The organism is Rubrilithobacter danxiaensis, from assembly GCF_047272945.1.
GTDB classification, from domain to species: Bacteria; Bacteroidota; Bacteroidia; order Sphingobacteriales; family Sphingobacteriaceae; genus Rubrolithibacter; species Rubrolithibacter danxiaensis.
The window spans coordinates 115,344-173,014 of the sequence record NZ_JBKOPS010000006.1 but is presented as its reverse complement, the minus strand read 5'-3'; the positions used below and the strand labels follow the sequence as shown (position 1 = coordinate 173,014).

57 protein-coding genes and 2 tRNA genes (2 of these 59 cut by a window edge) are annotated in these 57,671 nt (G+C 37.6%); 24 read left to right on the top strand and 35 right to left on the bottom strand.

All coding sequences use genetic code 11. The annotated features are described in order from the left end of the window. The 3 genes in view from trpB to trpD are tightly spaced (at most 3 nt apart) and all read right to left on the bottom strand, a layout consistent with a single transcriptional unit that may run on beyond the window. Positions 1–721: the 5' portion of a tryptophan synthase subunit beta gene (trpB, locus tag ACLCDL_RS09515; RefSeq protein ID WP_423148054.1), read on the bottom strand. The gene continues 461 nt to the left of window position 1, outside the view; the window shows 721 of its 1,182 coding nt (coding positions 1–721); its start codon is at positions 719–721; its stop codon lies off the left edge, out of view. Positions 722–724: 3 nt separating this feature from the next. Continuing rightward, a complete protein-coding gene (locus tag ACLCDL_RS09510; RefSeq protein WP_423148053.1) occupies positions 725–1,345 on the bottom strand; it encodes a phosphoribosylanthranilate isomerase in 621 nt (206 codons plus the stop codon). Then, a complete protein-coding gene (trpD, locus tag ACLCDL_RS09505) occupies positions 1,342–2,328 on the bottom strand; it encodes an anthranilate phosphoribosyltransferase (RefSeq protein ID WP_423148052.1) in 987 nt (328 codons plus the stop codon). The genes ACLCDL_RS09510 and trpD overlap by 4 nt, the downstream gene beginning before the upstream one ends. A 195-nt stretch (positions 2,329–2,523) precedes the next feature. Here trpD and ACLCDL_RS09500 point away from each other — a divergent pair, with 195 nt between their 5' ends. After that, on the top strand, positions 2,524–3,408 hold the full coding sequence (locus ACLCDL_RS09500) for a YitT family protein (protein ID WP_423148051.1): 885 nt from the start codon (positions 2,524–2,526) through the stop codon (positions 3,406–3,408). A gap of 36 nt (positions 3,409–3,444) precedes the next feature. Here ACLCDL_RS09500 and ACLCDL_RS09495 read toward each other — a convergent pair whose 3' ends face one another. Together ACLCDL_RS09495 and recR are read right to left on the bottom strand one after the other, a co-directional pair. After that, positions 3,445–4,260 (bottom strand): SDR family oxidoreductase, encoded by an 816-nt coding sequence (locus ACLCDL_RS09495; protein WP_423148050.1) that lies wholly within the window; start codon positions 4,258–4,260, stop codon positions 3,445–3,447. 5 nt (positions 4,261–4,265) lie between these two features. Continuing rightward, positions 4,266–4,883 (bottom strand): recombination mediator RecR, encoded by a 618-nt coding sequence (gene recR, locus ACLCDL_RS09490; protein ID WP_423148049.1) that lies wholly within the window; start codon positions 4,881–4,883, stop codon positions 4,266–4,268. A 106-nt stretch (positions 4,884–4,989) separates the two neighbouring features. Between recR and ACLCDL_RS09485 the strand changes: the two genes are divergently transcribed. Beyond that, the gene (locus tag ACLCDL_RS09485) at positions 4,990–6,468 is read left to right on the top strand and encodes a sodium:solute symporter (protein WP_423148048.1); all 1,479 of its coding nucleotides are present in this window, start codon (positions 4,990–4,992) and stop codon (positions 6,466–6,468) included. Between the two features lie 17 nt (positions 6,469–6,485). After that, a complete protein-coding gene (locus ACLCDL_RS09480) occupies positions 6,486–7,190 on the top strand; it encodes an LOG family protein (RefSeq protein WP_423148047.1) in 705 nt (234 codons plus the stop codon). 50 nt (positions 7,191–7,240) lie between these two features. Here ACLCDL_RS09480 and ACLCDL_RS09475 read toward each other — a convergent pair whose 3' ends face one another. The 3 genes from ACLCDL_RS09475 to ACLCDL_RS09465 are packed head-to-tail and all read right to left on the bottom strand — an operon-like array spanning position 7,241 to position 11,379. Next, positions 7,241–8,254 carry a sugar-transfer associated ATP-grasp domain-containing protein gene (locus ACLCDL_RS09475; protein ID WP_423148046.1) on the bottom strand — a complete coding sequence of 338 codons (1,014 nt, stop codon included), beginning with the start codon at positions 8,252–8,254 and terminating at the stop codon, positions 7,241–7,243. 60 nt (positions 8,255–8,314) lie between these two features. Then, entirely contained in the window at positions 8,315–8,911 is a 597-nt protein-coding gene (locus ACLCDL_RS09470) for a DUF502 domain-containing protein (RefSeq protein ID WP_423148045.1), read from the bottom strand. A gap of 2 nt (positions 8,912–8,913) precedes the next feature. Next, the gene (locus tag ACLCDL_RS09465; RefSeq protein WP_423148044.1) at positions 8,914–11,379 is read right to left on the bottom strand and encodes a bifunctional UDP-N-acetylmuramoyl-tripeptide:D-alanyl-D-alanine ligase/alanine racemase; all 2,466 of its coding nucleotides are present in this window, start codon (positions 11,377–11,379) and stop codon (positions 8,914–8,916) included. Between the two features lie 61 nt (positions 11,380–11,440). Here ACLCDL_RS09465 and ACLCDL_RS09460 point away from each other — a divergent pair, with 61 nt between their 5' ends. The 5 genes from ACLCDL_RS09460 (at position 11,441) to ACLCDL_RS09440 (ending at position 14,492) form a co-directional block, all read left to right on the top strand. Beyond that, positions 11,441–11,932, top strand: coding sequence for a regulatory protein RecX (locus ACLCDL_RS09460; RefSeq protein WP_423148043.1), 492 nt, complete (start codon positions 11,441–11,443; stop codon positions 11,930–11,932). Positions 11,933–12,000: 68 nt separating this feature from the next. Further along, positions 12,001–12,073 (top strand) — tRNA-Gly (locus tag ACLCDL_RS09455). Positions 12,074–12,123: 50 nt separating this feature from the next. Beyond that, positions 12,124–12,209: transfer RNA gene (locus ACLCDL_RS09450), tRNA-Leu, on the top strand. Between the two features lie 157 nt (positions 12,210–12,366). Next, positions 12,367–13,413, top strand: a complete 1,047-nt coding sequence (locus ACLCDL_RS09445) for an adenine-specific methyltransferase EcoRI family protein (RefSeq protein WP_423148042.1) — start codon at positions 12,367–12,369, stop codon at positions 13,411–13,413. Next, positions 13,410–14,492 carry an HNH endonuclease family protein gene (locus tag ACLCDL_RS09440; RefSeq protein ID WP_423148041.1) on the top strand — a complete coding sequence of 361 codons (1,083 nt, stop codon included), beginning with the start codon at positions 13,410–13,412 and terminating at the stop codon, positions 14,490–14,492. Before ACLCDL_RS09445 ends, ACLCDL_RS09440 begins: the two co-directional genes overlap by 4 nt. Positions 14,493–14,783: 291 nt before the next feature. On the opposite strand, the gene ACLCDL_RS09435 is transcribed toward ACLCDL_RS09440, so the two are convergent. The 7 genes from ACLCDL_RS09435 to ACLCDL_RS09405 all read right to left on the bottom strand — a co-directional run bounded on the left by ACLCDL_RS09435 (position 14,784) and on the right by ACLCDL_RS09405 (position 20,882). After that, a complete protein-coding gene (locus tag ACLCDL_RS09435; RefSeq protein WP_423148040.1) occupies positions 14,784–15,638 on the bottom strand; it encodes a rolling circle replication-associated protein in 855 nt (284 codons plus the stop codon). A gap of 288 nt (positions 15,639–15,926) precedes the next feature. Further along, positions 15,927–16,256 carry a helix-turn-helix domain-containing protein gene (locus ACLCDL_RS09430; RefSeq protein WP_423148039.1) on the bottom strand — a complete coding sequence of 110 codons (330 nt, stop codon included), beginning with the start codon at positions 16,254–16,256 and terminating at the stop codon, positions 15,927–15,929. Positions 16,257–16,316: 60 nt separating this feature from the next. Further along, positions 16,317–17,204 carry a hypothetical protein gene (locus ACLCDL_RS09425; RefSeq protein WP_423148038.1) on the bottom strand — a complete coding sequence of 296 codons (888 nt, stop codon included), beginning with the start codon at positions 17,202–17,204 and terminating at the stop codon, positions 16,317–16,319. Position 17,205: 1 nt separating this feature from the next. Next, on the bottom strand, positions 17,206–18,429 hold the full coding sequence (locus ACLCDL_RS09420) for a site-specific integrase (RefSeq protein ID WP_423148037.1): 1,224 nt from the start codon (positions 18,427–18,429) through the stop codon (positions 17,206–17,208). Between the two features lie 278 nt (positions 18,430–18,707). Further along, positions 18,708–19,214: a DinB family protein gene (locus ACLCDL_RS09415; protein ID WP_423148036.1), complete on the bottom strand. Its 507-nt coding sequence runs from the start codon at positions 19,212–19,214 to the stop codon at positions 18,708–18,710. Between the two features lie 174 nt (positions 19,215–19,388). Continuing rightward, positions 19,389–20,249, bottom strand: coding sequence for a YitT family protein (locus ACLCDL_RS09410; protein WP_423148035.1), 861 nt, complete (start codon positions 20,247–20,249; stop codon positions 19,389–19,391). Between the two features lie 24 nt (positions 20,250–20,273). Further along, positions 20,274–20,882: a trimeric intracellular cation channel family protein gene (locus ACLCDL_RS09405; RefSeq protein ID WP_423148034.1), complete on the bottom strand. Its 609-nt coding sequence runs from the start codon at positions 20,880–20,882 to the stop codon at positions 20,274–20,276. An 88-nt stretch (positions 20,883–20,970) separates the two neighbouring features. Between ACLCDL_RS09405 and ACLCDL_RS09400 the strand changes: the two genes are divergently transcribed. After that, positions 20,971–21,426 (top strand): hypothetical protein, encoded by a 456-nt coding sequence (locus tag ACLCDL_RS09400; RefSeq protein WP_423148033.1) that lies wholly within the window; start codon positions 20,971–20,973, stop codon positions 21,424–21,426. 5 nt (positions 21,427–21,431) lie between these two features. Here ACLCDL_RS09400 and ACLCDL_RS09395 read toward each other — a convergent pair whose 3' ends face one another. The 6 genes from ACLCDL_RS09395 to ACLCDL_RS09370 form a co-directional block, all read right to left on the bottom strand. Then, positions 21,432–22,283, bottom strand: coding sequence for a phytanoyl-CoA dioxygenase family protein (locus ACLCDL_RS09395; RefSeq protein ID WP_423148032.1), 852 nt, complete (start codon positions 22,281–22,283; stop codon positions 21,432–21,434). Between the two features lie 82 nt (positions 22,284–22,365). Further along, complete coding sequence (locus ACLCDL_RS09390; protein WP_423148031.1) at positions 22,366–22,641, bottom strand: hypothetical protein; 276 nt, start codon at positions 22,639–22,641, stop codon at positions 22,366–22,368. A 320-nt stretch (positions 22,642–22,961) separates the two neighbouring features. Beyond that, entirely contained in the window at positions 22,962–24,431 is a 1,470-nt protein-coding gene (guaB, locus tag ACLCDL_RS09385) for an IMP dehydrogenase (RefSeq protein ID WP_423148030.1), read from the bottom strand. Positions 24,432–24,539: 108 nt separating this feature from the next. Continuing rightward, the gene (locus ACLCDL_RS09380) at positions 24,540–24,893 is read right to left on the bottom strand and encodes a GNAT family N-acetyltransferase (RefSeq protein ID WP_423148029.1); all 354 of its coding nucleotides are present in this window, start codon (positions 24,891–24,893) and stop codon (positions 24,540–24,542) included. 55 nt (positions 24,894–24,948) lie between these two features. Beyond that, positions 24,949–26,226, bottom strand: coding sequence for a M16 family metallopeptidase (locus tag ACLCDL_RS09375; protein WP_423148028.1), 1,278 nt, complete (start codon positions 26,224–26,226; stop codon positions 24,949–24,951). A gap of 13 nt (positions 26,227–26,239) precedes the next feature. Continuing rightward, on the bottom strand, positions 26,240–27,481 hold the full coding sequence (locus tag ACLCDL_RS09370; RefSeq protein WP_423148027.1) for a M16 family metallopeptidase: 1,242 nt from the start codon (positions 27,479–27,481) through the stop codon (positions 26,240–26,242). Between the two features lie 156 nt (positions 27,482–27,637). Here ACLCDL_RS09370 and mqnC point away from each other — a divergent pair, with 156 nt between their 5' ends. The 4 genes from mqnC (at position 27,638) to ACLCDL_RS09350 (ending at position 30,852) form a co-directional block, all read left to right on the top strand. Further along, the gene (mqnC, locus tag ACLCDL_RS09365) at positions 27,638–28,762 is read left to right on the top strand and encodes a cyclic dehypoxanthinyl futalosine synthase (RefSeq protein ID WP_423148026.1); all 1,125 of its coding nucleotides are present in this window, start codon (positions 27,638–27,640) and stop codon (positions 28,760–28,762) included. Positions 28,763–28,770: 8 nt separating this feature from the next. Further along, a complete protein-coding gene (scpB, locus tag ACLCDL_RS09360; protein ID WP_423148025.1) occupies positions 28,771–29,334 on the top strand; it encodes an SMC-Scp complex subunit ScpB in 564 nt (187 codons plus the stop codon). Positions 29,335–29,460: 126 nt separating this feature from the next. Next, positions 29,461–29,661 (top strand): hypothetical protein, encoded by a 201-nt coding sequence (locus ACLCDL_RS09355; RefSeq protein ID WP_423148024.1) that lies wholly within the window; start codon positions 29,461–29,463, stop codon positions 29,659–29,661. Between the two features lie 72 nt (positions 29,662–29,733). Beyond that, on the top strand, positions 29,734–30,852 hold the full coding sequence (locus ACLCDL_RS09350; protein WP_423148023.1) for a GNAT family N-acetyltransferase: 1,119 nt from the start codon (positions 29,734–29,736) through the stop codon (positions 30,850–30,852). A gap of 36 nt (positions 30,853–30,888) precedes the next feature. Here ACLCDL_RS09350 and ACLCDL_RS09345 read toward each other — a convergent pair whose 3' ends face one another. The 7 genes from ACLCDL_RS09345 to mce form a co-directional block, all read right to left on the bottom strand. Beyond that, positions 30,889–31,230, bottom strand: a complete 342-nt coding sequence (locus tag ACLCDL_RS09345; protein WP_423148022.1) for a helix-turn-helix domain-containing protein — start codon at positions 31,228–31,230, stop codon at positions 30,889–30,891. Positions 31,231–31,253: 23 nt separating this feature from the next. Then, on the bottom strand, positions 31,254–32,615 hold the full coding sequence (locus ACLCDL_RS09340; RefSeq protein WP_423148021.1) for a UDP-N-acetylmuramate--L-alanine ligase: 1,362 nt from the start codon (positions 32,613–32,615) through the stop codon (positions 31,254–31,256). A 48-nt stretch (positions 32,616–32,663) separates the two neighbouring features. Further along, positions 32,664–33,503 (bottom strand): 50S ribosomal protein L11 methyltransferase, encoded by an 840-nt coding sequence (gene prmA / locus ACLCDL_RS09335; RefSeq protein ID WP_423148020.1) that lies wholly within the window; start codon positions 33,501–33,503, stop codon positions 32,664–32,666. Continuing rightward, positions 33,504–34,271, bottom strand: coding sequence for a triose-phosphate isomerase (tpiA, locus tag ACLCDL_RS09330; protein ID WP_423148019.1), 768 nt, complete (start codon positions 34,269–34,271; stop codon positions 33,504–33,506). It abuts the gene before it with no gap. Positions 34,272–34,282: 11 nt separating this feature from the next. Then, entirely contained in the window at positions 34,283–35,470 is a 1,188-nt protein-coding gene (locus ACLCDL_RS09325; protein WP_423148018.1) for a GlmU family protein, read from the bottom strand. Positions 35,471–35,532: 62 nt separating this feature from the next. Beyond that, positions 35,533–35,781 carry a type B 50S ribosomal protein L31 gene (locus tag ACLCDL_RS09320; protein WP_374163495.1) on the bottom strand — a complete coding sequence of 83 codons (249 nt, stop codon included), beginning with the start codon at positions 35,779–35,781 and terminating at the stop codon, positions 35,533–35,535. A gap of 79 nt (positions 35,782–35,860) precedes the next feature. Next, the gene (mce, locus tag ACLCDL_RS09315) at positions 35,861–36,268 is read right to left on the bottom strand and encodes a methylmalonyl-CoA epimerase (protein WP_423148017.1); all 408 of its coding nucleotides are present in this window, start codon (positions 36,266–36,268) and stop codon (positions 35,861–35,863) included. A 104-nt stretch (positions 36,269–36,372) separates the two neighbouring features. Here mce and ACLCDL_RS09310 point away from each other — a divergent pair, with 104 nt between their 5' ends. The 6 genes from ACLCDL_RS09310 to ACLCDL_RS09285 all read left to right on the top strand — a co-directional run bounded on the left by ACLCDL_RS09310 (position 36,373) and on the right by ACLCDL_RS09285 (position 42,621). Beyond that, positions 36,373–37,584: an IscS subfamily cysteine desulfurase gene (locus ACLCDL_RS09310; RefSeq protein ID WP_423148016.1), complete on the top strand. Its 1,212-nt coding sequence runs from the start codon at positions 36,373–36,375 to the stop codon at positions 37,582–37,584. A gap of 69 nt (positions 37,585–37,653) precedes the next feature. Beyond that, a complete protein-coding gene (gene iscU / locus ACLCDL_RS09305) occupies positions 37,654–38,067 on the top strand; it encodes a Fe-S cluster assembly scaffold IscU (RefSeq protein ID WP_423148015.1) in 414 nt (137 codons plus the stop codon). 72 nt (positions 38,068–38,139) lie between these two features. Beyond that, complete coding sequence (locus tag ACLCDL_RS09300) at positions 38,140–38,466, top strand: HesB/IscA family protein (protein WP_423148014.1); 327 nt, start codon at positions 38,140–38,142, stop codon at positions 38,464–38,466. A 103-nt stretch (positions 38,467–38,569) separates the two neighbouring features. After that, positions 38,570–40,483 carry an AMP-dependent synthetase/ligase gene (locus ACLCDL_RS09295; protein WP_423148013.1) on the top strand — a complete coding sequence of 638 codons (1,914 nt, stop codon included), beginning with the start codon at positions 38,570–38,572 and terminating at the stop codon, positions 40,481–40,483. Positions 40,484–40,591: 108 nt separating this feature from the next. After that, positions 40,592–42,313, top strand: coding sequence for a lysine--tRNA ligase (lysS, locus tag ACLCDL_RS09290; protein ID WP_423148012.1), 1,722 nt, complete (start codon positions 40,592–40,594; stop codon positions 42,311–42,313). Between the two features lie 92 nt (positions 42,314–42,405). Beyond that, positions 42,406–42,621, top strand: a complete 216-nt coding sequence (locus ACLCDL_RS09285; protein ID WP_423148011.1) for a hypothetical protein — start codon at positions 42,406–42,408, stop codon at positions 42,619–42,621. Between the two features lie 8 nt (positions 42,622–42,629). Here the strand turns inward: ACLCDL_RS09285 and ACLCDL_RS09280 are convergent, their stop codons facing one another. Continuing rightward, on the bottom strand, positions 42,630–43,181 hold the full coding sequence (locus ACLCDL_RS09280) for a tetratricopeptide repeat protein (RefSeq protein ID WP_423148010.1): 552 nt from the start codon (positions 43,179–43,181) through the stop codon (positions 42,630–42,632). Between the two features lie 70 nt (positions 43,182–43,251). Between ACLCDL_RS09280 and ung the strand changes: the two genes are divergently transcribed. Beyond that, a complete protein-coding gene (ung, locus tag ACLCDL_RS09275; protein WP_423148009.1) occupies positions 43,252–43,926 on the top strand; it encodes a uracil-DNA glycosylase in 675 nt (224 codons plus the stop codon). Positions 43,927–43,935: 9 nt separating this feature from the next. On the opposite strand, the gene ACLCDL_RS09270 is transcribed toward ung, so the two are convergent. After that, positions 43,936–44,406: an Lrp/AsnC family transcriptional regulator gene (locus ACLCDL_RS09270; RefSeq protein WP_423148008.1), complete on the bottom strand. Its 471-nt coding sequence runs from the start codon at positions 44,404–44,406 to the stop codon at positions 43,936–43,938. 91 nt (positions 44,407–44,497) lie between these two features. On the opposite strand from ACLCDL_RS09270, the gene ACLCDL_RS09265 reads away from it, so the two are divergent. The 4 genes from ACLCDL_RS09265 to smpB are packed head-to-tail and all read left to right on the top strand — an operon-like array spanning position 44,498 to position 48,359. Next, positions 44,498–45,151 carry a metal-dependent transcriptional regulator gene (locus ACLCDL_RS09265; protein ID WP_423148007.1) on the top strand — a complete coding sequence of 218 codons (654 nt, stop codon included), beginning with the start codon at positions 44,498–44,500 and terminating at the stop codon, positions 45,149–45,151. Further along, positions 45,148–47,019, top strand: a complete 1,872-nt coding sequence (locus ACLCDL_RS09260; protein WP_423148006.1) for an Nramp family divalent metal transporter — start codon at positions 45,148–45,150, stop codon at positions 47,017–47,019. Before ACLCDL_RS09265 ends, ACLCDL_RS09260 begins: the two co-directional genes overlap by 4 nt. Positions 47,020–47,054: 35 nt before the next feature. Continuing rightward, a complete protein-coding gene (locus ACLCDL_RS09255) occupies positions 47,055–47,900 on the top strand; it encodes a transporter (protein ID WP_423148005.1) in 846 nt (281 codons plus the stop codon). Between the two features lie 6 nt (positions 47,901–47,906). Continuing rightward, positions 47,907–48,359 (top strand): SsrA-binding protein SmpB, encoded by a 453-nt coding sequence (gene smpB, locus ACLCDL_RS09250; protein WP_423148004.1) that lies wholly within the window; start codon positions 47,907–47,909, stop codon positions 48,357–48,359. Positions 48,360–48,505: 146 nt separating this feature from the next. Here the strand turns inward: smpB and ACLCDL_RS09245 are convergent, their stop codons facing one another. From ACLCDL_RS09245 to ACLCDL_RS09225, 5 genes are all read right to left on the bottom strand, one after another. Then, the gene (locus ACLCDL_RS09245) at positions 48,506–50,683 is read right to left on the bottom strand and encodes a GH92 family glycosyl hydrolase (protein ID WP_423148003.1); all 2,178 of its coding nucleotides are present in this window, start codon (positions 50,681–50,683) and stop codon (positions 48,506–48,508) included. An 82-nt stretch (positions 50,684–50,765) separates the two neighbouring features. Beyond that, entirely contained in the window at positions 50,766–51,923 is a 1,158-nt protein-coding gene (locus ACLCDL_RS09240) for a glycoside hydrolase family 76 protein (protein ID WP_423148002.1), read from the bottom strand. Positions 51,924–51,998: 75 nt separating this feature from the next. Then, on the bottom strand, positions 51,999–53,135 hold the full coding sequence (locus ACLCDL_RS09235) for a SusE domain-containing protein (protein ID WP_423148001.1): 1,137 nt from the start codon (positions 53,133–53,135) through the stop codon (positions 51,999–52,001). A gap of 35 nt (positions 53,136–53,170) precedes the next feature. Further along, complete coding sequence (locus ACLCDL_RS09230) at positions 53,171–54,808, bottom strand: RagB/SusD family nutrient uptake outer membrane protein (RefSeq protein ID WP_423148000.1); 1,638 nt, start codon at positions 54,806–54,808, stop codon at positions 53,171–53,173. Positions 54,809–54,818: 10 nt separating this feature from the next. After that, positions 54,819–57,671 carry the 3' portion of a TonB-dependent receptor gene (locus ACLCDL_RS09225; RefSeq protein WP_423147999.1) on the bottom strand. 438 nt of this gene lie beyond the right edge of the window, so the window shows 2,853 of its 3,291 coding nt (coding positions 439–3,291); its start codon lies off the right edge, out of view; its stop codon occupies positions 54,819–54,821.

Sequence of the window (57,671 nt, the reverse complement as noted above, 5' to 3'; positions counted from 1 at the left end):
CTGCATTACTGCCTCCTCCTACACAGGCAAGTACATAATCCGGAAGTTCTGACCCTGTTTTTTCTTTTAGCTGAATCTTGGTTTCTTTGGATATAATGGATTGAAAACGTGCAACCATATCCGGATAAGGATGCGGGCCTACAACGGAACCAATAATGTAGTGTGTATCAACAGGATTGTTAATCCAGTCACGCATGGCTTCATTGGTAGCATCTTTTAACGTTTTACTGCCCGATGTCGCCGGAACTACTTTTGCTCCCATCATTTTCATTCGTGCTACGTTTGGCGCCTGACGCTCGATATCAACTTCACCCATGTACACAATACACTCCAGACCTTTTAGAGCGCACACTGTGGCCGTGGCCACCCCATGCTGCCCTGCCCCTGTTTCGGCAATTATCCGTTTTTTTCCTAAACGTTCGGCTAAAAGAATTTGGCCAATCGTGTTGTTTATTTTATGTGCACCTGTATGATTAAGATCTTCTCTTTTCAGGTAAATATGAGCGCCGTATTTTTCTGATAATCTTTTTGCAAGATACAATGGAGAAGGCCGGCCAACGTAATCTCGAAGAAGCATCTGAAATTCCTCTTGAAAACCCGGATCTTTCATTATTTCCAGGTATTTTTGACGCAGCTCTTCTACATTGGGGTAAAGCATTTCAGGAATGTATGCCCCTCCAAAACTTCCGTAATATCCTTTTTCGTTTACGTGATACTCCATTTTTTATCCTTTTATTAGTTTAAAAGCCTGTTCAAGCTTGTTTATATCTTTTACTGCGGGTTCTGTTTCAAAAGCACTGTTGAGATCAACCGCGTATATTCTTTCATCATTTAAACCTTTTACCTCCGCTAAGTTCTGCAGGCTTAAACCTCCGCTCAAAAAGTATGCTTTACCAAGCTTATAGTTATTCAAAACTTCCCAGTTAAATACCTTTCCTGAACCGCCATAGGCGGAAGTTTTGGTATCAAAAAGAAAGTAATCTGTAAAAAGCTCGTACTGATTAAGCACTTCAAAATCAAATGCCTCGTCTATTCCAAAAGCTTTAATAACTTCTACGTTCTGCTCCTTTAATTTTTGACAGAATGCAGGAGATTCATCTCCGTGTAATTGCACTGCCTGTAAACGGTATCTTTTTATTTTATCAAGAATCTCATCCAAAGCTGCATTTACAAAAACTCCTGTTTTTTTTATTTTAGTCGGAATTTCTTGTAAAAAGCCCGGATCTGTTTCCTGAACGAACCGCTTACTTTTGGGATAAAAAATAAAACCAATATAATCCGGTTGCAGGGAGGTTAACTCACGGATATTATTAACTTCCCGCATCCCGCAAACTTTAATCTTCATCTTACGAGCTTCTTAAAACTTTGCAATGCTTTTTTTGACATAAGGGCCTCCTCTGCTTCATAATAGCAATCAGCAAAAGATTTTTCAGGATGAATAGTTTGTATTCCTAAAGCCGCGTTGCTTAAAACGACATTGGTTTGTTCCGTGCTGGCTTCTGTATTCAGGACCTTCATGAAAATTTCAGCAGATTCTTGTACAGAATGTCCGCCTTTTATAGTTAACGGATCAATAGGTTCAAACCCAAGATCAGATAAATGCCTGATCTGTTCTCCCGCATTTGTATAAGTTTTAAAATCGCAGGTTAATGATAGTTCGTCGTATCCTTCCAGCGCATGTAATATCATGTATTTTTTATCTGATTTCTGGTACAGATACGCGTAAAGACGGGCTAATTCCAGGCTAAAAACGCCTACCATCTGGTATTTCGGCTGCGCCGGATTAACCATCGGGCCCAGCATATTAAAGAAAGTTTTAACTGCAAGCTCTTTTCTGATGGGAGCTACAGTTTTCATTGCCGGATGAAAAAGCGGAGCATGAAGAAAACATATTCCAGCTTCATCCAACCCGCGGAGCAGCTCATCATTACTGTTTGTGAACCGGTAACCCAAAAACTCCATAACATTAGAGGAACCGCAACCGGAGGAAACCCCATAGTTTCCATGTTTTGCCACTTTATAACCTGCGCCCGCCATTACAAAAGAAGCAAGGGTTGAAATATTAAAAGTGTCTTTGCCATCGCCTCCTGTGCCGCACAAATCAATTAATTGGTATCCCTCCAGATTCGCCGGCACACATAATTCGAGCATAGCATCACGAAACCCTTCAAGTTCATCAATCGTTATACTGCGCATGCAATAAACCACCATAAAAGCAGCCATTTGCGATGCATTGTACTTGCCAAGAGCAATGTTTGTAAAAATCTCTTTTGCTTCAGTTTTACTGAATGTTTTATACTCAAATAAATGATTTAATATTTGCTTCATTGTAAACAATAAAAAAGGGTTGCATTTCGGCAACCCTGTAATTTTTTATATAAATTTTACTATATACGATGGGTATGCCACTACGAATTTTCGCAATGCCACCACCAGCTTTTATATAGTTTGTTAATTCTCATATTTACAGCAAATATGAATAATCTTTTTTTTACCTGCAAACCTTTTGGCTACTTTTAAATCGTGAAAAATAAAACTATCAGAAGATACAAAAGATTAAAAGTTCAATTTTCAAACTGGGGATTAATTTTAACGGGTGTGCTCCTGGCATCTTTCGGCCTTAAGGGCTTTCTTGTCCCTAATGGATTTATTGATGGAGGAATAACAGGAGTATCGCTGCTGATGAATAATATAACACATACGCCTGTTTCTATCTGGCTGATAATTTTCAATGTTCCTTTTATCATTCTGGGTTCAAAGCATATTGGCCGTGTCTTCGCAATTACAACACTGATTGCAATACTTTTACTTGCTTTGGTCATTTTCTTTGTCGACTTCCCCGTAATAACCAATGATAAGTTACTGATAGCTATATTCGGCGGTTTCTTTCTGGGAGCAGGAATAGGTATGGCAATGCGTGGGGGCTGCGTTTTAGATGGAACTGAGATTCTCGCTGTTTATATAAACCGCCGAAGTGTATTAACCATTGGGGATATTATACTGATTATAAATGTGCTGATCTTTTTGTTTGCAGCTTACTTTTTAAGTCTTGAAAGCGCCCTGTATTCCACGCTTACCTATCTTTCGGCCTCAAAAACAATCGATTTTATAATTCAGGGAATTGAAGAGTACACCGGAGTAACCATCATTTCTCCAAAAAGCAACGAAATTCGCGAAGCAATTATTTCAAAACTGGGCAGAGGAGTTACTATCTATAAAGGAGAACGGGGATTTGGCAGTACGGGACACAGAAACAACGATATCAATATTATTTTCACAGTTGTTACCCGGCTGGAAGTAGCGAAACTAAAGCAGGAGGTAGAACTGATTGATCGCAAAGCTTTCATGTTTATGAATGTAATCAGCGAAACCCGTGGTGGAATTATAAAACGAAGGCCGCTGCACTAAATACCCATAACGAAAATCCTTACTGTCTTTAAACTATTATTTTATCAGCGGATCTTTCTCTTTCGCAAAAAGCTCGTACACCTTTTTATCTACCCATGCAGGGATCAGTTTATTCATTAAAACTGCCAGTTTTCCCTGATTGGTCATAATTAAAGTTCTTTTCCGCTTCGCAACGCCCTCCGCTATTATCTCTGCAACTTCCTCCGAAGTCATCATCTTGCCTTCGTCCATACTGCTTTCACCCTGCTGTGAGCCATCTTTGGCAAGCGCTGTATTGCGAATATTTGAAGCCGTGAAACCGGGAGCAGCTATCAGCACATGCAAACCTGTTTTTAAATTCTCGACTCGCAAAGCTTCCAGAAAACCATTCAGAGCAAATTTAGAGGCAGAGTATCCCGTGCGTCCCGGCAATCCACGGTATCCTGCGATAGAGGATACTCCCACAACAGAACCCTTATTTTTTATAAGTTCCGGAAGCGCATATTTAGTGCAATAAACCGCGCCCCAGAAATTGATATCCATCAGATTTTTAAGAACAATCAGGTCCAGATCCCTGAATAAGGCCCGCATACTGATACCTGCATTGTTAATAAGGACATCAATCCGTTTAAAAGACAACATTGCCTGATGAATTAACTGTTCGCAATCCTCCTCTTTAGAAACATCACATTGTACAGCAACAGCTCTGACATTGAACCGCTTTTCCATATCTTGGGCAATTTCACACAAGGTAACATACTGTCTTGCGGCTAAAACAAGGTTTGCACCCAGCCTTGAAAACATTTCGGCACAGGCCTTTCCTATTCCGGATGAGGCACCGGTTATAATTACTGTTTTATTTCTAAGATCCATTAATGTTATTTAAACAAGTTATTCTCGTAGGGTACACGTGTTGCTATTGATCTGCCGAGGGTAACCTCATCTGCATATTCAATTTCGCCGCCAAATGCAATTCCCCGCGCTATCGTACTCACCTGAATGGGAAAATCTTTTAATTTCTTATAGATGTAGAAAATAGTGGTATCACCTTCCATTGTGGCACTTAATGCCAGTATCACTTCCTGGATTTCTCCTGTTTTTACGCGTTCTGCAAGCGATTCAATAGTTAAGTCTGACGGACCAATTCCATCCATTGGAGATATTAAACCGCCAAGAACATGGTACAAACCGTTGTACTGGTTAGTATTTTCAATTGCCATCACATCCCGCGTATCTTCAACAACGCATACTAACGACCGGTCTCTTTTTACATTGGAGCATATTTCACAGATAGCCTGATCGGAAATATTATGGCATACTTTACAAAAACAAATTTCTTTTTTTAGCTGGATAAGTGCCTGACTGAATTGTTCCACTTCGTTACTGCTTTGATTAAGCAAATGCAAAACCAGCCGAAGTGCTGTTTTCTGACCTATACCGGGCAATTTTGCAAATTCGTTTACCGCATTTTCAAGCAGGCGGGAAGAAAAGTTCATGCTGCAAACTTAAATAAAATAAAAATTTTTATCGCTTCAGGATTAACAGGAGGCGGTTTAAAAGACATAATTCATTACATTTAGCCGTAAACTTAATTTTTAACGTATGTCGCCGATAGTATTGCTATCATTTCTTATAGGATATTTTATTATTCTTATTGGTATTTCCTATCTAACATCAAAAAACTCAAGCGATAATTCCACCTTTTTCATAGCCAACCGAAACTCCAAATGGTATCTTGTCGCGTTTGGAATGATAGGAACGGCGCTGTCGGGCGTTACATTTATTTCAGTTCCCGGGGCTGTGGGATTGAGCAGCTTCGGATACTTTCAATTTGTATTAGGCAATGCAGTAGGTTTCATTTTTATTGCTACTATTCTGCTCCCATTATATTACAGGCTGCATTTAATTTCAATTTATACTTACCTGGAAAAGCGTTTAGGATACTGGAGCTACAAATCGGGGGCAATGATTTTTCTGATTTCCAGAACCATTGGTTCCGCTTTCAGATTATATCTGGTTGCAATCGTGCTTCAAAAATTTATTTTTGATGCCTGGAATGTTCCATTCTGGATAACTATCCTTATTTGCCTGATTTTAATATGGCTCTACACGTATCGCGGAGGATTAAAAACCATCATCATTACGGATACATTACAAACAGTCTTCCTCTTGTCGTCTGTAGTTCTCTCCATTTATTTTATTTCAAGCAGCCTACATTTTAATATTCCGCAAACATTCGAAGCGGTTAAAGAAAGCTCTTATTCAAAAATATTTTTCTGGGAAAATTTCCTTGGAAGCAAATCGCATTTTATTAAGCAGTTTTTAGGGGGGATTTTTGTAACTATCGCGATGACCGGGTTGGATCAGGATTTGATGCAGAAGAATTTAAGCTGCAAAAATATCGGGGAAGCTCAAAAGAACATGCTTACGTTTACCGCGGTTTTTGTGGTGATAAATCTTTTCTTCCTCAGTGTTGGTGCCCTGTTGTATATATACTCTTCTGCTAATAATATAGATGTCTCGGCTCTAAAAACTCCGGATCACCTGTTCCCTGAAATTGCCTTAAATCATTTAAATATTATCCCAGCTGTAACCTTTATGCTGGGTTTAACGGCAGCAACCTTTGCCACTACCGATTCTGCTTTAACTGCTTTAACCACTTCTTTTTGTGTTGATTTTTTGGGTTTCGACAAAAAAGAGAATCAAAATGATAAGCACTTAGTACGTACAAGGCACATTGTGCATATCATTTTTTCGATCATTATGCTGCTGGTTATACTGGTATTTAAAATAATTAACGATGAGTCGGTTGTTAACGCCATTTTTAAAGCAGCAGGTTATACTTATGGACCTTTACTTGGCCTGTTTGCATTCGGTATGATTTCGAAAAGAGCTGTAAACGATAAAATAGTCCCTTTCATCTGTTTATTAGCTCCGGCCCTATGCTTTATAATTGATCTAAATTCTGTAAAATGGACGGGATATGCCATCGGTTTTGAATTAATTATACTGAACGGGCTTATAACTTATTTATTATTACAGTTTAGCAGCAGGCCAACAACTGTTCAAACTAAATTTTAAACTTCTTTACTGCATTTATGACAAGTGACGAAAAAATAAGAAATGCCTTCGAGAACAAAGACTGGCAGGAAATTAAAGTAACAGACTCCTGGTCTATTTTTAAAATCATGGCCGAGTTTGTAGATGGATTTGAAAAATTAGCCAAAATTGGTCCCTGCGTTTCAATTTTCGGTTCTGCCCGCACATCAAACGACAATAAATATTACAAACTGGCCGAAGATATTGCCCGCTTACTTACTGAAGGAGGATATGGCGTAATTTCAGGCGGAGGACCCGGAATCATGGAAGCAGCCAACAAAGGAGCATATGAAAACGGGGGGAAATCTGTTGGATTAAATATTGAACTTCCCTTTGAGCAATTTCATAATAAATACATCGACCGTGATAAATTGCTGGAGTTTGATTACTTCTTTGTCCGAAAGGTAATGTTCATGAAATATTCACAGGGATTTATAGTACTACCGGGTGGATTTGGAACGATGGATGAATTATTTGAGGCCATAACACTGATTCAGACAGGAAAAATAGCAAGATTCCCTATAGTGTTGGTTGGAACAGAGTACTGGGGCGGATTAATGGACTGGGTAAAAGCACATATGTTAGAAGCCAAAAACATCAGTCCGGAAGATATGAATTTGTACAGACTGGTAGACACTGCAGAAGAAGCCGTTGAACATATCTTTAAATTCTACAATAAATATGTATTAAAGCCAAACTTCTAAAACCAAAAAGGCAGTTTTACAACTGCCTTTAATGGGATATATAATAAATATCAATTGTAAACGTCATAAAACTTCTTATTTAAATCATTAAGAAGCAGCGGTTCATGAACCTGGAATACATCGATATCTGAAACGTGATTGGATTCTATTATTTTGTACCCATCCGAAGTAATAGCAATATCCCAGCCTACATATTTTACATAATTAATAGAACTATGCAACGCTAATATTTCCTTTTTTATCTGCTGCCAAAAAGGAATTTCTAATCCTACAATGGGTTCATTACTATCTGGATGATGAGTAATACTCAATTTTTTAAACTTCTTTTTATTTAACAAGCAGGCTTTCTCTATAATTCCTGTATCGACATTAATTTTAGCCGAAATACCTCCCTGGGAGAAATTATCGACGGAGCCTGTTGAACTTACCCCAAAACGATGCAAGGCGCCAATGCTTTCTGCCTTATCACCAATAATGCAGGTAAGAAAACGAATTGTATTTAAAGATTGGGGATTAATATCGGCAGCATACTCATGCTGACGAATGTATGGTACCAAAACATGATTGTTAAAACCTTTAAAAATATCTTCTTTTTCAACAGCTTTACTTTCAATAGAATACTTATTTTCTTTTACCTCCAAAACTGCCACTCCTTTACCTCCCCAACCAGTACGAGGTTTAATTACAAACTTGTTTTCTTTTTCAAACAACTCATCTAAAGAAGAATGGCCCAGCAAATAGCATTTACCGTTGTCAACCAGCGCATAAACAGGAACTAGCTTATCTGTATATTGCCGTAAATACAAAAAATTAGAGTATTTGTCTTTAAACAGGTTTTTATATTTATGATTGATAAAAACGTGACTTAAGTACCTTTTATAATCCGGGATATAATTTTCTGATTTATATGTTTTAAAATCATAATACAAGCCTTTATCAGGTGTAAAACCTTTAAATATCAAAGGTAAGTGTTTAATATTTCTTGAATCTTTTAATTGTAAAAGAATACGCCTACAGTAAGCGAGTCCGGCAAGTAATTTGTCGAGTTGAATTTCACCTTTCATTGTTTTTACAAACAAAAAAAGGACACAATTGTTTTAGAAATTCAATTTTTCAATCCAGAATCACACTCCTCCGCTAACCCCGCCTGATACTACAAATTTCATTGCTTCAGTAGCACTCATTTGCAGGTGTTTCACTTTTTCTGCCTGTACGATACAAAGCTGGCCGGCAAAGGAATACGAAAATGGAAAATATACCGCAACTTCTCCGGCTAAGCCTACTTTTGAAAGATCCTTCTGGGTTAGAAATCCTACCTGTTTTAACCCTGTTTCATTTATCTCAACAATTACAGGTTCATTAAACTTCTTTTCATCACCCACAAATGCTTCTGTTAAATCTTTAATAGAAGAATACAGGAAATTGATGATTGGCAGTCTCTTCATCCAGCGGCTGAACCATATCTTAATCGGGTCAGTAATAAAGTTGGTGACAATAATTCCGGCAACCAAAATAATAACCAACACGGTAAGGATACCCAGGCCAGGAATATATACCGGTTTTCCTGTTTTTGAATCTACCCAAAGTATATTGCTAAGGTTCAAAGAATAATCAATGGTAGAAATTATCCAGTAAATCAAAAAAATAGCCGCTCCCAAAGGGACTACAATCAGTACTCCCTTTATAAAGTAATTTATCAGTGCTTTAAAAATCCGGTTCATACTTACTCGTAATAATAAATTCGTTTAACTCGCTGAGATACTCCTGTCAGTATTTCATAAGGTATAGTTTCCAGCAGTTGGGCAAGGTCTTCCACACGGATCTGTTCATTAAAAACAATTACCTCCTCCCCTTCTGCTACATTTAAACCTGTTATATCAAGCATACACATGTCCATGCAAATATTCCCAATGGTAGAAACTTTAACCCCATTAACAAGCATTTTGCCCCGCCCGTTTCCAAACTTCCTGCTGTATCCATCAGCGTACCCTATCTTAACAGTAGCTATTTTACCACCATCTGGTAAAATCCCTTTCCGGTTATAACCTACTGTATCTCCCGGCTTCAGTTCTTTAATTTGAGAAATACTGGTTTTCAATGTTGCAACCGTTTGTAAGGGGGAACTATCTTTATAGGTACCGTCTACACCATACAGGCCGATTCCTAACCGAACCATACCAAATTGTGCTTTTGGCCACCTGCTGATTGCTGATGTATTGGCAATATGCCTGATAAAAGAATAGCCAATAGCCTTTTCAATCTGATCTGTTAATTCTTCAAATATTTTTAACTGATGCCGTGTAAACTCGTCCTCTTCCTTATCCTCACTCCCTACCAGGTGCGAAAATACACTTTGCACTTTTATTGCAGGCGTATCTGCCAGTAAAGATAATAACAATTCTATCTCGTCCGGCATAAAGCCAAGGCGATGCATGCCTGTGTCGAGCTTAATATGTACCGGGTAGCCTTCCTTGTTCTTAACATTCAAAGCTTCCACGAAATCATAAAAAATTCGTTTACTGTATATTTCGGGTTCAAGATTATGTTCAATAATAGTATCAAAAGCTAAAAAATCAGGATTCATAACCACAATGGGCAATGTAATACCTGCTTTTCGCAATGCAACACCCTCATCCGCATAAGCAACGGCTAAATAATCTACCTTATTAAACTGAAGCAAGTTAGCAATCTCGTAGCTTCCGCTGCCATAAGAAAAAGCCTTTACCATTACCATTATTTTCACACCCGGATTTAGTAAAGCTTTATAATAATTCAGATTATGCTCTAAAGCATTCAAGTTTATTTCCAGAACGGTTTCATGAACTTTCTGGGTCAATGCTTTACTGATACGTTCAAACTGAAATGTCCGGGCCCCTTTTAAAAGAATCGTTTCATTAAAAAACTTCAGCTTCTCAAGGTTTTTCAGCAAGGTATCAGTATCGGGAAAAAATGCTTTCTCTAGGGTAAATTTGTCTGCATGTTTTGAAATCTCACTGCCAACTCCTATAAGTTGATCGACCTCTTTACTTTGCAGCAGATTTGCAACCTGCGAATATAAAAGATCGGTATCCGGGCCAGCCTCAGGAATATCAGACAATATTAAAGAACGCCTGATATGCTGGTTCTGCTGATTCAGAAAATCAAGGGCAATTGCAAGTGAAGATATGTCGAGACTGTATGAATCATCAATAATCGAACAGTTATTTATGCCATTCTTCAGCTCCAGCCGCATTCTCACCGGCTGAAGCTTTTCCAGGCGCTTATCCGCTTCTTCGGGCGAATATCCTAAAGCTAGTAAGGTTGCCCAACAGCAAATTCCATTTTCTACCGAGGCGGCATCAGTAAAAGGAATAAGACTTTGAATCTCCCCATTTTGAAACTTACCACGAAGAAATTCATACTTTCCTTCCAGAATTTCATCGTCTATTACTTCCAGGTCTGCTTTAAAATGCTGGCACCATGTAAAAGTTTTTTTACCAGGGATTTCACCTTTATAATTTTTAAGATAAAAAGGCGAATAAATAAAAAGGGATGTGTTTTGAAACAGAGAAAGCTTTTCTTTGATTTTCTCTTCAACCGAGGAAAATCCTTCATTATGAGCGTCGCCTATATTCGTTAAAATGCCAATTGTCGGGTTAATTATAGCTGCTAACGCTTTCATTTCTCCCGCTTTGGAGATACCTGTTTCAAAAATTGCCAGTTGATGGTCTTCATTCATTTCCCATACAGAAAGCGGAACACCGATCTGTGAGTTGTAACTTTTCGGGCTACGGATAATATTGTATTCCGGGGCAAGTAACTGGTATAACCATTCTTTAACAATGGTTTTTCCGTTGCTTCCGGTTATTGCAATTACCGGGTAAGTAAAACATGAACGATGATAAGCAGCCAGTGCCTGTAAAGCTTTTAATGTATCGGAAACTGTTAAAAAATTAGCTTCAGGAAATTTTTTGCTATCGAAATTAAAATCTGAAATAATAAAATTACGGACTCCTGCTTCATAAACCTCAGGAATAAAAGAATGTCCGTCACGACGGCCTTTTATAGCAAAAAACAAAGCGAATTTAATATCCGTTAATTTCCTGCTATCGTAGCAAAGCGTACGGATCTCAGCTTCCACATCAGCGATATTTCCTTTTGCTCCAACTATTCTTTCTATGTCTTTTACCGGATACAGTTTATGATTCATGCTTGCTAATTTCTCTTAAATTTTAGGATTATGATAAATATTTTTACGATTTTAATCAGATATGTCAGATGAACAACATCCGCAAAGAAAAGTTAAAAGTAAACAGGAGGCTCTGGCTAAAGCAGAGCATTTTTGCGCATACCAGGAACGTTCGCAACAGGAAGTAAGGGAAAAGCTTTACTCTATGGGTGCCTTTCCATCCGAGGCTGAAGAAATAATTTCAGAATTAATACAGGCTAACTTTTTAAATGAAGAACGTTTTGCAATAAGCTACGCGTTAGGAAAATTCCGAATGAAAAAATGGGGAAGACTTAAAATAAAACAGGGGCTGAAGTTAAAAAAGGTACCCGAGAAGTTAATAGGAGTTGCGCTAAAACAAATATCTGCAGATGAATACTCGGAGTGTTTACGCTGTCTTTTAGAGAAAAAAGCAGAAATACTGAATGAAAAAGATGCTTTTCGGCGCAGATACAAGCTTATACAGTTCGCTTCTTCAAAAGGATATGAAAAAGATTTAATAATTGATACATTGAAAAGCAGCGACTTAGCATAAGATTTCAAAAAAAATCAAAAAATAATTGACAGATTTGCTTTTCTGGCTATATTTGCACTCACCAAAACGCGAAAGTAGCTCAGTTGGTAGAGCACAACCTTGCCAAGGTTGGGGTCGCGAGTTCGAATCTCGTCTTTCGCTCTAATCCCTTCTTCGCAGGAGGGATTTTAATTTTAAAAGGTTAATCACCTGCTCGGGTGGTGGAACTGGTAGACACGCAGGACTTAAAATCCTGTTCGCCCTAAAGCGAGTGCGGGTTCGATTCCCGCCCCGAGTACAGTTAAATTCTTTACTGCTCTGTAGATTAGCTATTTACAGGGCATTTTTCTTTTTAGGGGACAAGATAGGGGACTGTTTTTGTTAAAGTTTTTAAAGCTCTATCTGATATAAAATTTATTATTAATTTAATCGCACCTGTAAAGTATTTAAAACGAATGGCGAAATCCTTAAATAATAATTTAAAAAAGGCAAAGGCAGGTAAAAACGATGAGTTTTATACTGAATTAACAGACATCGAAAAGGAGCTGCGACATTACAAACACCACTTCAAAGGGAAGACTGTTTTTTGTAATTGTGACGACCCAAGAATTAGTAATTTCTTTCATTATTTCTCACACAAATTTGAAGATTTAGAACTCAAAAAACTAATCACTACTTGCTACAAAAGTCAGGAAAGAGATTTATTTAGTAAATACAAGTCTGAAAGTGCAATTTGGTTGGAATATAACGGTGATAAAAACGGCGATAGGGTTCCTAACCCCGAAGAAATTGGAATACACCCTTTGAAAGGTGACGGAGATTTTCGTAGTCCTGAAAGTATAGAACTTTTGAAACAAGCCGACATAGTAGTTACAAATCCCCCATTTTCGCTCTTTCGCGAATACGTTGCGCAGCTTATTGAATATGGCAAAAGTTTTTTAATTATCGGTAATCAGAACAATTTAACTTACAAGGAAATTTTCAGGCTTGTACAAAAAAACAAAATTTGGACTGGAGTGGATAATGGAGGGACAAAATGGTTTAAAGTTCCAGACCATTATGAAATAGAAACCGAAACCAGAATAAAAATTAAAAACGGGCAGAAATATTTTAGCATGGGTAGTGTCTATTGGTTTACCAATTTAGATACCCGAAAACGACATGAGGATATAATTCTTTATAAGACCTATTACGGTAATGAAAGGTATTATCCAACTTATGATAACTATGATGCTATAGAGGTATCTAAGGTAGCTGAAATACCAGTAGATTATGAGGGTTTAATGGCTGTGCCAATCACTTTTATAGATAAATACAATCCTAACCAATTTGAAATTTTGGGGATTATGGATAGAGAGAATTCATCAGGGTTAAGAACTAAAAAGTACGAGAAATCAGAAGTTCCAAATGCTAATGATTTAAACGCACGTGGAGTTATCGTAATTAATGGAAATTATAAAGCCATGTATGCAAGAATAATAATTAAAAATAAACGGTTGTGATAATAAAACTTAGAGAAATTACGATTAGGGAAGTTTCGCAAGGGTACATAAACGACGATGAAGAAGGAGTTGTCGGATATGGTGGCAGCCTTAACATTCGCCCAAAATATCAACGTGAATTTGTCTATAAAGACAAACAAAGAGATTCTGTAATAGAAACTGTCAAAAAGGATTTTCCGCTCAATGTAATGTATTGGGTAAAAAACGACGATAACACTTTCGAGGTTTTAGATGGACAGCAACGAACCATTAGCCTTTGCGAATACGTAACGGGTAGCTTTTCTTTAAATTCAATGTATTTCAACAACCTTACAAACGTTGAAAAAAACCAGATTTTAGATTATAAATTAATGGTTTACTTCTGCGAAGGAAATGATAAAGAAAAATTGGATTGGTTTAAGACTATAAATATTGCAGGGGAAAAGCTTACAGCACAGGAATTGAGAAACGCCGTTTACACAGGTACATGGCTTACAGAGGCAAAAAAATATTTTAGTAAGACAGGCTGCCCTGCATACAAAATTGGGAGTGATTATTTAACAGGTTCGCCTATTCGGCAAGACTATTTAGAAGCAGCCATTAGTTGGTTAAGCAACGACAATATTGAGCAATATATGGCGGAAAACCAGCACAAGGAAAATGCTAATGAATTATGGTTGTATTTTAAGAACCTGATAAGTTGGGTTGAAGTGATATTTCCAAAATATCGCAAAGAAATGAAAGGCGTTAACTACGGCTTTTTATATAATAATTACAAAGACAAAGATTTTGATGCTAAGACACTTGAAGTAGAAATTACTCAATTAATGCAAGATGAGGACGTAACGAAAAAGTCAGGCATTTATGAATATGTAATAACGAGAAATGAAAAATATTTAAGTATTCGTGCCTTTACAGATAAACAAAAGCGTGAGGCATATGAAAGACAAAAAGGTGTTTGTCCTAAGTGCGGAGTAGTATTTGAACTGCATGAGATGGAAGCAGACCACATAACGCCTTGGCATGAGGGTGGTAAGACCATCGCGGAAAATTGCCAAATGTTATGTAAGTACGACAACCGAGTAAAATCAGGTAAATAAAACGGAAATTAAACTTCGTCTGTCACTTTAGAAAATGAGTAGAGCCACAACTTGTGGCTCTTACTTTATTTATAAATTGCTGAATACTCTTTACAATCGGGGCAGTAAAGAAAAAAATCAATCAATTCAAAGTCTTCCTGTTCTTTCCACAATTGCCTTTCCGAATCGGGTAGTTCATCAAACTCAAAGTAATATCTTTTGAAAGTACAAGAATTACATGTCTGTATTTGGTCTGCCCATAAACCTACAAGGTTGAAACTTTGCGGAGCTATATAAGCTTTTCTGTTTTTTCTATTTCTCGATTTTGGCATTGTTTTGTAGTTTAAGATTTGACCATACTTTTTGATTTTGAAAACCGATTTTGTCATAAAAGCGGATTGTTGATTTATCAAGGGGAATTAAATGAAGTGTGCAATATTCCATTTGAACTTCTTTTATAGCATCTCCTTTCAGTTTTTGTAATTGCTCGATGAATGAGTAATCGGAATAGAAATCCGTGTAGAGTGCCGAGATTTTCTTTGAGCAGTTCCAGACTTGACATTTAAACTTAGCCGTATTTTTAGTTACATACTTTGTTAAGTAAATGCCTAATTGAGATGGGTTTTTTGAAGAAACGGTTTTGACATCAAAGCCCGAGGAACCGGCTTTGCCGCGAGGAACTATCCCATGTGAAGCCTGCAAGTCCGTCCAATAATTTAGGGTTTTCTTTATGTCCCAATACTTGTTGGTTATTAAATGAAAATGAATATTGTCGGGAAACACTTTGTTCTCCGTTTGTCGTTCCGCTACCCACAAGTATTGAAAGTCTTTAGACCGCTTTTTAATGTTGTCCAAGAATTTTCTTAGAATGATAATTGCTTCTTCGTCTTTAACTGCATTTACAAAAGTCAGAGCGACAAATGTTAAACGTTTCTGAACTTGGGACAGAGCGAAAATTTTCTTTCGAATCTTTGTTTTAGTTCTTGGAGACATTTTGCGCTCCTTGACAACCTTTTCTTTCTTTACCGTTTCAACTTTTGCTTCTTTCTCTTTTGGTAAGCTTTTTTTTCTGTCGAGAGACGAGCCGGCAAATTTAGAATGATAGCTTTTTTTTGCTTGGAAAGTACCTAGTACCGAGCTTAATCCAAACGTGTTTTTCACTAACATGCCGTCTGAATCGTTGAGGAATAATTAAAACCATTATTAAAGGTGCCAAGCTGAACTAACCAAAGAAGATTAAAGGTTAAAAAAAATAAAGCCAAGAACTCAGGCACGAACTGACCCACATAGAATCGCTTTAAATACTGCCCTGTATGTCGGTCGTAAACATTAAAATACTTCCAGTCTTTATATTTTTTATTAAGGAAGTTTAAAACGAATACATTCAGCTTGTGGACATACTGCCATCTTTTGGGCTTTTCATTTTCGAAAAAAACTATTAAGGAATAGTCGTTCTTATGCACAACGACCTCCTTTCTTCATTTGTCCGAAATTTCGGGAAACTAATGCTTCTTCAATTTCCGCGAACTTGTATCGAATCTTGGAGCCGATACGGTAAGACTTGATTAAGCCTCTTTTGGTGTAAGTGTTAAGAGTAGGAAGCGAGATTTGAAGAATTTGAGCAGTCTCTACTCTTGTTAAAAGATTAGTGTTATCAACTTCAACGGGAGTTTCTAAACCTAACTTTTGCTTTTTACTTGGGAACTGTAAATGTTCTTTCAGTGCTTCACAAAACAACTCCCTGAGTTGTACTGTGGTTAATCCATTAAGAATAATCTGTGACATAATTTTTTTTTATGCCACAAAAGAATAGCGGAATTTAAGGGGTAACGGGTTAGAAAGGGGTTACTTCTTTCTTTCTTTTGCTTTCGTTAAATCGTTTTTTGCTTTTGCTACAGCATTTTCAAACCCTGTTTTTTCAAGTAATCTAACCACTATTTCTAAATTAGAGACAGTTATCGGGTTGTGGTCTGAGTTATGCCCTAAATAGGTTAGTGCTGCTTTTACTTTTGTTTCGCTTCGGTTTAGGAGTTTAGAAATGATATGACTTTTATTTTTATTAGTGGAAGTTTCAAACGATTCTAAAAGTCCTAAATAATGAAGTATTAAAATCTGTTGTTTTAAACTTGTTTCTGCATGCTCATTAGCCAAACTTTTACCTACTGGGTTTTTAATTTTCCCTTCTATAAAGGTTTGATACTTTGCAATTTCGCAGCCGTTAATTAGAGAAATTAGGTTTGGAGTACTATAGTTTTGTGTAGAAAGGCTCACTTCTTTTCCTTTTAAATAATATTCCCGATAACCGTTTAAGAAAAAATTTGACTGAGAGTATTCTTCTGCATTAAGAATGTTTGTTTTAGCGGCTTTTTGCTCTTGTTTTTCTACAATTGATTTAACCCTCTTTAGCTCTTCCTCGAGAAGTGGGAAAGGTTTTACAGCCTCGGATAATTTTGTTAATAAATCACTTTCTAATTTTTCAGAATCAACAATTTTTAAAGTTCCTTTTAATCTTACTTCTTCAAGTATTAGTTCATTTAAAATTTCGATTTCTTCGGGCGTTTTGCCTTCAAAATAAAAGTCAAAAATATCCGAGTGATTTAGGGTGTAGGTGAAATAGTAAGGGAAGTTTAATTTTTCTTGCCAAAACTTGTATTTGTCTCTAACCGAAGTTAAGCCCTTGAATTCTTTCTTTAATTCAAGAAGTTCTAATTCGGTAAATTTTGATAAAGTCATACTACTTAAAAAAAGGATGATTTATTAACCTATTAGCATTTTGTTCTTGTGTTACTCTAATGTATTTAATAAAAGACCGTTCCGACCGATGCCCTGTAATCTTCATTATATCCATGGACGGAATATCCGCCAAATAAGCATTTGTAGCAAAGCTTCGCCTTGCTGTATGGGTAGTTAAAAGTTGATATTTTAAAAATGATTCGTTAGTTTTTCGCCCACCCTGAATAGAGCCAATAATTACATTTTCTTTTAGTTCCGCAAGTTTTCCAATCTCTTTCAAATAATCATTCATTTTTTGATTGCTGATTACTTTAGGGAGACTATTTCCGTATTTAATAAAAACTTCTTTTACAAAAGGGTGAACCGGAATAACAACCGTTTCCCCTGTTTTTTGCGTTTTTATCTTTATTTGGGTATTGTCTTTTATAAAGTTGCTTTTATCCAATTTCGCTAAATCTGAAAACCTTAAACCTGTATAACAGCCTACAATAAACAAATCCCTCACTGATTCCAATCTTTTATTCTCTGATAAATCTAAAGCCCGCAGAAGGGATAATTCATCTTTAGTAAGGTACACAGTATCCACAGTGTCATTAAGCACCTTAAAGCGTTTATTTAGGTATTCTAAATTCATATTAATCCCTCTGTCGGTTGCTTCGTTCATAAAAATCTTAATGTCCTTAACGAAACTCCCTATAGTGTTTTGCGAATAATTTCTAAGGGTGAGGAATTTTATAAACTCATTATAGAAATCAAGGGTAATATTTTCAAATTTTAATTCCCCGTTGTTTTGTTTGCAAAACTCTTTTAATTGCCGTTGTGCTTGTTTGTAATTTCTTAAGGTATTAGGGCTTTTTGGCGAGTTATTAATGTATTCGGCTACGAAATCCATAAACTCCAATTTTTTTTCAGCCGGTTTTTTATTAAATGCTTTTTCAATTTCATCTTTTAATAAAGCGGGTGTAGGTACTTTATCATCATTTAATAGCTTTCTAAAAATGTTTTTTATAGTAGTTTCCCATTTATCCAATGAGGAATTAAATTCAAAATACTCTTCGTTTTGCTTAGTTATTTTGGCTCTTTGTTTTTCGGCATTCCAAAGTTTTGGCAAAATCTTTTCAGAAGTTGAGAGTTTTAATCTTTGGTTGTTGAAACGGAATAATAGATAAACCAATGTTTCCTTAGTGGAGGTTGGTTCTTTTAATACAAATGATACACTAGCCATCGTACAGGTTTATACTGAGATATATAAACAAATATAATCATTAGGCTATAAAAGGGGACGTATTAGGGGACGGTTTTATTTAATATAGTTTGTCTTCCTTTTGCTTTTCTTTACTCTGTATCTGGCTTATATGCACTTTAAAGACACTTTTTCATATAATCGAGGAAAGCTAAATAAAAATATTATACTCCCGCCCCGAGTACAAAAGCTGATCTAAAATGGTCAGCTTTTTTTATTTGGTGACACTAATTAGTGGGAATTTTAATTCTGCAGATCATTTAACTACGCACAACGGATTCTTCAAAAGTTGGCCCGTAAAGGCCTGGTACTTTATTGCCGGTGGCACGCAGATAGACGATCATTTCGCCGCGATGGTGATAAATATGATTGAAAAGAAAACTACGAACCACAACACTCCTTGGCATCGGACCAAGCACGACATGATCTCCGACTTTCATTGTCCACAGAGCCTCTAAACTTTCTTCTGTTATTGATTCCAATGCTTCCCGGGCTCTTTCAACGTTTTTCTCGAAAAGGTCAAGAGTAGCTTTAATATCTCCCGGTTCACCGCGTTCAAGATGATCGGCAGCCATATCGTATGTATCTTTGGTAAGTGTTCCTACATACCAGTAATATATGGTAGCAATGTGTTGAGCGAGCTCACCCATCGTCCATGAAACTGGCGAGGGTTTATAATCCAAATCTTTTTTAGGTACAGCCTGCAGCAATTTTCTCGTGTTGTTAACTTCGTGTTCAAATTCAGTTTTTAAAGATTGCAGTATCATAACACTTTATTTTTCAAATACTAACATTATACTATTTGGAAAGTTTATCTTCTTAATCCGGGAGGTAAGGTATTGAATTCGATATTGATCCTGCTACCTTATTAAAACATCATACACCACGAATACTATTTATTTTAGTGTTTAGAGAGGGTTTATTTTGATGTTCCAATTTTATTAATGCAGCGCTTTCTTTTTAAGCAATCCACCGGTTGTGTCATCTACACTGTGCTGTACAATAAAAGCTGCGGGGTCAATATTTAGTACTTCTTTTTTTATTGCCGGAATTTCAAGTCGGGTTGCTACTGTGAAGATGATATCCCTCGGATCATTTTTTCTACCATTTTTACCGAATCCGCTTTTACCCTGATAGATAGTTACTCCACGTCCTAATTTTTCGGTAATTACTACTCGTATCTGTTCACTTTTTGTTGAAACAATGGTTACTCCGGTATTCTGCTCAATTCCGTTCAGAATAAAATCCAGCATTTTAGATGCTGCGATATAGGTGAGGATGGAATATAACGCAGATTCTATTCCGAGAAAAAATGCCGCCGCAGAAAAGATAACAACGTTTAAAATTAAAATTATATCACTTACTTTTAAGACATGCGCTTTCCGGCTTAATAGCACAGCCGCTATTTCCGTTCCATCCAGAACTGCTCCTCCCCGCATAGCCAAGCCAATTCCAACCCCGATAAAAACACCTCCAAATATCGCAGTGAGTAATTTATCAGGCGTAACGTCGGGAAAATGTACAAATGCCAGACAAAGGGATAAACCTGCTATTGCTGCAGCACTTTTAAAGGCAAAAGAAATTCCCATTTGCCGGTAACCCAGCAATAAAAAAGGAACATTGATAATAAATATCAACACTGCAATCGGAACATTAATAATATCTGCAAGAAGCATAGAAATTCCGGTAACTCCTCCATCTATAAAACGGCTCGAAAGTAAAAATCCTTTTAATCCCATAGCCGCAGAAAATATACCTAATATCACAAGTGTAAAATCTCTTAAAGTTTCTTTTATCCTCATTCTTACTTATTATCAGTTCAAAATTTACGCATAAAACTTCGGCATACTTAAATTATACCGCACAGCAACAATCCTTATTCCGAAAACTATCAGTATAGCAATTATCTTCGATAAGTCTTTATCCACAAATGGAATAAGAGTAAAGTAAATGATTCCGCCTACAATACAAGCGGTTGCATAAATCTCTTTTCTAAATATAATTGGGATATTATTTAATAGAATATCACGAAGAACACCTCCAAAGCTTCCGGTAATGGTTCCTAATATAATACAAATTCCAGGATCAAGCCCTGCATTTATTCCTTTTTGAATTCCTGTAATGGTAAACAGCCCTAATCCCAGGGCATCAAAAACAAAAAGGGTAATCTTTAAACTTTTTATATAATGTTTAAAGAAAAGGGTAACAATCACTGTAACCAGAATAATCAAAGGAGTATTAATTTCCTTCATCCAGGTTACAGGCGTTTGTCCTATCAGTACGTCCCGAATAGTACCGCCACCGGTTGAGGTTACAAAACCGATAATCAGTACTCCGAAAGCATCAAAACGTTTCTGCATTGCGGAGAATGCACCTGAAATAGTAAAAACAACAATACCTGCAATTTCCAGAAAATAGGCAAAGCTGACATCCATTTTTAAATGTAAATTTTTATATTGAGATTTATTTATCGGAAACCGTCAATTACAAATCTCTTATAATAAACCAAACTGCCCTTCATTTATGAAAAATAAAATCTTATTACTCTTATTGTTATTGCCTGTTTTATTTTCCGGATGCAGTAAAGACGAAGATGCTGGCCCTGCAAAAGGAACTATCAGTATATCTACTTTTATAAAAGATGATTCGGGGAATTCGCTGCCTGTAAATTGTGATTTTTTCCTTTTAAAAGAAGATCAGCGGGAAGATCTGGAAGACGGATTAACGCTGGAAGAATTCGGTCCGAAACATTCTCTTTCTGAATTTACTACTTTAGACAAACCTGCAATTACGAAAGAAGTTGAAGCAGGAACGTATATTTTAGCTGTTCAAATACGCTCGGGTACGGATGAAAGCAATAACGGTCGATACAGCTATAAAGATATTATTGTTGCGGGAGGCCAGAGTTTAAGTACAGTAATGGTATTTAAGTCTCAAGGAGTTATGTACGATTATGAAGACTGGAGCGAAATTAAATAAGCATATTATTTTGCTTTTACCTCATTTTCCCAGCCGGTTTCTTTCAGGGCAGGATCGTTTTCTTTTTTAAGGAAATCTGCCTTGGATAAAGATTCCGCTTCCCATTCTAATACTGCATTATCCGGAACAATCTGAACAGGCGTTTTCCAGGAAGTGGAGGTTTCATTATAAGCTAAATTTGATTGTAAACTATAACAGGAAATAACAGACCATCTTGGATAGTCGGACAGATTTGCTTCTGAACGATGAAGAATATTGCTATGAAAAAACAACGCGTCGCCCGGTTCCAACTCAACAAAAACAAGTTCCATTGTTTTTAAGGCATTGTTTACCATCTCCATATCAGCCCCCACCTGCTCGCCGGCAAATCCGTGATTAACCCTGCCCATTTTATGCGAACCTTTTATAACCTGTAAGCAACCATTCTCTTTTGTTGCCGGAGTTAATGCAATCATAACACTGATCAGTTGGTCGGGAAACATAAACTGGTTTTTATACCAGTATCCATAATCCTGGTGCCACTCCCATGCGCCACCAACGTGGGGTTCCTTCTGCATCAGCTTAGAATGAAAATGGCAAACCGGAGCTCCCTCTCCAAGCAATTGCTTTACCGAATTTACCATCTTTTGCGACCGCGTTAAATACCCGAACACATCATTACCTGGTGTAAACCATAGGGAAAGCTTTGTTTTCTTCCCAGACTGATCATTCAAATCCAGTGCATTATTTTGCATTGCATTATCGTCAAGCGCCGTTTTATAAAGCTTTTCAACTTCTGCCTTGCTGCAAAACTGTTTTACGATAAAATATCCGTTTTTATGATACAGATCAACTTGCGATTGTGTTAATGTTAACATACTTCAATATTAAAATGATGATCAGTAAGATAACCAATCATATTTCAATTTAAATTTTCTGCGGGATATAAAGAAGGAGAAATTACAACTCCGGATCTTTTACCTCAAAAGCCTGTGCTTCTGTAATATCGTTTCTCTTTATTAGCTGAACGTAACTGTTTAGCTCGTACAATGTTTTACACGAAGGACACTTTAAAAAGTAAATATTATTCCCTTCTAAATGACTTACATGGCCGCAGTCACAATGTATATCTATTATCAGGTCGCTTCCCTGTAACTGAATTACACCATGAGGATCGGTAGCTACATTGTAATTTATAAGTGGATTTATCAGAGATTTTAGTTCGGTTGCTTTCATAAATAAAGTACAAGTTGCACTATTAAAAGTTTCAGCACAAGATCACTGAACACTAAAAAGCCAGAACCCCTTGAGTGTTTCAAGGGGTTCTGAAGATTAAAACAAATTTCCGCATTTATTTTATTACAAAGCGTGTGCCAGCAATTAAAAAGCTCTAACAATTAGAATAAAAAGGGGAGAAATCCGCACTATTGTACTTCAAAATACACATGTTGTATAATAAAACGGAATACATTTTAGGACAATATATGCACTAATAAAAACAAAAGCTTGTAAAGGATTAACTTCACAAGCTTTTAACAATTTTTATTTTAAAAGAATTAGCGGGTATAATTAGGTGCTTCTTTCGTTATGGTAATATCATGTGGATGACTTTCACGCATACCGGCCGCAGTTATTCGTACAAAACGTGCTTTTTGCAAATCCTCAATAGTAGCAGCACCGCAATAATGCATTCCTGCACGTAAACCTCCCACATATTGAAAGATAACTTCAGCCAATGTTCCCTTATAAGGAACTCGTCCTACTATTCCTTCCGGTACCAGCTTGGTAACTATGTCAGTTTCGTCCTGAAAGTATCGGTCTTTAGAGCCCTTAGACATGGCTTCAACCGATCCCATTCCTCTGTATGATTTAAACTTCCGGCCTTCATATATAATAGTTTCGCCCGGCGATTCTTCAACACCGGCGAACAGTGATCCGGCCATAACAGAACTTGCTCCGGCAGCAATTGCTTTTACAATATCTCCGGTTTGTTTAATACCGCCATCAGCTATTACCGGCACATTTCTTCCCTTCAGTGCTTTTGCACATTCGTAAACAGCGTATAGTTGTGGAACTCCAACACCGGCAATAATCCGTGTTGTACAGATTGACCCCGGACCTATTCCAACTTTTACAGCATCAGCACCGGCATCTGCAAGTGCAAGCGCCGCTTCTGCAGTTGCTATATTTCCGGCTATTACCTGCAAGTCCGGATAAACGCTTTTGATGTTTTTTACCATGTCGATTACCCCTTTTGAATGGCCGTGAGCTGTATCAACAGTAACAACATCTACACCTGCAGCAACTAAAGCCGCTACCCTGTCCATGTTATCAGAAGCAACTCCAACAGCTGCACCAACACGTAAACGGCCGTGTTCATCTTTACAAGCCTTTGGATAATTTTTAAACTTCTGAATATCCTTAAAAGTGATTAAGCCTATCAGTTTTCCGTCCGAATCTACAACCGGAAGTTTTTCAATTTTATAATCCTGCAATATTACTTCTGCCTGCAACAAGTCTGTTCCCTGAGGCGCCGTTACCAGGTTATCTTTTGTCATTACTTCTCTTACAGGACGTTTCATATCTTTTTGAAAACGCAGATCCCTGTTAGTAATAATTCCAACGAGCTTGTTCTCAGAATTTATAACCGGAATACCTCCTATACTGTATTCCTGCATGATATTAAAAGCATCCTGAACAGAAGCAGTTTCGTTTAGAGTAACAGGATCCTGAATCATTCCGCTTTCTGAACGCTTCACTTTTCTCACTTCTTCAGCCTGCTTTTGTACGGTCATATTCTTATGAAGAATACCAATTCCACCGGCCTGGGCAATTGCAATTGCCAGTTCAGCTTCGGTTACTGTATCCATAGCAGCCGAAACGATGGGAACATTCAGTCTAATTTTTTTTGTAAGATAAGATCGGGTATCTACATCACGAGGTAAAACTTCAGAGTAATTTGGTATTAAGAGTACATCGTCGTATGTAAGACCTTCAGCGACGAATTTTTCGGGATCAAGTTGCATGGCAAATAATTTATTTGGAACTATTATTTGCCGGGCAAAGATAAGAATTAAATGTCAGATGAAAAATTAAAATACTTTCTTGACATTCATTCAATATCACTATTCAACTTATAATACTTCTATCCGGTAAACAAAAAATTTGTCGTCAGGTTCCTGTTTTTTAAACCCTGTAGCTTCATAAAGCCGCTGTGCGGAAAAATTATCTGTTGCAGTTTCAAGCTGAACAAATTTTGCTCCTTTGCTTTTAGCAAATTCTACAGAAGCTTTGATTAACATGGCTCCAACACCCCGTTTCCTAAACTCTGGCTCTACAAACAGATCATTCAGAATCCAGTTTTTTTCAGCACGGGCAGAAGAATACTTAGGGTACAGCTGCGCAAATCCAACAGGAACAGTATCAAAGGCAACAAAAATAACAGATTCTTCTTTCCTTAGTCGCTCTTCAATGAAACGCTCTGCCAATTCAATATCTGAGGACTTTTATAAAAAAATCTGTACTTATTAAATAAAACAACTACTACGGTTTTCCTACAATTACCTTTTCCATCTTTTCATAATCCAGGTATTGTGCAGCCATTTCCTGTACCCGATTTGAAGTAATATTTTTCACGGTTTCTATATAATAATCGTAGTAATCATATCCCAATCCCAGAAAATGAATATTTTTAAATTTATCTGCATGCGAAAACGAATTTTCCAGGCTGCCGAGCAAAGAACCAAGCATATAATTTTTAACTAAGTCCAGTTCCTCTTCTGATACCGGCTCTGTTTTCAATAAGGCTATTTCTTTTTCTATTTCCTGTATTGCGGGCTGGGTAACCTCCGCTCCTACTTCTGTTGCTATAAAGAAATATCCGGCATTTTGAAGTGATATAACTACCGAACCAATACCGTACGTAAAACCTTTATCTTCACGAATGTTTGCCATTAGCCGGGAGCCAAAATAACCGCCTAAAACAGTATTAAGAACTTGTAAAGCCGGAAAATCAGGGTGTGCCCTGTTAATAGAAACATGGCCTATTCTGATAGCTGACTGAAGAGAATCCTTTCTTTCTGTATAATGTTGTCTTCCTGATCCTGCATGAAACTGAAACTGATTTTCCTTTACCTGTTTTTTAGCAACCCAATTTTTGCCAAACAACTCATTTAAAATACTTAAAGTATTTCCCGCTACTTTACCAGAAACTATAATGGTACAGTTTGCAGGTGTATACGCATCCTCATGGTAAGCGATCAGATCTGTCCGTTGTAATGCTTCATAGTCGTTTTCTTCAATAATATATCCGTAAATAGAATCATTAAAAAGAGCATTATTGAATATCCTGCGTGCTATAAAGTCATTTTTCTCAAGATTAACACTCAGCTTTTGCTTCTGATTTTGTATAAATGTATTTAATTCATCCTGCGGAAAAACTGAATTTTTAATAATTTCAGAAACAACGGACAAAGTAGTTTTAAGATGTTTATTTAAGGTATAAAGTGTAACGCTGGAATAATCGTAATTATAATCGGTTTGAAGAAATGCACCATAATAGTCAATACGCTCAGCAATTTGTGCCGAATTTAAATTTGGAGTACCCTCCACAAGCATGGAATTACCGGCAAAAGCAAGTAAAGGCTTTACCGGTGTCCACCCGATATTATTAAAAAGAAATTCAATTCGTATTATATCCTGTTCTCCGCCATTTATTGTATAAACTTTTAGACCGTTATCTAATACATCTTCTTTAGCCTGTATTAAATCTATCTGGTTTACCTGTTTAAACGCAGGAGCCTGTGCTCTGTTAAGAATCATTGCTTTTGTAATGTTATTGTTGATTGGCCAGATAGTACAACACCGTTGCGTTCTCTTTCCGGAAAATATTTTTCGCTCTTTCCCGCAGTGAAACAGCATCAACTCCTTGGTATTTTTCTACTTCGTGGTTAAGCATATCCGCATTGCCAAGTAATTCGAAATAAGCCAGATTCATCGCCTTATCCAATAAGCTCAATTCGGAAAAAACCATCGTTGATTCTACCTTATTCTTCACTTTTGTCAACTCATCTTCAGATACCTCAACAGTTTTCAGCTGTTCCAGTTCTTTCCATACGGCTGCTTCTGCCTGCTCTAACGATGTTCCAACAACCGGTTTCCCTTCAATAATAAATAACCCAGGATCAATGCTGCTGGTTATATAGGCATTTATTTCAGCAAATACTTTTTGTTCTTTAACAAGGTTTACAAAAAGTCGCGATGAATTTCCTCTGGAAAGAATATCTGAAATCAAATCACTTTCATAAAAGCCCTGTTCCAGCCTGCCGGGCATATGAAAGGCCATATACAGTGCATCAAGCGGCACATCGGCCTGCACGGTTTCCCGGGTTTCTTTTTCCTGTGCTGGCTCTGCTGGTAAATTTCGTAACGGTTTTACACCTGATGGGATGTTACCAAACCATTTTTCTGCAAGTTCTTTTACTTCTTCCGTTTTTACTGAACCCGCAACAACCATGACCGCATTGGAAGGATTATAAAATTTAGAAAAAAAGTCTTTTACATCACTTAATGAAGCTTGCTCAATATGCGCCAGTTCTTTACCAATGGTTGCCCATCTGTAGGGATGGTTTTTATATGCCAACGGACGAAGTTTCAGCCATACGTCGCCATACGGTTGATTCAGGTAACGCTGTTTGAATTCTTCGCTTACTACATTGATTTGAACTTCCAGGCTTTTTTCTGAGAAGGCAAGACTTAACATGCGGTCACTTTCTAACCAGAAAGCAGTTTCGAGATTTACCGAAGGAAGCTGAATATAATAATTCGTAATATCATTACTTGTAAAGGCGTTATTCTCTCCCCCAACCCGTTGTAAAGGCTCATCATAAGATGGAATATTTACCGATCCTCCGAACATTAAATGTTCAAACAAATGAGCAAATCCTGTTTTATCCGGATTTTCATCACGTGCTCCAACATCATACAAAATATTTACTACCGCCATCGGTGTAGTTGTATCTTCATGCACCAGTACACGCAATCCGTTATCTAACTTAAATTGGTTGTATGAAACCATTTATCTTATAATTATTAATGGAATTTTAACAAAGGTATAATTTTAGAGCGAAGCTTCAGGGTAAAGTTAAATCTGCCATCCTTTGTTCTGTATATCAATTGTCAATAAGGTTAAATTCTCATTAAAACAACAATTACTGTCCTTATCTTTGTGGCAATGAACATTCAGGATCTGTTAGCCCGTGCCCTTCGGTTTGAGTTTCTCTCAAAAGAGGAAGGCGTTTTTTTATATACTAATGCAGGAACTGCCGAATTAATGTATGTTGCAAATGAACTTCGCAAACAGCAGGTACCGCATGGTAAAGTTACCTGGCAGATTGACCGGAATGTTAACACTACTAATGTTTGCATAGCCAATTGCAAGTTTTGTAACTTTTTTAGAAGGCCCGGTCATGCTGATAGCTATATAACTGATATAGAAACCTATAAAAAGAAAATTGAAGAAACCTTCAGGTACGGAGGCGATCAGTTACTTTTACAGGGCGGGCATCACCCCCAACTGGGCTTATCATTTTATACAAACCTGTTTAAGCAACTAAAAGAACTCTATCCGGAATTGAAGCTGCATTCGTTGGGCCCGCCAGAAATTGCCCACATCGCAAAACTGGATGGACTGAGTCATCGGGAAGTTTTAACCGCTTTAAAAGAAGCAGGACTTGATTCGTTACCCGGAGCTGGAGCAGAAATCTTGAATGACCGTGTCAGGAGATTGATTTCTAAAGGAAAATGCGGCGGACAGGAATGGCTTGATGTAATGCGGGCAGCACATAAACTCAATCTTCCAACTTCAGCTACCATGATGTTCGGCCATGTAGAAACGCTGGAAGAGCGTTTTGAACATTTAGTATGGATAAGAGAAGTACAATCAGAAAAGCCTGAAGGTTCCTATGGCTTCACTGCCTTTATTCCGTGGCCTTTTCAGGACGATGGAACGCTGCTGCGTAAAGTTCGCGGTATTACAAACCAGGTAACTGCCGATGAATATATCCGCATGATTGCCTTAAGCAGAATTATGCTGCCAAATATTAAAAACATACAGGCTTCCTGGTTAACTGTTGGAAAGCAGGTAGCCCAAGTGTGCTTATATGGTGGGGCCAACGATTTTGGATCTATTATGCTGGAAGAAAACGTAGTATCAGCAGCAGGAGCTCCACACCGGTTCACCTCAAAAGGAATTCAGGATGCTATTGAAGAGGCAGGATTTATTCCACAACTGAGAAACCAGAAATATGAATTTCGCGATTTGCCGGTTCAACTAGAACAACAAGTAATAAATTATTAGTTTCATTAATGACAAAAGAAACGCTCGCTCTCCATATAGAAGCATTAATATTTTCATCCGAAAGCAGTATTTCAGCAAAAGAGATTCAGCAGGTTTGCCAGCAGGCTTTGGAAACAGCAGTATCTGAAGATGAGATTTATTCATACATAAAAAATATAGGTAATAAATATTCAGGCAATTTTGCTATCGGCCTGGTAGAAATTAACGGAGGATTTCAATTCTTAACAAAAAAAGAATTTCATGGAATAATAAACCAGCTGCAGATACAGCGCTCAAAGAAAAAACTAAGCCAGGCGGCGCTCGAAACGCTTGCTATCATTGCTTACCGTCAGCCTATTACTAAACTTGAGATTGAGCAGATAAGAGGCGTAAACTGCGATTACACTATTCAGAAATTACTGGAAAAAGAACTTATTACCATTAGCGGCAAATCAGAAACCGTTGGAAAACCTCTACTGTACAGCACCAGCACTTTATTTATGGATTATTTTGGAATAAACGATAAAGCTGAACTGCCGAAACTAAACGATGTTTCTACGAGTGAAAACGAAATTGGTGAAAAAGCCGATTGATTATTTCTATTTTTGGCTAACTTGTTTTTTCTATTTTTGACAAATAAAAATCAACGTTTTAAATTAATTTAAAAATCCTAATTTTATACTAAACGATTTAAATTAACACCACAATTTACTATTGAAATGAAAACGCCGAAGAAAACTGAAAGCAAGACCAGCAAGAATGGTGCAATAGGTGGAGCTAAAAAATTAATTTCAAAAGCAGATAGTCCTAAACCAAAAAGCAGATTTCTGGATGAGGAGGATGATGATCTGGATGAACCGCTTGATGATCTTGGTGGTTTCGACAACTTATCTGATTTTGACGACGACGAAGATTATTAATTGAATATTTAACATATTTTCAAGCATTCAGTACTCCTGAATGCTTTTTTATTTTCATCGCAAACCCTGTAAATGGTAATACAAGAAGTTAATACAAAAAAAACAAGAAAAGAATTTCTTGATGTAGCAAGAATAATTTATAAAAACGATCCTGTTTGGGTTTGCCCTCTTGATACGGATATTGAAAGTGTTTTCGATCCTTCAAAAAACAACTTTCATACGCATGGCACTGCAACAAGATGGATATTAAAAGATAACCGGGGAAACTTAATTGGAAGAATTGCCGCTTTTATTAACGAAAAAAAGGCATACACTTATCCTCAGCCTACAGGCGGTATTGGTTTTTTCGAATGTATTGATGATTATACTGCAGCATCTTTACTTTTTGATACGGCAAAGCAGTGGCTTCAGGAACGCGGAATGCAGGCAATGGATGGCCCCATAAATTTCGGAGAAAACGACAGTTTTTGGGGCTTACTTGTTGAAGGGTTCACTCACCCTTCGTTCGGAATGAATTACAATCCCCCTTACTATAAAAAGTTTTTTGAGAAGTATGGATTTGAAGTTCTATATAACCAGATAACTAATCACCTGGATGTTAGAAAGCCCTTTCCCGAACGTTTTACAAAAATTGCAGAATGGGTTTCTAAAAAACCAGGATATAGTTTTGAGCATTTGTCGGTAAAAAATTTCGATAAGTTTGCCCATGATTTTATGGAAATTTATAATGACGCCTGGAACGATTTTGAAAACTTTGTTCCTATTAATAAATCTACCATCCTGGAAAGTTTTAATAAGATGAAACCAATACTGGATGAAAAACTGATTTGGTTTTCTTACGTAAATAACGAACCAGCTTCATTTGTTCTCATTCTTCCGGATGCAAATCAGATAATAAAACCACTCAAGGGAAAACTTGGAATAATTGAAAAACTGAAATTTTTATATTACCGCTGGAAAGGCGTAAACAGGATGCGTGCGATAGTGATGGGTACAAAAAAAGCATATCAAAAGCATGGCCTGGAATCCGCCATGTTTATCAAGCTAAAAGAATACGTACTTCCAAATACAGATTACGAAGAGCTTGAGCTTTCATGGGTAGGAGATTTTAATGATAAAATGCTCGCTATTCACGAAGCCACCGGGGCGACTCTTGGTAAAAAACATGTTACAATGAGGAAACTTTTTTAACAAAAAGGCCCGGTTAAATTAACAGGGCCTTTTTCATTAAACTAAGATCTTTGAACGTCTAAGTTCCTCATACAACTCAATTACCTTTTTTTGGAGCTCAATTACCTCTACTTCTCGTTGCTGTAACTTTTTGGTAACAGTTTCCAATTCTGAAACATATTTTTCCTGCTGTTCAGAATCATTAAAAGTTAACAGTTGTACAACGCTCATTTCGAACAATTTAGCAATTTGTTCAAGCCGAGAAAGGTTAATATCAGTAATTCCTGTTTCTATTTTAGAAAATGCAGGAATAGAAATATCCAATCTTTTTGCTACATCTTCCTGGCTCCATCCCTTCTGATGTCTTAGTAGCCTAATTTTTTTCCCTAACGTTTTCATGTGCTTTAAATTAAATTTATGTCTTATTTTATAACGTTCTGTGCAATTTGGTTAAGATTTAACCCTCCGAAATTACCGGAACTCATTAATAGCAAATTTTTACCCTTATAATTAATATAACTCAAAAACCTTTCCAATATTTCGGGATTATTGAAAAATTTTAACTTTTTGTTACCAAAAGCAGCTTTTACTGTTTCCTCATCATATTCTTCCATCCTTTTCTGCTCAAATGTTCTTTTATCAATAAAAACTATCGCCTCATCCGCCAGATCCATACATCCTTCATATTCTTTCAGAAAATCCCTGTTCAAACTGCTGAACGTATGCAGTTCCATAACTGCGATTAATTCTCTATACGGAAATTGTTGTTTAGCTGCTACAATAGTAGCTTTTAATTTGGATGGAGAGTGAGCAAAATCTTTGAAAACCGCTGTTTCATCATTATGGGCCAGCAATTCTAATCGCCGTGCCGCCCCTTTAAATGAGCTGATCGCCTGATAAAATTCTGCAGATTCAACTCCGAGCAACTCACAAACCTGTCGAGCACCCTCCATATTCTGCAAATTGTGCGGGCCAAAAACTTTCAGGGAAATTTTATTTCCATCCGGAAGAATCAGTTTTGTAATTCCGTTTTCTATACTATGTTCAGGAGTATGATAAGGATTTTTTATCAGGCTTCCATCAAAATTTTCGACAATTTGCTTTACTTCCTCATCTTCCCGGTTGTAAACAATATTGCCTCCGGGTATTAAAGTGTACAGAAAAGCCTGAAATTGTTCTTTATAAGTGTCAAACGTTGGAAAAACATTGATATGATCCCAGGCAATTCCGCTTATCAATCCAATATTTCCCTTGTAAAGGTGAAATTTAGGCCGACGATCAATGGGAGAAGAAAGATACTCGTCTCCTTCAATTATTATAACCGGTGCTTCTTCAGTTAATTTCACCATGGTATCAAAGCCCTCTAATTGCGCTCCTACCATATAGTCAAATTCTTTACCTGCCTGTTTTAATACATGAAGAATCATAGAAGTAATGGTTGTTTTGCCATGACTTCCGCCAATTACAACACGTACTTTTCCTTTAGATTGCTCGTATATATACTCGGGATAGGAATAAATTTTAACACCTAATTCCTGAGCCTTTAACAATTCCGGGTTATCAGGACGGGCGTGCATACCTAATATTACCGCATCCAAATCTTCTGTAATATTTTTGGGATTCCATCCAAATTCAGCGGGAAGCAATCCGGCCATTTCTAAACGTGATAGAGAAGGCTCGAAAATAGCATCGTCTGAACCGGTGATGTGATATCCTTTTTTCTTTAAAGCAATAGCAAGATTATGCATGGCGCTTCCGCCAATTGCAATAAAATGTAGATGCATTAATAGGCTTTTATTTGGTAGTTAACAAATATAAACAAAATGTGGTTTTTATTTTCTTTTTATAAATTTAGCAGCAATCCATTCGCCGGATTTTTTCTTTGAATTAAATTCCAGCTTATTTTGCCTTGCTTTTTCAATCAGAAGCGGGAGATCTGCTTCATAAAAACCACTTGTAAATAAGATTCCATTATTTTGAAGTACTTCCGAGTAGGTTTCAAACTGATCTAAAAGTATGTTCCGGTTAATATTTGCCAGTACAACATCAAAAATCTGCGCAGGTACCACTTCCTTTGATCCACAGATCACATTGATCCGGCTCGCATTATTTAATACGGCATTTTCCTGGGTACTTGCCGTACAAACAGGATCATAGTCGATTGCAACCACTTCTTCAGCTTTAATCTTATCGGCCAGAATAGCCAGGATACCGGTTCCGCATCCCATATCGAGAACCGCTTTGTTTTCAAAATTTTCCTCCAGCATAAACTGAAGCATCATGGCAGTGGTTTGGTGATGCCCTGTTCCAAAAGCCATTTTGGGATCTATCACTATTTCAAAGGGAAATTCAGGTCGGGGCTCGTGAAAAGTTGCTCTGATATAACAGGTATCTGATATAGTAATAGGAGAAAAATTACTCTCCCATACCTGATTCCAATTCTGCTGCTCAATACATTTTATATCATACTGAAAATCAAAAGCTGTTTTTAAATCAGCAACCAATTGCTCAAATAAATCTTTTTTAAATTCATTTTCAGCCACATAAGCTTTAAAGCCGGATTCTGATTCTTCAAAAGAATCAAATCCGGCTCCAGCTAATGCATCTATTAAAATATCCTTCTGGTATTCTTCTGCCGAAGAAAGTATGAAACTATATTCCAGGTATATCATTTACTTGTTGAACGTTTTTGCAATATCAACAAAATCGCGTGATTTTAAAGAAGCTCCACCTATTAAACCACCATCAATATCATTTTGCGCAAACAGTTCAGCAGCATTTTTCGGATTACAGCTGCCGCCATATAAAATAGTAGTATTTTCTGCTATAGCAGCGCCATACTTAGATTCGATTTCTTTCCTTATAAAAGCATGTACTTCCTGTGCTTGTTCCGGAGATGCTGTTAAACCGGTGCCGATTGCCCAAACAGGTTCATAAGCCAGTACAATTTTGGAAAAATCATCGCTGGATAAATCGAAAATTCCCTGCTTTAATTGCTGGCTGATAACTTCAAAATATCTCTCCTGATTTCTTTCTTCAAGTGTTTCTCCAATACAGAAAATTGGTATCAGGTTATTTTTCAGCGCTGCTTTTACTTTTTCAGCAAGCAAAGAATCTGTTTCACCGAAGTACTGACGACGTTCTGAGTGGCCAAGAATTACATAGTCTGCTCCTACAGATTTGATCATACCAGCTGAAATTTCACCTGTATATGCACCTGATTCTGCCTGATGACAATTTTGAGCTCCAACTGAAACTTTTGAATGTCCTTTAGCCAGCTGTACTAAACTGTTTAAATGAATAAACGGCGAACAAACTACAACTCCCTGCTCTCCTGTTATCTCATCATTTACCATATTTAAAACTTCAGAAAATAAACTCAATCCAGAATTATAATCCAGATTCATTTTCCAGTTGCCGGCAACTATTTTTTTTCTCATACTATTATTTGTTAAAATCTTCTGTAACTCTCCGTTAATTCAAAAACTTTTGTAAGTATACGTTTTTCTGTTTCATCAAAAGGTCTGTTTCTGCGTTCGTATACTTTTTCTGTAGTTTCAAACATTTTTTTTAAGCTGTAGACGTCAAATCCATGAGCTCCTCCCCAGGCAAAATCGGGAATAAAATTTCGCGGAAAACCAGCTCCGAAAACATTAGCGCTTACTCCAACTACTGTCCCGGTATTAAACATGGTATTTATCCCGCATTTAGCATGATCTCCCATAATTAAACCACAAAACTGCAGTCCGGTGGGCCGGAAACTTTGTTTCATGTAGTCCCACAGGCGTACTTCCGCATAATTATTTTTAAGATTCGAATTATTGCTGTCTGCACCGATATTACACCATTCTCCTAAAACTGCATTACCTAAATATCCATCATGTCCTTTTGATGAGTTTGCAAAAATTACAGCGTTGTTAATTTCTCCTCCAACCCGGCAATTCGGCCCTATAGTGGTCATACCGTATATTTTTGCCCCCATTTTCACCTGCGAATTATTGCAAAGCGCAAAAGATCCGCGAATGGCACATCCTTCCCACACCTGCGAGTTCTTTCCGATGTATACCGGACCCTGGCGGGTGTTGAAAGTAGAACATTCCGCTTCGACACCCTCCTCCGCGAAAAAATTATCTCCTAAAATAGTATTTGTACTGCTGATTGTATTAGAAGTACGATTTTTTGTAATAAGACGGAAATCTTTCCGAAGTTCAGAATCGTTTCTGCTGAAAATATTTTCAGGATATAGAATACGTGAAATATCAGCAGCATAATTGACGGAAGGTAAGGATGAGAAGTTAGCAACGTCAAACTCTTTTGCATCCCTTTCATTTACTTTGCAGGCAATAAGAATTGAATCTTTAACCAAAACTTCATTCAGCCGAAGTTTATCGATAGCTTCCAGCAAACTCTCGTCTGGGCAAACCGAACCATTTATAAAGGTATTTTCAGAAGAAGCAATAAAAGGATACTTTTCCTGTAAATAATCGACAGTTTTATAAGAAACATCCTCTGATTTAAGATATTTCTTCCATTTTTCAGATATTGTTAAAATTCCAATCCGAATTTCCGCTACAGGGCGGGTAAAAGTTAAAGGTAGTAGTGTGTTTCTGGCGAAATCGTCAAAAAGAATTATCGTCATGCGTCAAAAATAAAAAAAGTCCCGGTGAAAACCGGGACTTTACTATTTTGTTTTGAATAACCTTATTTTTTAGCGTAACGGTTACGGAATTTATCGATACGTCCAGCAGTATCAACTAATTTCATTTTACCAGTATAGAACGGATGAGATGTATGTGAAATTTCCAGTTTAACTAAAGGATATTCATTTCCATCTTCCCATTTAATTGTTTCTTTAGTATCTATACATGACTTAGTTATAAAAGAGTAGTCGTTAGACATATCTTTAAAAACTACTAATCTATAATTTTTTGGATGCAAATCAGCCTTCATTATTTCAAACTTTTGAGGGTGCAAATATAAGAACATCCTGCAATTATAAAAAGGGAATTTTATTTTTTTTCAAGTATGCTTAAAGCTTTTGCTCCTGGCACAACTCTATCAGCACACCGCAACTATCTTTTGGATGGATAAAACATACCAGTTTATTATCGGCTCCTTTTTTAGGTTTTTCAGATAGTAAGGTAAATCCCTCCTGTTTTAGGCGCAGCATTTCGGCTTCTATATCTGCTACATCAAAAGCAATATGGTGCAGTCCCTCTCCTCTTTTTTCTATGAAGGAAGCAATAGAACTTTCTTCTGACATCGCTTCCAGCAATTCAACTTTATTTTCGCCGGCACGAAAAAACGTGGTCATTACCTGCTCCGATTCTACAGCTTCCTGTTTATAGCTTTCTACCCCAAGAAGTTTTTCATATACTTTTGCGGCCAGCGCTAAATCTTTCACTGCAATTCCTATATGTTCTATTTTATGAATCATTATGGCACGAATATGACCTTTATATATATACCGATAAATAAACTCGATAACTACTGAAAAACTTTTTTGTTACCTTTGTATATTAATTTATTTTCAACTAAGATATGAATCTTCCAATATATTTAGATAATAATGCTACTACTCCGCTTGACCCGCGGGTGCTTGATGCTATGCTTCCTTATTTCACCCAAAAATTCGGAAATGCTGCAAGCCGGAATCACCCTTTTGGCTGGGTAGCAGAAGAAGCTGTTGATTATGCCCGGGAACAGGTTGCAAAACTGATCGGAGCGAATGAAAAAGAAATTATTTTCACTTCAGGCGCAACAGAATCTGATAACCTTGCCATTAAAGGAGTGTACGAAATGTACCAGGAAAAAGGCAATCATATTATTACCTGTGTAACCGAACATAAAGCGGTATTGGATCCTTGTAAACATCTTGAAAAATTAGGAGCAAAAGTTACTTACCTTCCGGTGAAGGCTGATGGATTAATTGATCTGCAGCAATTGGAAGAGGCAATAACCGATAAAACCATATTGGTAGCAATAATGTACGGCAATAACGAAATCGGCGTTGTACAGCCCGTACGTGAAATTTCTGCTATAGCACATAAACACGGAGCTTTATTTTTTACTGACGCTACTCAGGCTGTAGGCAAAATTCCGGTAAATGTAATTACGGATGGAATTGACCTGATGGCTTTCAGTGCCCATAAAATGTACGGACCAAAAGGAGTTGGTGCATTATATGTTCGCCGCAAAAACCCGAGGGTAAAAGTTACAGCGCAGATGGATGGCGGCGGCCACGAAAGAGGAATGCGTTCCGGCACTTTGAATGTTCCAGGGATTGTGGGTCTGGGAAAAGCTTGCGAGCTTTGCCGGTTGGAAATGGAAGATGAAGCCAAACGCTTATCCGCTCTTCGTGATAAATTACAAAATGCACTGTTAGAACTTGAAGAAAGCTATGTAAACGGAAATATCGACAATCGTTTACCACATGTGGCAAATATTTCTTTCAAATACGTTGAAGGTGAAGGATTAATGATGGCAATGAAAGACATGGCGGTTTCTTCGGGATCTGCATGCACCTCAGCTTCATTAGAACCTTCTTATGTTCTTAAAAGTCTTGGGCTTTCTGACGACCTCGCCCACTCTTCAATCCGCTACGGGTTAGGAAGATTTACAACTGAAGAAGAAGTTGATTTTGCAATAGAACAAACCAAAAAAGCAGTAAATCATCTGCGTGACCTTTCTCCGCTCTGGGAGATGTTCAAAGAAGGCATAGACTTAAATTCTATTGAGTGGGCTGAGCATTAATTGCTTGTTCTGGCAAGAAAAAAATGGTTCAAAATTTGTATTAAAATATAGTTCTCAAAAAATAAAAATATGGCATATTCAGATAAAGTAATTGATCATTATACCAATCCCCGCAACGTAGGTACTTTGGATAAATCCAAATCATCTGTTGGCACCGGCTTAGTAGGTGCACCCGAATGCGGAGACGTAATGCGCCTACAAATTGAAGTGGATGCAAACAATGTAATTACAGATGCAAAGTTTAAAACGTTTGGCTGCGGTTCGGCTATCGCGTCTTCCTCTCTTGCTACGGAATGGCTTAAAGGAAAGTCGATTGATGATGCCATAAAAATTGATAACATGGATATTGTTGAAGAACTGGCACTTCCTCCAGTTAAAATTCACTGTTCAGTTTTAGCAGAAGATGCTATCAAGGCAGCGATTAACGATTATCGTGTTAAAAATGGCTTAGAGCCAATTGAAACAGAAAAAACACATCATTAACAAGATGTGAGATTGATAGATGTGAGATTTCAGAATCTCATATATCATATCTCATATCTCAAATCTTAAACAATGGTAACGATTACAGATAAGGCAAAAGAAAAGATAGAAGATTTGATACGGGAAACAGGATTAGATAATTCCTACTTTCTTCGTGTTTCGGTTAAAGGCGGCGGATGCTCAGGCTTATCGTATAACCTTGATTTTGATAATGAAGAGAAGACCGGAGATCAGTTCTTTGAAGACAAAGGAATAAAACTGGCTCTTGACATGAAATCTTTTCTATATCTGGCAGGAACCGAACTTGACTTTTCTGACGGGTTAAACGGGAAAGGCTTCAACTTTCATAATCCTAATGCAACGCGAACATGCGGTTGCGGAGAGAGCTTTTCTGTTTAAAAATCTTTACAAGATGATATAAAAGGGCATAATTTATGCCCTTTTCTTTTTTGCAAGGATTCTGTATACTTGTTTAAACAAGAAATAATAATTTAAAACCCGCATGACTTCGATTAAAGAGCCAGCTACAATTCCACAGTTATTACGCCGAGTAGTTGAGGAGATACATAATGAGAATCACACCTTTATGCGGGAAAAAGTGGGTGATAACTGGGAAGATATCAGCTATAAACAAACCTTGGATAATGCCGATGCCATCGCTTCTTATTTTATTGAAACAGGCATTCAAAAAGGTGATCGGCTGGCTTTGCTGATTGAAAATTCTCCTGAATACATTTATTACGATCAGGCTCTTCAGCAAATAGGCGCTGTCAACGTATCCATCTATCCCACGCTTTCAGAAGTTGAAATTCAGCATATATTAAACGATTCGGGCTCCAGGATGATATTGGTGGGAAATACTTTTTTATTAAAAAGGATTTTAAAAATAGCGGATAGCTGTCCGGCGTTAACCACCATTATTCCAGCTTTTGAAGGCTATGCAAGAATTATTGAAAATGCACAGATAACAGCTCGTATTATAGATTTCAAAGAACTGATACATATAGGAAAATTCAAACTGGAAGTTAATAAGCAGGAAATTGAAAAGAAGCGTTCGGAAGTTTTACCAACCGATTTAGCCTCCCTCATTTACACTTCAGGAACTACAGGAACACCCAAAGGTGTTATGCTTACGCATTATAATTTCATTGAAAACGTAAAAGTTTCTCTTCAGCAAATTCCGGTAATTGTTAAATCGGATATTTTTCTTTCATTTCTTCCTTTATCACATGTTTTTGAACGAACCGCTACCTACCATATATGTTCATATACAGGAGCCCAGATAGCCTTTGCGCAAAGCTTAGAACTTCTTGCCCGTAACATGCTTGAGATAAAACCCCATATTTTAATAGCTGTTCCTCGATTATTAGAAAGAATCAATGACAAGGCAGTCAAAAACGGAACTTCAGGAGGAGGAACTAAAGCAAAAATATTTTTATGGTCACTGGAAATCGGGAGAAAATTCCGAGAAACAAAAGAAGCTGGAAAAACGGCAGGACTAATACTTTCACTGCAGCATAAATTAGCTGATAAGCTGGTATTCAGTAAAATCCGCGAAAAAACGGGAGGTCGGTTAAAGCTGATCGTTTCCGGCGGCGGCGCTTTACCTAAAAGTGTTGGTGAGTTCTTTGGGGACATTGGCATAAAAGTTTTAGAGGGTTTTGGCTTAACGGAAACTTCTCCGGTTATGGCTGTTACAGAATTTGACCGGCAGGTTTATGGCACTGTCGGCAGAGTAATACCAGGTTTGGAAGTTGGCATTCAGGATGTAGAAACCAAAGAAATTTACACCATTCAAACCCATAACTCGTTTGATAAAAATTACGAGAGCAAAGAAGGTGAAATTATTGTTCGCGGGCATTGTGTAATGAAAGGATACTGGAATAAACCGGAAGAAACTGCTCAGGTAATAGATCCGGAAGGCTGGTTTCATACAGGAGACATCGGAAGGTTTTATAAAGGCTATCTTCAAATAACCGACCGCCTTAAAAACATGCTGGTTAATTCATTTGGAAAAAATGTTTATCCCACACCTATCGAAAATGCCTATTTGAAAAGTCAGAAAATTGAACAGATTTTTCTGATTGGTGATAAAAGGGAATATATAACTGCCATTATTGTTCCATCAAAAGAATCGCTGCAGGAAGAATTTGGACTAAAAGAAGATTTTTTTGCAAGAGAAAAGGCTTTTATTGAAAACAAAGACATCATTAACTGGATAGCAGAGGACGTTAAACTTTTGTCTGCTGACCTTGCAAAATTTGAGCGGATAAGACATTTTATAGTAAAACGAGTGCCCTTTTCTATAGAAAGCGGTGAAATGACTCCCACGCTAAAAATAAAACGAAAGGTAGTTGAAAAAAAATACGAAAACGTTATTGACGAGATGTACCGCAGAGAAATCGATTCAGAATAAAATCGATTGTTCTTTATTGTATCAAGCATCTGAAAAGATGCTTTTTTGTTTTTTAAACATCTCGTCGTCATCCGATAAAAAAAGTATTTTTGCAAAAATTTAAAACAGATGAGTATAGGTTTATCCGAACAGGAAATATTACGGCGGGAAGCCCTGCAGGAGCTACGCAAACTTGGAATTGACCCCTACCCTGCAGAAGCGTTCGACATTAATGTTAATGCAAAAGATATTAAGGAAAATTACGAGCGGGATAAAACCAACTATAAAAACATAAGCTTTGCGGGACGTATAATGAGTCGCCGCATCATGGGAAGTGCATCTTTTGTAGAATTACAGGATTCGACCGGAAGAATACAGGCATACATTAAACGGGATGACATCTGCCCGGGTGAAGATAAAACCTTATATAATACGGTATTCAAAAAGCTACTGGACATAGGTGATTTCATAGGAATAAGAGGTTATGTTTTTACCACCCAAACCGGAGAAATTTCTATACATGTTTCGGAACTAAAGGTTCTTTCAAAATCTCTAAAACCTCTTCCTATCGTAAAACGCGATGATGAAGGACATGTGTATGATGGATTTACAGATCCTGAACTTCGTTATCGTCAGCGTTACGTTGACCTGACTGTAAACCCGCACCTGAAACAAATTTTTATTAATCGTTCAAAAGTAATTAACACCATGCGTAATTACTTTACAGAACAGGGATGGATGGAAGTAGAAACTCCGATTTTACAGCCTATACACGGTGGAGCTGCTGCAAGACCTTTTAAAACCCACCACAACACACTCGATATGCCGCTATTTTTGAGGATAGCGAATGAGTTGTATCTGAAAAGGCTTATTGTTGCCGGTTTTGATGGTGTTTATGAATTTGGAAAAATGTTCCGAAATGAAGGAATGGACCGTACTCATAACCCGGAATTTACTTCTATGGAAATTTATGTGGCCTATAAAGATTATATCTGGATGATGGCAATGGTAGAAGAATGCCTGGAGAAAGTAGCTTTAGCAGTTAACGGAGACACAAAAGTTAAAGTTGGAGAACAGGAAATAGATTTTGCAGGCCCTTACGAGAAACTTTCCATGTACGATTCTATTAAGAAATATACGGGAATCGATGTTTCTGAAATGGACGAAAATGCATTAAGGCAGGTTTGTCGCGATCTGGCTATAGAAGTGGATGCATCAATGGGTAAAGGAAAATTAATAGATGAAATTTTCGGCGCAAAAGTTGAAGCTAATCTTATTCAGCCAACTTATATTACCGATTATCCTATTGAAATGACCCCTTTAGCTAAAAAGCACAGAAATAAAGAGGGTTTGGTAGAGCGTTTCGAGTTATTTGTTAACGGTAAAGAAATTGCTAACGCGTATTCAGAGTTAAATGATCCATTGGACCAGCGTGAACGCTTTGAAGATCAGTTATTGCTGGCGAACAGAGGCGATGAAGAAGCAATGGCTATGGATGAAGACTTTTTACGGGCTTTAGAATATGGAATGCCTCCCACATCCGGACTTGGAATTGGAATAGACCGACTGGTAATGCTGATGACCAATCAAAGCACTATTCAGGAAGTGCTGTTCTTCCCCCAAATGCGGCCCGAAAAGAAATTAAAAGTTGCTTCTGTAGATGACTTTGTTGCTGTTGGAGTTCCTGCCGAATGGGTTCCAGTTCTGCTTAAAATGGGTTTTAATACTATTGAAGACTTAAAGGCAGCAAATCCCAATAAGGTTTTTAACGACCTGGGAGGAATGCGTAAAAAACTGAAACTTGATATTACAATGCCTTCTAAAGAAGAAGTAATGAACTGGTTTGAATAGTAAAATCATTCCCTTTTAACAAAAACTTAAAGGCCTGTTAATTGTTAGTTAACAGGCTTCTTTTATTTTTAGACCGACAAATAGTACAAATTATGAAAACATCAAGTCTTGAAATTACCGACAGAGAATACCTGATTAAACTAAATAAGGAAGAATTTGACCTTTCTTTTATCAACCAGTTGTTAAAACGAATTCAATCTGAAGATTTTTTTACCCAGAATAAATATGAAGACCAGGATGAAGAACTTATCAGAAAAGTTTCTTATTCAGACCTTTCAGTCCGTTTTGATAATTTGAATGAGAAATAGAATTTCTACTATCGATTCCTGAATCCTCTGCTCTGAACTACTGTACGGTCCATCTGAGACATTTGCCCCTGCATCATTTTTATCTGCTCCGCTAAAAGCTTGTTCTTATCTGCTTTTTTTGCTTCCTGAAGATACATAGTTGCCTCCCGCTTATTTCTTTTTGCCATAGCAATACCCGCCAAACTTAATTTTGCCAGCGCAACATTATGATCCATAGTCATACCCAGAGAAAGCGCTCTTTTAAAATACTTTTCAGATTGCATGGGTGCCTTCCTGGATTCAATTAATCCCAATAAAAGATGATAATATCCATGCTGGCCACGCATCAATTGTTTCTCATAATTAGTTATTTTATTAAGCCATTGCTGCGCTTTGTCCATATTTTCTTTGCGTAAATAGTACTGTGCAATCAGCATATTTTCATTAAAAAAGAAGGTCACAAACACAATTACAGCTAACAATATTCCCAATATTCCCCACCCCCAATATCCAAAAACCATTAGGGCAACAGAAGCTCCAAGCAGTACAAAGGCAATAATTAATCTTATAAAATTAGGCATCTATTTTTTTTATTTTAGCAGCACAAATATCTGCTAATTTAACGGCTTAACCAACATAAACGTTCGAATTATGTCTGTACAACTGGAAGAATCATGGAAAGAATTACTCGGGAAAGAATTTGAAAAAGATTATATGAAGCATTTAAAATCCTTTCTTCAGAAAGAAAAAGAGGAAGGGAAAACAATTTATCCTCCCGGAAATTTAATTTTCAATGCTTTTCACCACACTCCTTTCAATAAAGTAAAAGCAATCATTTTAGGACAGGATCCTTATCATGGAAAAAACCAGGCAATGGGACTTTCATTTTCAGTTCCGAAAGGGGTAACAATACCACCCTCATTGAGAAATATTTATAAAGAGCTTGAAACCGATATTCCCGGATTTCAATATCCTGGTCATGGAGATTTAACAAAATGGGCAGACGAAGGAGTTTTACTTTTAAATGCCACCTTAACGGTTCGGGCAGGACAGCCCGCTTCTCATCATAATAAAGGCTGGGAAATTTTTACAGATCAGGCAATAAAAGAACTATCTTACGGGAAAGAAGGCCTGGTGTTTTTATTATGGGGAAAAAACGCACAAGCTAAAATCCCATTAATTGACCAGGAGAAACATACTGTTTTAAAAGCGGCACATCCTTCACCCTACTCGGCAGAGAATGGCTTTTTTGGATGCCGTCACTTTTCAAAAGTAAATGAAATTTTACAAGAGAACGGGAAGGGAGAGATTGACTGGCAGATATAAAGTTCCATATTAATACTCCAACGGCACCGAAGGTTCTTTTTTACTTGTAGAGAGAATAATCATGGTTTGAAAAGTTTTCACTACACTGATCTTGCTGATCTTATCCATAATCAGTCGTTCATACGCCTTTATATCCTTAACATACACTTTCAGAATAAAATCACAGTTGCCCGTAACGTGATGACATTCTGTAATTTCTTTTATTTGTTTTACCTCATCAACAAAAGTTTGTATGGTATTATTTTTATGGAAATCCAATTGAATCTGAATAAACGTTTTTATTCCTAAACCCAGCATTTCTTCATCTACCAGCGCATGGTAACTTTTTATAAAACCTGCATTTTCAAGTTTTCTTGTCCTTTCTAATGTAGGTGCTGGCGAAAGACCAATCTCATTAGACAGCTGAAGATTAGTTATCCTCCCATTTTCCTGAAGAATTTTTAAAATCTGAAGATCTGTTTTATCCAATTCAAATGCCATATTCAAAAATAGGTTTTAAATCAATTCAAAATATTTTTTATTATTTAGAGTAATCTAAAAATTTAATTAGATTTGTTTAAACATTAATTCCATGAACTCGTTAACTGAAGAAAACTATTTAAAAACCATCTACCATTTAAGTCACAATGGAAGCATCGCAGTTAGCACAAATAGTATTGCCGAAATGATCAGTACAAAGGCTTCATCTGTTACCGATATGATGAAAAAACTGGCAGATAAAGAGTTAATAAACTACATCAGGTACCAGGGAGTAACATTAACAGATAAAGGAAAAAAAACCGCAGTTAATATTGTGAGGCGCCATCGTTTATGGGAGGTTTTTTTAATGGATAAATTACAGTTCAAATGGGATGAAGTGCATGACATTGCTGAAGAACTTGAACATATAAATTCCGAAATGCTTATAAACAGGCTGGAGGAGTTTTTAGGGTATCCGAAAGCAGATCCTCACGGCGACCCGATACCGGATAAGAATGGAAAATTTATGGATAAGGAGTTTACCCCCATCAGTAAAATGCCGACAGGAGAACGAGGTATCATTTCGGGTGTAAAAGAGCATTCATCCAAGTTTCTTCAGTACCTGGAAAAAATTGGGTTAACGCTTGGCAGGGAAATAACTGTAAAGGAAATAATCGAGTTTGATGGCTCCGTAATTCTGTATGTCAATACAGGAAATGAATTAACAATAAGCAGAGATGTTGCTAAAAACATATTAACAGTATGAACTATAACCAAAGTGAATCGTTAAGTGAAGTGCATTCTTCAGTAAAAACAGAGCACAAAAAAGGCTGGAGAAAAATACTCTCATTCCTGGGGCCCGCATATTTAGTAAGTGTGGGGTATATGGATCCGGGGAACTGGGCTACCGACATTGCAGGCGGAAGCCAATTCGGATATAAGTTGCTCTGGGTACTTCTAATGTCGAACCTGATTGCTTTACTATTACAATCACTTAGCTCACGTTTAGGAATTGTACGCGGGTTAGACCTTGCTCAGGCGTCCCGCCAAACTTATCCCCGCTTTGTAAATTACCCGCTTTATTTTTTAGCCCAGATTGCAATTATAGCCTGCGACCTGGCTGAAATTATTGGAATGGCCATCGGCTTAAACCTTCTTTTCGGACTTCCGCTTATATGGGGAATTTCTATTACTATCCTTGACACCTTTCTCCTGTTGTTTTTAATGAATAAAGGGATGCAAATAATGGAACGATTTATCGTTTCGATGGTATTTATTATAGGCGTATCTTTTTTAGTAGAAATTTTTATCGTAAAACCTGATCTTGCAGAAGTTGCATCTGGATTTGAACCCTCTTTCCTTTCGGGAAACATCTTGTATATCGCCATCGGTATTATTGGCGCAACCGTTATGCCTCATAATTTATACCTGCATTCATCGCTGGTGCAAACCCGTAAAATAGAAAGAAGTAACAAAGGAATAGCCGAAGCTTTAAAATTCAATTTACTTGATACAACAATAGCGCTTAACCTTGCATTTTTTGTAAATGCATCCATTTTAATTCTTGCCGCAGCAGCTTTCTATAAAAATGGCTTATACCAAGTTGCAGAAATACAAGACGCCTATAAACTCCTTGATAACATTTTCGGTTCGCTGGCTCCAACATTATTCGCAATTGCTTTAATAGCCGCCGGACAAAGCTCGACAATAACAGGTACCCTTGCAGGACAAATTGTAATGGAAGGGCATCTTAATTTAAGGATACAACCCTGGTTAAGAAGATTATTAACACGTCTTCTGGCTATTATTCCTGCATTTGCAACTATTATTTATTACGGAGAAGATGCGCTTGGAGAGCTGCTTGTGTTAAGTCAGGTGGTTTTGAGCTTGCAATTAGGCTTTGCAATTATCCCGCTTATTCATATCAACTCAAACAAAGCGCAAATGAAAGAATTTGCCATTAAACCCTTAACCAGGATACTGGCATGGGCAAGTGCAACACTAATAGTTGTATTAAATGCCAAACTGGTTGTTGAGGAAATAATCACATGGATAAACAGTTCTGATCAAAACTGGTGGATATATACCTTCATACTTCCACTTGCTTTTGGAATCGGCGCCTTGCTATTGTTTATCTTTATCTATCCCTTACTTAAAAAAAATACATATTCTTTATCCCATACTCCTCATGGAAAAGCACTTGATTTTGGAGAACCGGAGCTTGTACACTATAAAAGAATCGGGATACCCGTTGATTTTTCCAGGAATGACCTGAATACCATCCGGCATGCATTAATGCAGGGAGGTAAAGAAGCGCAATACCTGCTTATACATATTGTAGAAACCGCAGGAGCCGCGTATCATGGAAAAAATGTGTTAGACCACGAAACGGTGAGCGACGCAGAAAATCTTGATAAATACCACTCGAACTTACAAGGGCTGGGTTATAATTCGAAAGTACTTATAGGTTTCGGTACTCCAGCTCAAGCTATATCAGAACTGGCAAAAAACAACAAAATGGATTTATTGGTAATGGGTGCACATGGTCATGCCGGAATCAGCGATATACTATTTGGAACTACATTAGATTCAGTCAGGCACAAAGTAACAATTCCTATTCTTATTATTAAATAGGCGCACAAGTTGCTACCCGTTAACGAATAATTCTAATGAAAAAACACATCTGCCTTTTTTTTCTCTGCGTATGTCTGGGTACTATTGTTAATGCGCAGGATACTGTATCGCTAAATAAAAAAGGTTATAATTTTATAAATCCAACTCCCCGTCAAAAAATGCGGGAAATGGAAACCGACCGGCCTGATATTACAGAAAGCGCTTACACCGTTGATGCCGGACATTTTCAATACGAAGCAGACATTTTCCGTTCTGTAAAGACTAAAGAAGAAGACTTTACAATAACTGAAAATTCTTACAATGTTGGAAATTTAAAATTTGGAATTACAAATACGCTAGACCTTCATGTTATTGTGGAAAGCTACAGGAGCTATCGCATTAAAGATAACACAGGAAAAATCAGCACATCTTCCGGAGGATTTGGGGATATTACAGCACGAATTAAAAAAAACATCTGGGGAAATGATTACGGGAAAACCGCATTTGCAGTAATGCCCTATATTACGTTTCCTACTGCTACCAAGTCTGAAAACAAACATATTGAAGGAGGAATTGTCTTTCCTTTTTCTATAGACCTGAACAATGATTGGGAATTAGGGATGCAACTTCAGGTGGACCTGTTAAGAAATGACTGGAATAAAAAATATCATGCATCCATTTTAAACTCGTTTGTTATAAACAAAGGGATTACTGACAAATTCAACTTCTTTGCAGAGAGCTATTACGACTATGATTTCGCCAATGAAGAGTTTGGAATTTATATAAACGGAGGCCCTTCTTATTCCATTTCAAAAAACTTCAAGCTGGATGCAGGTGTTAATATTGGCTTGGAGAAAGGTTCAGATAAAGTTTATTTTGCAGGATTTTCTTTTCGATATTAGCGCATTATGTCAGACAAGAATTTAAACATACGTAATAAGAAAGCATACTTCGAATACCATATACTGGATAAATACACCGCGGGGATAAAATTGCTGGGCACAGAAATAAAATCAATACGTGACGGAAAAGCAAATATTAATGATGCTTTCTGCACAATACTGGATGACCAGCTTTATGTACGCAATATGCATATTGCCGAATATTCGCACGGTTCGTTCTATAACCATGAAGCCAAACGCGACCGAATCTTACTGTTAACTAAAAAAGAACTGAAAAAGCTGAAAGACAAAAGCGAAGAAAAGGGATTTACCATAGTTCCGCTACAGCTTTTTATAAGCGAAAGAGGATTTGCCAAGCTGGAAATAGGTTTAGCGCAAGGTAAAAAGGCGTTTGATAAGCGGGATACCATTAAAGAACGTGAAAGCAAGATTGAACTGGACAGAGCTATGAAACGATAGTTGATTTAATACGATTATTCTTCCATGGTAATATAAAATTAGAAACAAAAAGCCCTCATTTTAAATGAGGGCTTAACTAACTAAATTAACTAATAAAAGAGAGAACTTTTAGCTCCTTGCGGAGACGTTTAACAATTGCAATCTTATTATTCTGCTGAAATCTCTATTTCACCTCCATTCTTCAACAGTTCATGCGGAACAAAATAGCCGCTCTTTTCATTTCCGTCCACTTTAATAGATTTAAGATTCCGGCCTGCGCCTGATTTTTTAATAGTTAATACATTGCCGCTGTTTAACTTCCATTTAACTTCATCAAAAAGCGGTACCGTTACTAAATATTCAGGATCGGTAGCAGAGAAAGGATATAAGCCCAATGCGCTGAAAACATACCAGGAAGACATTTCGCCCGCATCATCCATTCCGCAAAGAGCAAGGCCTTCATCCCCTATTCCATATAAATTATTCAGAATAGTGTCCACTATTTTTTGCGATTTTTCAGGCTTACCAATAAAATAATAAGCGAAAGGCGCTTCATGATCCGGCTGATTTCCATGGCAATACTGCCCTATGAAGCTGGAAACATTCCTGGCGATATAATTGGGATTCCAGGGAACGGTAAAGAATGAATCTAGTTTGGATTCAAAGCCTTTCGAGCCACCATAAAGCTGTATTAATCCGGGCATATCGTGCGGTGCGTAGAACGATACCTGCCATGCATTCGCTTCGCGATACATATATTCGTAATATGGATATTGTGGGTTAAAAGGTTTAATCCAGTCGCCGTTTCCTAACCTCCCACGCATAAAACGGGTTGAAGGATCAAACATATTCCGGTAATTTTTAGATCTTGCCATTAGAATACGATAATTGGTAGTATCGCCCAATTTTTTTGCGATTTGCGCTACTGAATAATCATCATAAGAATATTCTAAGGTTTTTGACACACCGGCTTTTGCTTTGGTTTCTACATGAGGGTTGGCTACATCAGGATCAGAAATATATCCTTTTTGAATGTACTCATCGCCGTATGGCCTAGCCTTATTTTCGGCATTGGCATTTTTCAGCAATAGTTGATAAGTACCTCTAATATCAAAATTATCGATTCCTCTTAAGTATGCCCCTGCAATTGAAGAAGCACCATGATCGCCATGAAAGAATGTAGGAATTGCTCCTGTTTTGTCGCCCACATCCTTCATAGACTTGATAACATCAAGCGTAACCTGAGGAGAAACCAGGCCGAGAAGAACGTCTTTGTTTCGGTAAGTATCCCACAACGATGGTTCGGTATAATACTTAAAATCAGCTTTAACTACATTTCGCTGTGCATCTCTGTATTCTCCATTTACATCGCTTCGTAAGGCGGGCCACAAAAACGAGCGGTAGAAACATGAATAGAACATTCGTTTTTGCTTATTCGTTCCGCCTTTTACCTGTATGGATGATAAAAGAGTTTCCCATGTATTATTAGCTTCTTTACGAACAGTTTCAAAAGTTTTGCTGCCTATTTCTTTTTCAAGATTCTCTTTTGCATTTGCCACGCTTACAAAAGACAAGCCTATTTTAAGTTCAACCGGAACTTTTCCGCCGTCCGCCAAATGAACAATGGCATACCCTGTTTCTTTTCCCTCGTCTTTCTTTTCCAGTCTTTCAATCGGGGTATTTAATTTAGCATAGAAATAAATATTTTCTCCGCTCTGAAAACCTTGTAACGCTAAATTACCGTCTTGCTCAATATTCCAGCTTCTTACTCCGCTTAAAGCGTGGGCTAAATCAAAAAGAATTTGTCTTCCTTTAACATTTTTGTATTCGTATTTATGGTATCCACAGCGTAAAGTGGAAGTTAAGCTCACGTTGATATCATAGTCCTCCAGATATACCTGATAGAAGCCCGGGGAGGAGCTTTCTTTTTTATGAGAGAACTTTGAACCGAATATACTTCCGGGGTTGGAAAGAGGAAGAATGGGAATATTACCTAAGTTCCAGTGGCCTTTATTAGTATGCGAAAAGCTTACAATGACTGAATCTTCGTATTGATAACCAGCACCTGCAGGCTGATATAGAGTCATGGGACTAAGTTGTACCATTGCATTGGGCAATGAACTACCTGGATAAGTAAGCCCGGCCCAAACCCTCCAGTTTTCAGGAGGCGTGTATCCGATAACTTTTGGATTGGTTAGCGGAGCCGAACCTATAAAGGTATTTACATACTTTGTAAAATCTCCAGATGCATTTTGATCTGAAAGCAATTTGGTTGTTTTGCATCCTACAAGAAGAATTACAATTACCAAAAGTAAACCTGTTATATTTCTAATTTTCCATTTCATTCGTTCTCGGATTTTTATTCATAGAGGTATTAATTATTTAATGGGCAACTTAATTACAAAGCATCCTTCATCGTTTTTCCCTTTACAGTTTCCCTTCTTTATCCAGTTTTGCAGCCGCCTCTATCAGCATTAATCCGCTTAACTGAGTTGAAAGATCTGTATTGCCGGATGGCTTATTTTTCCAATCGGGACTAATCATCAAACCGGGGCGACTAATTCCTTTGGTATATAAAGTTTGCGCATTATTTTTCAGAAACTGAATATAATTATCACGATCAGCTTGCGACAAATCCGGTTCTTCAATCAGTTGTGCCAGGTAACGAACAAGAATTCCCTTAAAAAGCCCCCCATCGCCTTGTCCTTCATTTTTTAAAATACCTCCGGGAGCAAGTTCAAGATCCTTAATGACACTATTTGCGGTCCGAACTGCATCATTCAGGTAAGCTTCATCCCCTGTAACTTTATACAATTCATGCTGTGCGCCAATTAATACGCCCTGATTATATGTGTACTTATTTCTATCAATTTGTCCGTCGCCTTTGGAATTTATGCCGTCCCATGCTAAACCCGTAGCAGGGTCAATCAATGTAGTTTTCAGCCATTGATACAAAGTCTTAGCCAACTCCAGGTCCTGATTATTTTGCTGTTGCTGAAAGAGCCCGCAGGCTAAAATAACAGCAGGCGCATTGGCCGGAGTATTTTTATAATCCAGTTGTGATTTACGCCAGGCTATACCACCACCCTGATTGTTATTCAATCCTGTCTTAATATCGTTCCACAAAATATTGGCTGCATTTAAAAAAGAGTCATCCTGTGTAACGCCATAAGCACGCAGGCTGGCCAGTGCTAGCCATTCCATGTCGTCATAATAATCATTGGGATAATTGCCATTATTTTTATCATTAATGCCGTTTAGCAACGAGGTCATTCGTTGTTTATACACATCATCCTGACTTCTGCTATAACCGTCAACCAAAACATCCAGCATATGAGCATTCCACCAATAATTAAAGGAATTATTACCTGTATTATTCTGAATAAAATATTTACCATCAGCAGACAGAAAAGTTGTATAGGTGATATCCTGTAAAGAATCTGCAGTTTCCGGCCAGTTATATTCAACAGTTTTGGTTTCTCCGTTGTAAAGAGGAAAAGGTTTGTCCTTTACACATGAGGTATTTGCAAGAATAAAAGGAAGCGCTAATGCAATAAATAAAGAAGAATACGATTTTAATTTCATAATACGTTTACTATAAATTATCCCTCTCCCGGTAAACTAAGTTTACCGGGCTAAGGACAACAAATCCAATTACATTTATTTTATAGTTACTGAATGAGTGTAAGCTCCTGAAGCGTTGAAATCAACTTTAATGTCTGCATTCTTATTATCTGCATCACCGTTAAATTTGAACGTATAATCGTACTGCGAATTATCTACCGGATACATTTCCCAATAAGATAGAGGAGTACCTGCATCTGGGCGGCCATTATCCCTGTTTTTACTTCCGAACCACTCTGCTGATTCTGCTCCTGACGCATCCTTTACAGTAAACTTAAACTTATAGCGCTCATCTCTCCCCCAGTCTTCCTGATGGAACACAACCGCTGCATTATCAATTTCCCAGGTACTGTTACCAGTATAAGGAAGATCATACCATATTTTATTATCTGCAGAAAACCACAGGCCAACCGATATAATTTCGGTAACAGTAGCCGAAGCATTATTAAAATTGAGTGAAATCCGATAAACTTTTGCATCTCCGCTTACTGTGGTACTTCCGCCTTCCTGCATCTTATCGCCGTTTAAAGAATATGTCGCAGGAGTGCCGGTATTTCGCTCTGCAAAAGTGTAAGTTCCGTCTTTTAATGAGGTATAAACTTCAAAGACACCGTTAGAGACTTGCTTAAAAGGAATTGCCTTGCTCAGGTCGTCACCGCTTTCTGTTGCTGAACCTGTAAGGTACAGCTGAGCAGGAATTTCTGTAAAGCCGGCAGGGCGTTCTAACTCCAGAACATTTGATACAGAGGAGTTCTGTACATTAATTCCTTTAGAAGAAACAACGGTCCACTTAACTTTTCCGGTTCCTAATGGCTGAATACCCGCTGCATTTGCAACTTTATTCAAATCCGCATAACTCATGCTCAGCTTGTTATACAATCCATTATTATCTGACGAAACCGAATAAAGAGGCTTTGAAAAATCGCCGTCTTCTTTATCGAATAACACTTCATACAATACAAGTCCATTGTCTTCAGCCCTAGCTTGTTCCCATTCAAATACCAGTGAGCCTGAAGCCGGTTCCAGTTTTACATATTTATTATTTTCCGGAGCAAAAAGGTTTTTCACTTCAGAAACTTGAGTATGGTTTAGCTCCTTATCTTTTTTACAGCCTGTAACCACCAGCAAGGCAGAAATACAAGTAAATAAAATGCGGTTAAAAAACGTTTTCATAAAAATATCTTTATTTTAAGTTAGAATTGATTGAATTACCAGCCTGGATTTTGAGTAAGATTCGGATTCAGATTCCTCTCATCTCTTGGTATAGGCCATAAATAGTTTTTACTTTCATCAAAAGTTCTCTGGTTTGCCCTGATGTATCCATTATCCACAGACTCAGGCCCAAACTTAGCACCGTGAGCCCATCCGTTTAAAACATCTTCTGCAATTCTCCACCGGCGGATATCAAAAATCCGTAAACCTTCCATTGCCAGTTCTGTACGGCGTTCATTACGAATAATTTCACGAAGCTCGGGTTGTCCCCCTGCAGTGTTAAAGTTTAATGCACCCGGATCTGTAAAACCGGCACGTGTACGTAATGGCCTGATAGTTTCATTCCATATGCTTTCGTTCATTTGCCCTAACTCATTCTTTGCTTCGGCATACATTAATAATATGTCTGCATAGCGAATAAGAATAAGGTTTAAACCAGACAGAAAATTTGTAGATGAAGTTGGATCGTAATACTTTCGAATGTAATAGCCGGTTGGTGAACTTACCGCTCCCGGAGCATATTCATCCAGCTTCTTCGTCTGGTCAGGATCAGAACCCGGTTTAGTATAAATTACCTGCGTAGTTCCATCAGGTTTTTTCCACTCATACCCATTGTAAACAATGGTATAAGTTAAACGAGGATCACGGTTGCTGTACGGATCATTTTCATTATAGGAAGAGGAAGGGTTATGAATACCTGCACCATTGGACATGATATAACTGTCTACCAATTCCTGAGTAGGTGCCAGTGCGTTTAACCTTGCGCCAACAGAAAGAGGGGCAAAATCAAAGAAATTATTATATGCCCGTACTTCCGGTACATATTGCAGATCAAGGATAACTTCGCTGTTGTTCTCGTTTTGCGGCAGGAACAATCCTTCGTAAGAAGGGAACAGGTTATAAGTACCGTTGCTGTTATTATTTATCAGTTTTTCGCATTCGTTAACTACATCCGACCAGCGGCTTTCATAAAGAAAGGCTCTTGCCTTAAGAGCGATAGCTGCACCTTTTGTAATCCTGCCTTTATCTGTTTCTGAATACGCCTTATTAACAGGCAGTATAGTTTCAACTTCATTTAATTCCTTTAAAATAAATTCAAGAACCTGTGCCCGTGGAGTACGAGCAATTGTTTTAGATTCTTCCACAGAGATATCGTGATCAAATAGCGGAACATCGCCAAACCAGGTCATCAATTGAAAATAATGAAAGGCACGTATAAACCGGGCTTCTGCTTTCATGCGGCTGTTAAGAGCTGCGTCCATATCCGGAACCCTGTCAACATTTTCAAGAAAAATATTGCAGGTTTTTATTCCAGTGTAATGAAAGTTCCATTCGTCTCTCAATCTCGGAAGCGAGGCATCATAAGAGCCGGCGGCCAGCGAAGCCACACCGCTATTGTCACCTCTTCCATTGTATGCATTGTCAGACATTCCTTCATTATAAAAGAAATAATCGTTACGAAACATCTGAGAGTAAGCGGTATTTAAAACGCTGTTTGCTTTGGCAGTGGTAGTCCAGTAATTCACATCGGTAAACCGATCGGTAGGAACTAAGTCAAGCTTTTTACAGGCCATGGACAGTATGACCACCAGCACTGCAAAAACATTCTTTATAATAGTTATTTTAGTGTTCATCGGTATTCTTTTAAAAAGTTACATCAAGACCAAAACCATAATAAACAGGCGTAGGATACGTCCTTCCGCTGTTAGCACCTGAACTTCCAAGGTTGCTGTCGAATTCTGTAGTTTCGGGATCGATAAAATCTATGGCAGAAAAAGTAAGCAGGTTCTGACCAGACAAATAAGCCCTTAGTTTTTGCATGCCCATTTTCTTGGATATCTTGGCAGGAAGCGTATAGCCTATCTGGAGATTTTTTAACCGCAGGTAAGAAGCATCGTAAATATAAAAATCTGATCCTCTTCTGTAATTATTTTCAATAGATTGGCTTCCGCTTGCTGCGAGCCGTGGGTATCGTGCATCGGGGTTTTGAGGAGTCCAGTAATCCAGCTGATGCTGATATATAACCTGTGAATAGTTAAAATGGAACGGTTCAACCATTTCGCCCCGTAAAAACATACTTCTCTTGCCAACGCCTTGCAGAAACACGTTTAAATCGAAGTTTTTAAAGCCTAAATTATAGGTAAAGCCATAGGTTAATCGCGGAAAAGGATTTCCGAGAACAAATTTATCGTTGTCGTCAATTACACCGTCGTTATTAACATCCACATAGCGGATATCGCCGGGAGAAACATTCAGGCCGGAAGGCTTGGGGCCGTTAGTAACGTCGTCAAGGTTTTGAAAATAACCATTGGTTTTCAGCCCAACATATGAATTAAACGGCAAGCCTTCTCTCAGCAAAATCTGCATCTCATCAGAACGTGTCAGCCGTTCACCTCCCTCAAAATACAGCACCTTATTTTTATTGTCGCCTATATTTAATGACAGGTTATGCCTGAAATTCTTTCCGTTGTTTTTATATCCCAGATTTACTTCCCATCCCTGATTTCGAAGTTTACCGGCATTATAACTTGGCAGGGAAGTTCCAAAAACACCGGGAACAGCAGGAGGAATAAGAATGTCGCTGGTAAGTTTATTAAAATAGTCAAATGAAAATGTAAGTGCATTTTTGAAAAAACCTGCATCAAGGCCTATATTAAAAGTTGCCGCCTTCTCCCAGCGAAGATCGGGATTGGCAAATGAGAAGCCGGTGCCCCCTACTGCATTATTACCAAATCCATATGCATTCTGGTAGGTAAAATAGGTTGTTTGATACTGGTAGTTCCCCACATTTTGATTTCCCAAAATACCATAAGAGCCACGAAGTTTAAGATCGCCAATTCTTTGCCGGTAGTTGCTCATGAAGTTTTCTTCACTAAGACGATATCCTGCAGAAAAGGAAGGAAAAAATCCCCAGCGATTATCTTCACTAAATTTTGAAGATCCATCTAAACGAAAATTAAACTCTCCGTAATATTTATCTTTAAAAGAATAAGAAGCTCTTCCGAAAAGAGAATTCAGGCTGGTTTCAACGGTACGCTGATTGGTATTGTATGAATCAGGGTTTATAATAGTTTCTGAAACCGGAGTACCTAATTCAGCATCTGTATATCTTTTAAAAAGTCCGTTACTCTGGCTTGTGTACGATTCGTTAGAAACTCCAACTAGCACATCAGCATTATGCACCTTATTGAAGGTTTTCGAGAATTCTGCAAGAAGTTGCGTATTCAGGAATAAATTTTTACTGTTCTCGTCGTTTGTATTTCTATCGGCCCCGTAGGTTCCTTTAGGGAAGTAATTTACCTGCATCACCCTTCCAAACTGGTGATTGGAAACCAGGTTACCGCCGAAAACACCTTTTAACTTGAAAAAATCGGTTACAGAAAACTCGGCATTCAGGTTTCCAAAAACATTGTCGTTATCATACTTGCGATATCCACCCTGTTCAAGTATTCCCAGAGGATTAAACTCTGTGAGCACATCATTGGTAAGATAACGGCCTTCATCATCGCGGATCTTATAGATTGTAGGCACCCTGCCTGCATCCACTAATAAGGTGGAAGTTGAAAAGGAGTGATCTTTAATCTCACTTCTTGCATAGGATAAAATACTGGTAAGTTTCAGTTTTCCATATTCGTTAGTGAGGTTAAGACGATAGTTATAACGCTTTAGACCATAGCCAGGGCCAACAAAATTGCTCTGCTGATCAACCAGTCCCGCAGAAATAAGATACGTAGAATTAGCACTTCCGCCCGAAACACTGATATTATGATTTTGCTGCAGCGAGTTTTGCAGAATTGTATTTAAAAACCATTCATTATCTCCCTGCTGATGAAACTTACGGATATCAGCGGCACTGTATATCGGGGGCAATCCGGAATTGACATTGGCTTCATCTCTTAAAATTGCATTTTCGTATCCATGAACAGGTTTGTATAAAATTTTAGGCGACTGAATACCAACTAAACCGTTGTAAGTCACGGTAACAGGAGTATTTTTCCTGCCTTTTTTTGTAGTAATTAAAATAACACCATTGGCAGCCCTTGATCCATAAATAGCCGCACTTCCCGCATCTTTCAGTACGGATACAGATTCGATATCAGTTGGATTTAATAAATTAATATCTCCTCCGACAATACCATCAATAACAACAAGCGGACTGTTATCATTCATTGTACTGATACCCCTGATATTTATGTTTGTTGCTCCGCCCGGCTCAGGATTTCTTTGCTGAATAATAAGGTTGGGAGATACGCCCTGCAGTGCCTGGGTTGCATTAACCGCGGGTTTACCTTCAATAGCAGCTGAGCTTACCTGATCAACAGCTCCAACTACGCTGGTTCTTTTCTGGGTTCCATATCCAACAACAACCACTTCATTCAAAGCAGATACCTGTTCCTTTAATACCACATTGATTTGCGTCCGGTTATTTACATCTATATTTTGTGTAATAAATCCTATATAACTAAATACAAGTGAGCCATTACCGTCGGGGATATT

Bases quoted from the DNA above. Each gene is read 5' to 3' on its own strand.
- ACLCDL_RS09320 (WP_374163495.1), bottom strand. From the start codon at position 35,781: ATGAAGGCTGATTTGCATCCAAAAAATTATAGATTAGTAGTTTTTAAA.
- mqnC (WP_423148026.1), top strand. From the start codon at position 27,638: ATGAACATTCAGGATCTGTTAGCCCGTGCCCTTCGGTTTGAGTTTCTC.
- ACLCDL_RS09460 (WP_423148043.1), top strand. From the start codon at position 11,441: ATGTCAGATGAACAACATCCGCAAAGAAAAGTTAAAAGTAAACAGGAG.
- ung (WP_423148009.1), top strand. From the start codon at position 43,252: ATGTCTGTACAACTGGAAGAATCATGGAAAGAATTACTCGGGAAAGAA.
- ACLCDL_RS09240 (WP_423148002.1), bottom strand. From the start codon at position 51,923: ATGAAATTAAAATCGTATTCTTCTTTATTTATTGCATTAGCGCTTCCT.
- ACLCDL_RS09270 (WP_423148008.1), bottom strand. From the start codon at position 44,406: ATGGCATTTGAATTGGATAAAACAGATCTTCAGATTTTAAAAATTCTT.
- ACLCDL_RS09300 (WP_423148014.1), top strand. From the start codon at position 38,140: ATGGTAACGATTACAGATAAGGCAAAAGAAAAGATAGAAGATTTGATA.
- ACLCDL_RS09475 (WP_423148046.1), bottom strand. From the start codon at position 8,254: ATGAAAGGTGAAATTCAACTCGACAAATTACTTGCCGGACTCGCTTAC.
- ACLCDL_RS09405 (WP_423148034.1), bottom strand. From the start codon at position 20,882: ATGGATGTCAGCTTTGCCTATTTTCTGGAAATTGCAGGTATTGTTGTT.
- lysS (WP_423148012.1), top strand. From the start codon at position 40,592: ATGAGTATAGGTTTATCCGAACAGGAAATATTACGGCGGGAAGCCCTG.
- ACLCDL_RS09445 (WP_423148042.1), top strand. From the start codon at position 12,367: ATGGCGAAATCCTTAAATAATAATTTAAAAAAGGCAAAGGCAGGTAAA.
- ACLCDL_RS09375 (WP_423148028.1), bottom strand. From the start codon at position 26,226: ATGATTCTTAACAGAGCACAGGCTCCTGCGTTTAAACAGGTAAACCAG.
- trpD (WP_423148052.1), bottom strand. From the start codon at position 2,328: ATGAAGCAAATATTAAATCATTTATTTGAGTATAAAACATTCAGTAAA.
- mce (WP_423148017.1), bottom strand. From the start codon at position 36,268: ATGATTCATAAAATAGAACATATAGGAATTGCAGTGAAAGATTTAGCG.
- ACLCDL_RS09265 (WP_423148007.1), top strand. From the start codon at position 44,498: ATGAACTCGTTAACTGAAGAAAACTATTTAAAAACCATCTACCATTTA.
- smpB (WP_423148004.1), top strand. From the start codon at position 47,907: ATGTCAGACAAGAATTTAAACATACGTAATAAGAAAGCATACTTCGAA.
- ACLCDL_RS09260 (WP_423148006.1), top strand. From the start codon at position 45,148: ATGAACTATAACCAAAGTGAATCGTTAAGTGAAGTGCATTCTTCAGTA.
- scpB (WP_423148025.1), top strand. From the start codon at position 28,771: ATGACAAAAGAAACGCTCGCTCTCCATATAGAAGCATTAATATTTTCA.
- guaB (WP_423148030.1), bottom strand. From the start codon at position 24,431: ATGCAACTTGATCCCGAAAAATTCGTCGCTGAAGGTCTTACATACGAC.
- iscU (WP_423148015.1), top strand. From the start codon at position 37,654: ATGGCATATTCAGATAAAGTAATTGATCATTATACCAATCCCCGCAAC.
- ACLCDL_RS09235 (WP_423148001.1), bottom strand. From the start codon at position 53,135: ATGAAAACGTTTTTTAACCGCATTTTATTTACTTGTATTTCTGCCTTG.
- ACLCDL_RS09325 (WP_423148018.1), bottom strand. From the start codon at position 35,470: ATGACGATAATTCTTTTTGACGATTTCGCCAGAAACACACTACTACCT.
- ACLCDL_RS09350 (WP_423148023.1), top strand. From the start codon at position 29,734: ATGGTAATACAAGAAGTTAATACAAAAAAAACAAGAAAAGAATTTCTT.
- ACLCDL_RS09480 (WP_423148047.1), top strand. From the start codon at position 6,486: ATGACAAGTGACGAAAAAATAAGAAATGCCTTCGAGAACAAAGACTGG.
- ACLCDL_RS09285 (WP_423148011.1), top strand. From the start codon at position 42,406: ATGAAAACATCAAGTCTTGAAATTACCGACAGAGAATACCTGATTAAA.
- ACLCDL_RS09295 (WP_423148013.1), top strand. From the start codon at position 38,570: ATGACTTCGATTAAAGAGCCAGCTACAATTCCACAGTTATTACGCCGA.
- ACLCDL_RS09510 (WP_423148053.1), bottom strand. From the start codon at position 1,345: ATGAAGATTAAAGTTTGCGGGATGCGGGAAGTTAATAATATCCGTGAG.
- ACLCDL_RS09425 (WP_423148038.1), bottom strand. From the start codon at position 17,204: ATGACTTTATCAAAATTTACCGAATTAGAACTTCTTGAATTAAAGAAA.
- ACLCDL_RS09230 (WP_423148000.1), bottom strand. From the start codon at position 54,808: ATGAACACTAAAATAACTATTATAAAGAATGTTTTTGCAGTGCTGGTG.
- ACLCDL_RS09400 (WP_423148033.1), top strand. From the start codon at position 20,971: ATGAAAAATAAAATCTTATTACTCTTATTGTTATTGCCTGTTTTATTT.
- ACLCDL_RS09245 (WP_423148003.1), bottom strand. From the start codon at position 50,683: ATGAAATGGAAAATTAGAAATATAACAGGTTTACTTTTGGTAATTGTA.
- ACLCDL_RS09415 (WP_423148036.1), bottom strand. From the start codon at position 19,214: ATGATACTGCAATCTTTAAAAACTGAATTTGAACACGAAGTTAACAAC.
- ACLCDL_RS09345 (WP_423148022.1), bottom strand. From the start codon at position 31,230: ATGAAAACGTTAGGGAAAAAAATTAGGCTACTAAGACATCAGAAGGGA.
- ACLCDL_RS09420 (WP_423148037.1), bottom strand. From the start codon at position 18,429: ATGGCTAGTGTATCATTTGTATTAAAAGAACCAACCTCCACTAAGGAA.
- ACLCDL_RS09395 (WP_423148032.1), bottom strand. From the start codon at position 22,283: ATGTTAACATTAACACAATCGCAAGTTGATCTGTATCATAAAAACGGA.
- ACLCDL_RS09495 (WP_423148050.1), bottom strand. From the start codon at position 4,260: ATGGATCTTAGAAATAAAACAGTAATTATAACCGGTGCCTCATCCGGA.
- ACLCDL_RS09430 (WP_423148039.1), bottom strand. From the start codon at position 16,256: ATGTCACAGATTATTCTTAATGGATTAACCACAGTACAACTCAGGGAG.
- ACLCDL_RS09355 (WP_423148024.1), top strand. From the start codon at position 29,461: ATGAAAACGCCGAAGAAAACTGAAAGCAAGACCAGCAAGAATGGTGCA.
- ACLCDL_RS09465 (WP_423148044.1), bottom strand. From the start codon at position 11,379: ATGAATCATAAACTGTATCCGGTAAAAGACATAGAAAGAATAGTTGGA.
- ACLCDL_RS09255 (WP_423148005.1), top strand. From the start codon at position 47,055: ATGAAAAAACACATCTGCCTTTTTTTTCTCTGCGTATGTCTGGGTACT.
- ACLCDL_RS09370 (WP_423148027.1), bottom strand. From the start codon at position 27,481: ATGGTTTCATACAACCAATTTAAGTTAGATAACGGATTGCGTGTACTG.
- tpiA (WP_423148019.1), bottom strand. From the start codon at position 34,271: ATGAGAAAAAAAATAGTTGCCGGCAACTGGAAAATGAATCTGGATTAT.
- ACLCDL_RS09470 (WP_423148045.1), bottom strand. From the start codon at position 8,911: ATGAACCGGATTTTTAAAGCACTGATAAATTACTTTATAAAGGGAGTA.
- prmA (WP_423148020.1), bottom strand. From the start codon at position 33,503: ATGATATACCTGGAATATAGTTTCATACTTTCTTCGGCAGAAGAATAC.
- ACLCDL_RS09280 (WP_423148010.1), bottom strand. From the start codon at position 43,181: ATGCCTAATTTTATAAGATTAATTATTGCCTTTGTACTGCTTGGAGCT.
- ACLCDL_RS09435 (WP_423148040.1), bottom strand. From the start codon at position 15,638: ATGTTAGTGAAAAACACGTTTGGATTAAGCTCGGTACTAGGTACTTTC.
- ACLCDL_RS09310 (WP_423148016.1), top strand. From the start codon at position 36,373: ATGAATCTTCCAATATATTTAGATAATAATGCTACTACTCCGCTTGAC.
- recR (WP_423148049.1), bottom strand. From the start codon at position 4,883: ATGAACTTTTCTTCCCGCCTGCTTGAAAATGCGGTAAACGAATTTGCA.
- ACLCDL_RS09390 (WP_423148031.1), bottom strand. From the start codon at position 22,641: ATGAAAGCAACCGAACTAAAATCTCTGATAAATCCACTTATAAATTAC.
- ACLCDL_RS09485 (WP_423148048.1), top strand. From the start codon at position 4,990: ATGTCGCCGATAGTATTGCTATCATTTCTTATAGGATATTTTATTATT.
- ACLCDL_RS09340 (WP_423148021.1), bottom strand. From the start codon at position 32,615: ATGCATCTACATTTTATTGCAATTGGCGGAAGCGCCATGCATAATCTT.
- ACLCDL_RS09410 (WP_423148035.1), bottom strand. From the start codon at position 20,249: ATGAGGATAAAAGAAACTTTAAGAGATTTTACACTTGTGATATTAGGT.